At 69.0% G+C, this 57,671-nt stretch carries 47 protein-coding genes (1 of these 47 running past the window's edge); 22 read left to right on the forward strand and 25 right to left on the reverse strand.

What is annotated here, in order from left to right; translation table 11 throughout:
- From AC1DK4_RS18420 to AC1DK4_RS18430, 3 genes are all read right to left on the reverse strand, one after another.
- Positions 1-314: hypothetical protein (locus AC1DK4_RS18420; RefSeq protein WP_477131683.1), on the reverse strand; the 314-nt coding region annotated here is incomplete at its 3' end.
- Positions 315-508: 194 nt separating this feature from the next.
- Complete coding sequence (locus AC1DK4_RS18425) at positions 509-703, reverse strand: YbdD/YjiX family protein (protein WP_441612827.1); 195 nt, start codon at positions 701-703, stop codon at positions 509-511.
- A gap of 37 nt (positions 704-740) precedes the next feature.
- A complete protein-coding gene (locus tag AC1DK4_RS18430; RefSeq protein WP_477131684.1) occupies positions 741-2,813 on the reverse strand; it encodes a carbon starvation CstA family protein in 2,073 nt (690 codons plus the stop codon).
- Positions 2,814-3,296: 483 nt separating this feature from the next.
- On the opposite strand from AC1DK4_RS18430, the gene AC1DK4_RS18435 reads away from it, so the two are divergent.
- Together AC1DK4_RS18435 and AC1DK4_RS18440 are read left to right on the forward strand one after the other, a co-directional pair.
- Positions 3,297-4,709: a cache domain-containing protein gene (locus AC1DK4_RS18435; RefSeq protein ID WP_477131685.1), complete on the forward strand. Its 1,413-nt coding sequence runs from the start codon at positions 3,297-3,299 to the stop codon at positions 4,707-4,709.
- Positions 4,706-5,380, forward strand: a complete 675-nt coding sequence (locus AC1DK4_RS18440) for a response regulator (protein ID WP_441649907.1) — start codon at positions 4,706-4,708, stop codon at positions 5,378-5,380. Before AC1DK4_RS18435 ends, AC1DK4_RS18440 begins: the two co-directional genes overlap by 4 nt.
- Positions 5,381-5,481: 101 nt before the next feature.
- On the opposite strand, the gene AC1DK4_RS18445 is transcribed toward AC1DK4_RS18440, so the two are convergent.
- Positions 5,482-7,338 carry a phosphoenolpyruvate carboxykinase (GTP) gene (locus AC1DK4_RS18445; protein WP_441649906.1) on the reverse strand — a complete coding sequence of 619 codons (1,857 nt, stop codon included), beginning with the start codon at positions 7,336-7,338 and terminating at the stop codon, positions 5,482-5,484.
- A 526-nt stretch (positions 7,339-7,864) separates the two neighbouring features.
- Between AC1DK4_RS18445 and AC1DK4_RS18450 the strand changes: the two genes are divergently transcribed.
- The 9 genes from AC1DK4_RS18450 to AC1DK4_RS18490 all read left to right on the forward strand — a co-directional run bounded on the left by AC1DK4_RS18450 (position 7,865) and on the right by AC1DK4_RS18490 (position 23,446).
- Complete coding sequence (locus AC1DK4_RS18450; protein ID WP_441649905.1) at positions 7,865-8,878, forward strand: D-2-hydroxyacid dehydrogenase family protein; 1,014 nt, start codon at positions 7,865-7,867, stop codon at positions 8,876-8,878.
- Between the two features lie 140 nt (positions 8,879-9,018).
- Positions 9,019-10,194: an MFS transporter gene (locus tag AC1DK4_RS18455; protein WP_477131686.1), complete on the forward strand. Its 1,176-nt coding sequence runs from the start codon at positions 9,019-9,021 to the stop codon at positions 10,192-10,194.
- A 316-nt stretch (positions 10,195-10,510) separates the two neighbouring features.
- Entirely contained in the window at positions 10,511-11,746 is a 1,236-nt protein-coding gene (locus tag AC1DK4_RS18460) for an efflux RND transporter periplasmic adaptor subunit (RefSeq protein WP_441649903.1), read from the forward strand.
- 19 nt (positions 11,747-11,765) lie between these two features.
- Positions 11,766-14,972 (forward strand): efflux RND transporter permease subunit, encoded by a 3,207-nt coding sequence (locus AC1DK4_RS18465; RefSeq protein WP_441649902.1) that lies wholly within the window; start codon positions 11,766-11,768, stop codon positions 14,970-14,972.
- A 275-nt stretch (positions 14,973-15,247) separates the two neighbouring features.
- The gene (locus AC1DK4_RS18470; RefSeq protein WP_441649901.1) at positions 15,248-17,524 is read left to right on the forward strand and encodes a TonB-dependent hemoglobin/transferrin/lactoferrin family receptor; all 2,277 of its coding nucleotides are present in this window, start codon (positions 15,248-15,250) and stop codon (positions 17,522-17,524) included.
- Between the two features lie 23 nt (positions 17,525-17,547).
- A complete protein-coding gene (gene cobN, locus AC1DK4_RS18475) occupies positions 17,548-21,618 on the forward strand; it encodes a cobaltochelatase subunit CobN (RefSeq protein WP_477116364.1) in 4,071 nt (1,356 codons plus the stop codon).
- 5 nt (positions 21,619-21,623) lie between these two features.
- Complete coding sequence (locus AC1DK4_RS18480; RefSeq protein ID WP_441649899.1) at positions 21,624-22,133, forward strand: MotA/TolQ/ExbB proton channel family protein; 510 nt, start codon at positions 21,624-21,626, stop codon at positions 22,131-22,133.
- Positions 22,130-22,450, forward strand: a complete 321-nt coding sequence (locus AC1DK4_RS18485; RefSeq protein ID WP_441612814.1) for a DUF2149 domain-containing protein — start codon at positions 22,130-22,132, stop codon at positions 22,448-22,450. The genes AC1DK4_RS18480 and AC1DK4_RS18485 overlap by 4 nt, the downstream gene beginning before the upstream one ends.
- Positions 22,451-22,564: 114 nt before the next feature.
- A complete protein-coding gene (locus tag AC1DK4_RS18490; RefSeq protein ID WP_441649898.1) occupies positions 22,565-23,446 on the forward strand; it encodes a ChaN family lipoprotein in 882 nt (293 codons plus the stop codon).
- Positions 23,447-23,576: 130 nt separating this feature from the next.
- Here AC1DK4_RS18490 and AC1DK4_RS18495 read toward each other — a convergent pair whose 3' ends face one another.
- The 9 genes from AC1DK4_RS18495 to AC1DK4_RS18535 all read right to left on the reverse strand — a co-directional run bounded on the left by AC1DK4_RS18495 (position 23,577) and on the right by AC1DK4_RS18535 (position 33,592).
- The gene (locus AC1DK4_RS18495) at positions 23,577-25,064 is read right to left on the reverse strand and encodes an FAD-dependent oxidoreductase (protein ID WP_441649897.1); all 1,488 of its coding nucleotides are present in this window, start codon (positions 25,062-25,064) and stop codon (positions 23,577-23,579) included.
- A gap of 80 nt (positions 25,065-25,144) precedes the next feature.
- The gene (locus tag AC1DK4_RS18500) at positions 25,145-26,065 is read right to left on the reverse strand and encodes a patatin-like phospholipase family protein (RefSeq protein WP_477131687.1); all 921 of its coding nucleotides are present in this window, start codon (positions 26,063-26,065) and stop codon (positions 25,145-25,147) included.
- 62 nt (positions 26,066-26,127) lie between these two features.
- The gene (locus AC1DK4_RS18505; RefSeq protein WP_441649896.1) at positions 26,128-26,544 is read right to left on the reverse strand and encodes a PaaI family thioesterase; all 417 of its coding nucleotides are present in this window, start codon (positions 26,542-26,544) and stop codon (positions 26,128-26,130) included.
- Between the two features lie 51 nt (positions 26,545-26,595).
- A complete protein-coding gene (locus AC1DK4_RS18510) occupies positions 26,596-27,654 on the reverse strand; it encodes an AbrB family transcriptional regulator (protein ID WP_441649895.1) in 1,059 nt (352 codons plus the stop codon).
- Positions 27,655-27,823: 169 nt separating this feature from the next.
- A complete protein-coding gene (locus tag AC1DK4_RS18515) occupies positions 27,824-29,341 on the reverse strand; it encodes a tripartite tricarboxylate transporter permease (protein ID WP_441612809.1) in 1,518 nt (505 codons plus the stop codon).
- Positions 29,342-29,354: 13 nt separating this feature from the next.
- Positions 29,355-29,828, reverse strand: coding sequence for a tripartite tricarboxylate transporter TctB family protein (locus tag AC1DK4_RS18520; RefSeq protein ID WP_441612808.1), 474 nt, complete (start codon positions 29,826-29,828; stop codon positions 29,355-29,357).
- Positions 29,829-30,091: 263 nt separating this feature from the next.
- The gene (locus AC1DK4_RS18525) at positions 30,092-31,060 is read right to left on the reverse strand and encodes a Bug family tripartite tricarboxylate transporter substrate binding protein (protein ID WP_441649894.1); all 969 of its coding nucleotides are present in this window, start codon (positions 31,058-31,060) and stop codon (positions 30,092-30,094) included.
- Between the two features lie 385 nt (positions 31,061-31,445).
- Positions 31,446-32,918 (reverse strand): sensor histidine kinase, encoded by a 1,473-nt coding sequence (locus AC1DK4_RS18530; protein ID WP_441649893.1) that lies wholly within the window; start codon positions 32,916-32,918, stop codon positions 31,446-31,448.
- Positions 32,918-33,592, reverse strand: coding sequence for a response regulator (locus AC1DK4_RS18535; protein ID WP_441612805.1), 675 nt, complete (start codon positions 33,590-33,592; stop codon positions 32,918-32,920). The genes AC1DK4_RS18530 and AC1DK4_RS18535 overlap by 1 nt, the downstream gene beginning before the upstream one ends.
- Positions 33,593-33,870: 278 nt before the next feature.
- Between AC1DK4_RS18535 and AC1DK4_RS18540 the strand changes: the two genes are divergently transcribed.
- Positions 33,871-34,995, forward strand: coding sequence for an ABC transporter substrate-binding protein (locus AC1DK4_RS18540; RefSeq protein ID WP_441613045.1), 1,125 nt, complete (start codon positions 33,871-33,873; stop codon positions 34,993-34,995).
- Between the two features lie 24 nt (positions 34,996-35,019).
- On the opposite strand, the gene AC1DK4_RS18545 is transcribed toward AC1DK4_RS18540, so the two are convergent.
- A complete protein-coding gene (locus AC1DK4_RS18545; RefSeq protein ID WP_441612804.1) occupies positions 35,020-35,784 on the reverse strand; it encodes a TetR family transcriptional regulator in 765 nt (254 codons plus the stop codon).
- A gap of 467 nt (positions 35,785-36,251) precedes the next feature.
- Between AC1DK4_RS18545 and AC1DK4_RS18550 the strand changes: the two genes are divergently transcribed.
- The 4 genes from AC1DK4_RS18550 (at position 36,252) to AC1DK4_RS18565 (ending at position 42,825) form a co-directional block, all read left to right on the forward strand.
- Complete coding sequence (locus AC1DK4_RS18550) at positions 36,252-37,496, forward strand: efflux RND transporter periplasmic adaptor subunit (protein ID WP_441649892.1); 1,245 nt, start codon at positions 36,252-36,254, stop codon at positions 37,494-37,496.
- Positions 37,497-37,526: 30 nt separating this feature from the next.
- Positions 37,527-40,691, forward strand: a complete 3,165-nt coding sequence (locus AC1DK4_RS18555) for an efflux RND transporter permease subunit (RefSeq protein WP_441649891.1) — start codon at positions 37,527-37,529, stop codon at positions 40,689-40,691.
- Between the two features lies 1 nt (position 40,692).
- Complete coding sequence (locus AC1DK4_RS18560) at positions 40,693-42,174, forward strand: efflux transporter outer membrane subunit (RefSeq protein ID WP_441649890.1); 1,482 nt, start codon at positions 40,693-40,695, stop codon at positions 42,172-42,174.
- Positions 42,175-42,360: 186 nt separating this feature from the next.
- A complete protein-coding gene (locus tag AC1DK4_RS18565) occupies positions 42,361-42,825 on the forward strand; it encodes a GNAT family N-acetyltransferase (RefSeq protein WP_441612800.1) in 465 nt (154 codons plus the stop codon).
- Between the two features lie 50 nt (positions 42,826-42,875).
- Here AC1DK4_RS18565 and AC1DK4_RS18570 read toward each other — a convergent pair whose 3' ends face one another.
- Positions 42,876-43,814 carry a TetR/AcrR family transcriptional regulator gene (locus tag AC1DK4_RS18570; protein WP_441649889.1) on the reverse strand — a complete coding sequence of 313 codons (939 nt, stop codon included), beginning with the start codon at positions 43,812-43,814 and terminating at the stop codon, positions 42,876-42,878.
- A 336-nt stretch (positions 43,815-44,150) separates the two neighbouring features.
- On the opposite strand from AC1DK4_RS18570, the gene AC1DK4_RS18575 reads away from it, so the two are divergent.
- From AC1DK4_RS18575 to AC1DK4_RS18585, 3 genes are all read left to right on the forward strand, one after another.
- Positions 44,151-45,083 (forward strand): LysR family transcriptional regulator, encoded by a 933-nt coding sequence (locus tag AC1DK4_RS18575; RefSeq protein WP_441649888.1) that lies wholly within the window; start codon positions 44,151-44,153, stop codon positions 45,081-45,083.
- A gap of 136 nt (positions 45,084-45,219) precedes the next feature.
- On the forward strand, positions 45,220-46,197 hold the full coding sequence (locus AC1DK4_RS18580; RefSeq protein ID WP_441649887.1) for a Bug family tripartite tricarboxylate transporter substrate binding protein: 978 nt from the start codon (positions 45,220-45,222) through the stop codon (positions 46,195-46,197).
- A gap of 127 nt (positions 46,198-46,324) precedes the next feature.
- Positions 46,325-47,305: a M14 family metallopeptidase gene (locus AC1DK4_RS18585; RefSeq protein WP_441649886.1), complete on the forward strand. Its 981-nt coding sequence runs from the start codon at positions 46,325-46,327 to the stop codon at positions 47,303-47,305.
- A gap of 87 nt (positions 47,306-47,392) precedes the next feature.
- Here AC1DK4_RS18585 and AC1DK4_RS18590 read toward each other — a convergent pair whose 3' ends face one another.
- The 6 genes from AC1DK4_RS18590 to AC1DK4_RS18615 all read right to left on the reverse strand — a co-directional run bounded on the left by AC1DK4_RS18590 (position 47,393) and on the right by AC1DK4_RS18615 (position 51,514).
- The gene (locus tag AC1DK4_RS18590) at positions 47,393-47,899 is read right to left on the reverse strand and encodes an Sbal_3080 family lipoprotein (RefSeq protein ID WP_477131688.1); all 507 of its coding nucleotides are present in this window, start codon (positions 47,897-47,899) and stop codon (positions 47,393-47,395) included.
- A 154-nt stretch (positions 47,900-48,053) separates the two neighbouring features.
- Positions 48,054-48,374, reverse strand: coding sequence for a hypothetical protein (locus AC1DK4_RS18595; RefSeq protein ID WP_441649884.1), 321 nt, complete (start codon positions 48,372-48,374; stop codon positions 48,054-48,056).
- Between the two features lie 296 nt (positions 48,375-48,670).
- A complete protein-coding gene (locus tag AC1DK4_RS18600) occupies positions 48,671-48,871 on the reverse strand; it encodes a hypothetical protein (protein ID WP_441612793.1) in 201 nt (66 codons plus the stop codon).
- Between the two features lie 63 nt (positions 48,872-48,934).
- A complete protein-coding gene (locus tag AC1DK4_RS18605) occupies positions 48,935-49,531 on the reverse strand; it encodes an OB-fold protein (RefSeq protein ID WP_441649883.1) in 597 nt (198 codons plus the stop codon).
- 239 nt (positions 49,532-49,770) lie between these two features.
- Entirely contained in the window at positions 49,771-50,184 is a 414-nt protein-coding gene (locus AC1DK4_RS18610) for a hypothetical protein (protein WP_477131689.1), read from the reverse strand.
- A gap of 115 nt (positions 50,185-50,299) precedes the next feature.
- Positions 50,300-51,514 (reverse strand): acyltransferase family protein, encoded by a 1,215-nt coding sequence (locus AC1DK4_RS18615; RefSeq protein ID WP_441649881.1) that lies wholly within the window; start codon positions 51,512-51,514, stop codon positions 50,300-50,302.
- 304 nt (positions 51,515-51,818) lie between these two features.
- On the opposite strand from AC1DK4_RS18615, the gene AC1DK4_RS18620 reads away from it, so the two are divergent.
- Entirely contained in the window at positions 51,819-52,496 is a 678-nt protein-coding gene (locus AC1DK4_RS18620; RefSeq protein WP_441649880.1) for a methyltransferase family protein, read from the forward strand.
- A gap of 54 nt (positions 52,497-52,550) precedes the next feature.
- Here the strand turns inward: AC1DK4_RS18620 and AC1DK4_RS18625 are convergent, their stop codons facing one another.
- From AC1DK4_RS18625 to AC1DK4_RS18635, 3 genes are all read right to left on the reverse strand, one after another.
- Complete coding sequence (locus tag AC1DK4_RS18625) at positions 52,551-53,003, reverse strand: PA2169 family four-helix-bundle protein (protein WP_441612787.1); 453 nt, start codon at positions 53,001-53,003, stop codon at positions 52,551-52,553.
- Between the two features lie 126 nt (positions 53,004-53,129).
- Positions 53,130-54,581 carry a tRNA uridine-5-carboxymethylaminomethyl(34) synthesis GTPase MnmE gene (mnmE, locus tag AC1DK4_RS18630; protein WP_441649879.1) on the reverse strand — a complete coding sequence of 484 codons (1,452 nt, stop codon included), beginning with the start codon at positions 54,579-54,581 and terminating at the stop codon, positions 53,130-53,132.
- A complete protein-coding gene (locus tag AC1DK4_RS18635; protein ID WP_477131690.1) occupies positions 54,578-55,426 on the reverse strand; it encodes a CHAD domain-containing protein in 849 nt (282 codons plus the stop codon). Before AC1DK4_RS18635 ends, mnmE begins: the two co-directional genes overlap by 4 nt.
- A 239-nt stretch (positions 55,427-55,665) precedes the next feature.
- On the opposite strand from AC1DK4_RS18635, the gene AC1DK4_RS18640 reads away from it, so the two are divergent.
- Both AC1DK4_RS18640 and AC1DK4_RS18645 read left to right on the forward strand, forming a co-directional pair.
- The gene (locus AC1DK4_RS18640; protein WP_441612784.1) at positions 55,666-56,103 is read left to right on the forward strand and encodes a PaaI family thioesterase; all 438 of its coding nucleotides are present in this window, start codon (positions 55,666-55,668) and stop codon (positions 56,101-56,103) included.
- A 29-nt stretch (positions 56,104-56,132) separates the two neighbouring features.
- A complete protein-coding gene (locus AC1DK4_RS18645) occupies positions 56,133-56,519 on the forward strand; it encodes a VOC family protein (RefSeq protein WP_441649878.1) in 387 nt (128 codons plus the stop codon).
- Between the two features lie 193 nt (positions 56,520-56,712).
- Here AC1DK4_RS18645 and yidC read toward each other — a convergent pair whose 3' ends face one another.
- Positions 56,713-57,671, reverse strand: the 3' portion of a protein-coding gene (gene yidC, locus AC1DK4_RS18650) for a membrane protein insertase YidC (RefSeq protein ID WP_441612782.1). 709 nt of this gene lie beyond the right edge of the window; only the last 959 of its 1,668 coding nucleotides appear in the window; the start codon falls outside the window, past its right edge; it ends in the stop codon at positions 56,713-56,715.

Below are 57,671 nucleotides of genomic sequence, written 5' to 3' on the forward strand. Positions count from 1 at the left end.
GCGCCCAGCAGGCCGCCGGTGCGCCCGCCCATGGCATTGCCGGCCGCCGTGCCCGCGCCGCCGCCCAGCGCGCCGCCGATGATGGCGCCGGTGCGCTCGCGACGGTTGGAGGTGACCGCGCCGCCTGCGCCGCCGCCTACTGCGCCGCCGATCACCGCGCCGGTCGAGCCGCCGAGTGCGCCGCCCACCGCCGCGCCGGCGACACCGCCGAGTGCGCCGCCGAGGGCATTGTTCATATCGCCCGCAAACACCGGCAGCGCGGATGCCGCCAGGGCGATGGCCAGGGTGAAACTGCGAACGGTGTGCCGAGACATGTTCTTCTTCCTTGGGTTAGCAATGATTATCAACTTTTGACGCAAGTGTAGAGAGGTCGCCCCAAGCTTGCTGTAACCACGTGTAAGGCCCTGTAACGGCTAGGGAAACGCAAAAAGGGCCGCTTTCGCAGCGGCCCCCCTAAAGCATCACTTGCACCCCGGATTACGCGCCGGACTGCGCACAATCCGGCGGCTTAGCAGCACTTGCCTTGTCCCCCGCCGTAGCGCGCTTCCTGGCGTTCGCGGAAAAATTCCTCGTAGCTCATCGGCGCGCGGTCGGGGTGGGTGCTTTCCATGTGCGCCACGTAGGTCTGGTAGTCCGGCAGCCCCACCATCAGGCGCAGGGACTGGCCGAGGTAGCGGCCCATGGTTCCCAGTTGCTCGATCATGACGATTCTCCTGTTCCTGTAGCGGGTTCGGGCGTACTCAGTGCTGCGCCGAGGTCGTTGCCGGCATCGGCTCGAACGGCGTCTCGCGGTCGGTCGGGCGGCTCGCGGCGCGCGCGGCCAGCGCGGTCTTGAAGCCGTAGAACACGACCGACAGCACCACGAACATGAACAGCGCGCACAGGCCGGCGTCCAGGTAGTCGTTGAAGACGATGCGGTGCATCTGCTCCATCGACTTGGCCGGGGCCAGCACCTTGCCCGCGGCGATGGCGTCGCTGAACCTGGCCGCGTGGGTCAGGAAGCTGACCTTGGGATCGGCGTCGAACAGCTTCTGCCAGCCGGCGGTCAGCGTGCAGATCAGCAGCCAGATGGTGGGCACCAGGGTGACCCAGGCGTACTTGCCGCGCTTCATCTTCACCAGCACGCAGGTACCGAGCACCAGTGCCACCGCGGCCAGCATCTGGTTGGAGATGCCAAACAGCGGCCACAGCGTGTTGATGCCGCCCAGCGGGTCGACCACGCCCTGGTACAGGAAATAGCCCCAGAACGCCACGCACAGCGCGGTGGCGATCAGGTTGGCAGGCAGCGAGTCGGTGCGGCGGAACGAGGGCACGAAGCTGCCCAGCAGGTCCTGCAGCATAAAGCGCCCGGCGCGGGTGCCCGCGTCCACGGCGGTCAGGATGAAGAGCGCCTCGAACAGGATGGCGAAGTGGTACCAGAAGGCCATCATGGCCTGGCCGCCCACCACCTGGTGCAGGATGTGGGCAATGCCCACCGCCAGCGTCGGCGCGCCGCCGGCACGCGAGATGATGGTGTTCTCGCCGACGTCCTTGGCGGTCTGGATCAGCACGTCAGGCGTGATCACGAAGCCCCAGCCGGACACCACCGCGGCCACCGCTTCCGGCGACGTGCCGATCACGGCGGCCGGGCTGTTCATGGCGAAGTACACGCCCGGCTCGATCACCGAGGCGGCCACCAGCGCCATGATGGCGACGAAGGATTCGGCCAGCATCGCGCCGTAGCCGATGAAGCGCATGTGCGACTCGCTCTCCAGCAGCTTGGGCGTGGTGCCCGAGGAGATCAGCGCATGGAAGCCCGACACCGCGCCGCAGGCGATGGTGATGAAGAGGAACGGGAACAGGTTGCCCGACCACACCGGCCCGCCGCCCTTGGCGAACTGCGTGAACGCCGGCATCTTCAGCTCCGGCGCCACGATCACGATGCCCACGGCCAGCGCGATGATGGTGCCGATCTTGAGGAAGGTMGAGAGGTAGTCRCGCGGGGCCAGCAGCAGCCAYACCGGCAGCACCGCSGCSAYRAAGCCGTAGACGATCAGCATCCACGTCAGGGCCTTGCCGTCGTACGTGAACAGCGGCGCCAGCACGGCGCTCTCGTGCACGTACTGGCCGCCGATGATGGCCAGCATCAGCAGCACGAAGCCGATCACCGACACCTCGCCGATGCGGCCCGGGCGGATGTAGCGCGTGTACACGCCCATGAAGATGGCGATGGGAATCGTCACGCCCACGGTGAAGGTGCCCCACGGCGAGCCGGCCAGCGCCTTCACCACGATCAGCGCCAGCACCGCCAGGATGATGATCATGATCATGAAGCAGCCGAACAGCGCGATCATGCCCGGCACCGTGCCCATCTCGGACTTGATCAGGTCGCCCAGCGAGCGGCCGTCGCGGCGCGTGGAGATGAACAGCACCATGAAGTCCTGCACCGCGCCGGCGAACACCACGCCGGCCAGGATCCACAGCATGCCGGGCATGTAGCCCATCTGCGCGGCCAGCACCGGGCCCACCAGCGGGCCGGCGCCGGCGATCGCGGCGAAGTGGTGGCCGAACAGCACCGCCTTGTTGGTCGGCACGTAGTCCAGCCCGTCGTTGTGGCGCCAGGCCGGCGTCATGCGCTTGGGGTCGAGCTGCATGACCTTGTCGGCGATGAACTTGCTGTAGTAGCGGTAGGCGATCAGGTAGATGCAGATCGCGGCGACCACGATCCACAGGGCACTGACGGCTTCGCCGCGAGATAGTGCAACGGTGGCAAAGGCGAAGGCGCCGAGTACGGCGACGGCCAGCCACACCAGGTGTTGCCCGATGCGATTCATGATGAGGGTCTCCTCAGACCGTTTATGGAAATGCCGGCGGCGGCAGGTCCGGCATGCATGGCGCGGCGCGCGGGGGCGTCCAAGCGGACGGCGCGCGCCGGGGACGGCGGGCTGACGAGGGGGTGGCGTGGTTGTCTCCTGCCAGTTTTTCGTCGGTGCCCGGTGAGTCTCGCAAGCTCCGGATCTGGTCGTCGCAGGCGGGCGATGCTGCCGGCAATCGCTGGCCGCACCCGCTGCGCAGGACGCATGCATGATGCTGCGTGGCAGCGGTCGCACGTCCGGCGTGTAGTATTGACACCCGCCCCTGGCGGCACAAGCGCGGAACTACGCAGCCACGTTGCGTGTTACTACGTAGATCCACGGTCATATGCCGCTTGCGCGTCATCCGTGTTTACCCCGGGGACGCACCCGGCGCCATCCCGGCACCACGCAAGCACCACGCGAGCACCACTCGAGCACTACTCAGGCACTGCCCCGGCATCGATGAAACTCCGTCAGAAGATCCTGCTGCTGGCCGTCGCGCCGCTCGCCGTCGCCATGTTCGGCATCGCGCTGGCGGTGCGCTACCAGGCCACCGCGCTGGCCCGCCACGAGCGCACCCTGGTCGAGGCGGCTTACCTGCAGAGCAAGGAGGTCGAGCTGCGCCACTACGTAGAGCTGGCGCAGAGCGCGATCGCGCCCATGGTGCACTCGGGCCGCAACGACGACGCCACCCGCCACGCCGCCATGGAAGCGCTGGCGCGCCTGGACTACGGCCCCGACGGCTACTTCTTCCTCTACGACATGCAGGGCCGCAACCTGATGCACCCGCGCCAGCCCGAGCTGGTGGGACAGGACCTGTGGAGCCTGCGCGACCCGCAGGGCGCGCTCACCATCCAGCGGCTGATCGCGGCCGCGCGCGCCGGCGGCGGTTCGGTGCGCTACATGTGGAAGAAGCCGTCGTCCCAGCAGGTGGCGCCCAAGCTCGGCTACGTGGTCGGGGTGCCGGAATGGAACTGGATGCTTGGCACCGGCATCTACCTGGACGACGTCGAGCGCACCCTGCGCCAGCTCGATGCGCGCGCCGAGACCGATATCCGCGAAACCATGGCATGGATCGGCGTGATCGCCGCCATCAGCATCCTGCTGGTGGCCGCCAGCGGGCTGGCCCTCAACGTGAGCGAGCATCGCGAGGCCGACGCCAAGCTGCGCCAGCTGGCCCAGCGCGTGGTGCAGTCGCAGGAAGAAGAACGGGCACGGCTGTCGCGCGAGCTGCATGACGGCATCAGCCAGTTGCTGGTGTCGGTCAAGCTGCTGCTGGAAACCGCGGCCAACCGCCTGCGCCTGGCGCCGGGCGAAGGCGCCACGGTGTCGCCCGTGCTCGGCACCGCGCTGGCACGCCTGGACAGCGTGTTCAACGAAGTGCGGCGGGTGGCGCGCAACCTGCGCCCCGCCCTGCTCGACGAYCTCGGSCTMTWCGCCGCGYTGSAGCAYCTGGCGCGSGAGATGCAGGAAGGCAGCGGCCTGCGCATCGCCGTCTCGCGCAGCGGCACGCCGCGCGAGCTGCCCGACGAGCAGGCCACCGCGCTGTTCCGCATTGCCCAGGAGGCGCTGACCAATGTGGAGCGGCATGCTCACGCGCGCCATGTGGCGCTGGAACTGGCCTTCGATGCCGATGCCACCCGGCTGACGGTGCAGGACGACGGCGCCGGCTTCGACGTGGCGCGCATGCAGCACGACCCCAAGCGTGGCATCGGCCTGCGCAACCTGCGCGAGCGCACCGCCGCGCTGGGCGGCGAGTTCGAGATCAGCTCCCGTCCCGGCGCCACCCGCCTGCACGCCGCGGTGCCACTGCCGCGCCCGGGCCCCGCGCCCGCCGCGGCCCGACAAGACAGCTCAGGAAATCCATCATCATGACCCAAGCCCCTGCCCGCGTGCTGCTGATCGACGACCACGCGCTGGTGCGCGACGGCATGCGCATGCGCCTGGGCCTGCAGCCCGAGCTGAGCGTGGTCGGCGAAGCCGACGACGGCGAGGCCGCGCTGGCCTGGCTGGCCCGGGCCGCGCCCGAGCAGATGCCCGAACTGGTGATCACCGATATCGGCATGCGCGGCATGGGCGGCATCGCGCTGGCCGCCGCGCTGCACGACGACTATCCCGAGCTGGCCGTGCTGGTGGTGTCCATGCACGACAACCTGGAGTATGTGCGACAGGCGATCCGCGCCGGCGCGCGCGGCTATGTGCTCAAGGACGCGCCCGCCGACGAACTGATGGCGGCCATCGGCGCCGTGCTCGCCGGCCGCGTCTTCTACAGCGCCCGCATTGCGCGCCGCATGGTCGAGGAAAGCCCCGCCGCCGGGCCGCTCGATGCGCTCACGCCGCGCGAGCGCGACATCCTCAACTGCATCGGGCGCGGGCAGGCCAACAAGGACATCGCCGCCGCGCTGGGCGTATCGGTGCGCACCATCGAGACGCACCGGCTCAATCTGCGCCGCAAGCTCGGCATCGAAGGCCGCGCGGAACTGGTGAAGTACGCGGTGGAGCAGCTCGGCGCGGGCACGGCGGGCGATACGCCGCCGGGCACGTAGCCCGTGGCGGCTCTGGCGAGCATCGGCGCGCAAGACGCCGGCCAAAAGAAAAAGCCCCCTGTTTCCAGGGGGCTCTCGCCTGCAGCCGGAATCGCGGCGGCTTAGTCAGCCAGGCGCTTGGCCAGTGCGGCCTTGGTGTCCACCAGCGCCTGCGGCAGGTTGTGCTTGAGCTGGGTGAACAGCTCTTCGTGCAGGGTCAGCTCGCGCTGCCATGCGGCGTGGTCGATCGAGGTGACCTGGTCGAACTGCTGGCGCGTGAATTCCAGCCCTTCCCAGTTCAGGTCCTCGAAGCGCGGCGAGGTGCCGAACACGTGGTCGGTGCCCTTGCCGTGTCCTTCGACGCGGTCGATCATCCACGACAGCACGCGCATGTTCTCGCCGAAGCCCGGCCACACGAAGTTGCCGTCCGCGTCCTTGCGGAACCAGTTGACGCAGTAGATGCCCGGCAGCCTGGCGCCGCTGGCTTCGAGCTTCTTGCCCAGCGCCAGCCAGTGGCCGAAATAGTCGGCCATGTTGTAGCCGCAGAACGGCAGCATGGCGAACGGGTCGCGGCGCACCACGCCTTGCTGGCCGGCCGCCGCGGCGGTGGTTTCCGAGCCCATGGTGGCGGCCATGTAGACGCCTTCGGTCCAGTTGCGCGCCTCGGTCACCAGCGGCACCGTGGTGGAGCGGCGGCCGCCGAAGATGAAGGCGTCGATGGCGACGCCGGCCGGGTTGTCCCAGTTATCGTCGATCGACGGGCACTGCACGGCCGGCGCGGTGAAACGGGCGTTCGGGTGCGCGGCCTTGGCGCCGGTCTCGCGGGCGATGGCCGGGGTCCAGTCCTTGCCCTGCCAGTCGACCAGGTGGGCCGGGGCTTCCTTGCTCATGCCTTCCCACCACACGTCGCCGTCGTCGGTCAGCGCCACGTTGGTGAAGATGACGTTTTCCTTGAGCGTCGCCATCGCGTTGAAGTTGGTCTTCTCGCTGGTGCCCGGGGCCACGCCGAAGTAGCCGGCTTCCGGGTTGATGGCGTACAGGCGGCCGTCCTGGCCCGGCTTGATCCAGGCGATGTCGTCGCCGATGGTGGTGACCTTCCAGCCTTCGAAGCCCTTGGGCGGGATCAGCATGGCGAAGTTGGTCTTGCCGCAGGCCGACGGGAAGGCGGCCGCCACGTGGTACTTCTTGCCCTCGGGCGAGGTCACGCCCAGGATCAGCATGTGTTCGGCCAGCCAGCCTTCGTCACGGCCCATGGTGGAAGCGATGCGCAGGGCGAAGCACTTCTTGCCCAGCAGCGCGTTGCCGCCATAGCCCGAGCCATACGACCAGATCTCGCGCGTTTCCGGGAAATGCACGATGTACTTGGTGGCGTTGCAGGGCCAGGGCACGTCCTTCTCGCCCGCGGCCAGCGGCTTGCCGACGGTGTGCACGCAAGGCACGAAGTCGCGGTCGGTGCCGAGCACGTCGAACACCGCGCGGCCCATGCGGGTCATGATGCGCATGTTCACCGCCACATACGGCGAATCGGACAGTTCCACGCCGATATGGGCGATCGGCGAGCCCAGCGGGCCCATCGAGAACGGCACCACGTAGAGGGTGCGGCCGCGCATGCAGCCTTCGAACAGGCCGGCCAGGGTCTGGCGCATTTCGGCCGGGGCGGTCCAGTTGTTGGTGGCGCCCGCATCTTCCTGCTTTTCCGAGCAGATGAAGGTGCGGTCTTCGACGCGTGCCACGTCCGACGGATCGGACAGCGCGAGGAAGGAGTTCTTGCGCTTGGCCGGGTTGAGGCGCTTCATGGTGCCCGCGGCGACCATCTGGTCGCACAGGCGGTCGTACTCGTCCTGCGAGCCGTCGCACCAGTAGATATTGTCGGGTTTGGCAAGCGCCGCGATCTCGGCTACCCAGGCGACCAGCTTCTGGTGCTTGACCCAGGCCGGAACGTTGAGTGCGGGCGTGCCCTGCATGGCGGGATGGTTCATACAGTTACTCCAAAGCGAAAAAGAATTCTTTCCAAAGCCTGGGCCGCGCCATCGCGTCGCCGCGTGCAGGCGGCACCGGGATATCCAACGGGCCAACATCGTCACATCCCGTTACAACTGAGCGGCAGCCCCGACCCAGCAAAAGGTCGCGGCGGGCCTCGTGGCTGCGCTACAGTTGCGCTTTCCGCGCGACAGGGCCGGGCAGGCTTTGTCCGACACAATCCAGCGGACGGGAGCGTGGCTCGACCGACAATCCGGTAGCATCGGAGCCGGCAAGGATACCACTGCCTCGGGCCGCTGTTTTTTGCTCCGCAGCAATGTTGGCGCAGTGCCGGCGCATCTTTCCTGCCGTGCCGTATTGTCCTGTTCACCTGCCTGGCAGCGCACTTCTGCCTTGCGCCAAAAAGTCTGCGCCGCACGCCGCACCTGCGGCAGTGTCGCGCGGCAGGTAGTAAAACAATACAGTGGATGCGCGCCCCGCTTTGTGGTCGCGCGCACCTTAGCCATTGCCAAACCAGAGTTGCCGATGAAGATTGCCGTACTCGACGATTACCAGGACTCCGTTCGCAAACTGCCCTGTTTCAGCCTGCTCGACGGCCATGACGTCAAGGTGTTCAACAACACCGTGAAGGGCGTCGGCCAGCTGGCGGCGCGCCTGTCGGACGTGGAGGCCGTGGTGCTGATCCGCGAACGCTCGCGCATCCCCCGCCAACTGCTGGAAAAACTGCCCAAGCTCAAGATCGTCAGCCAGACCGGCCGCGTCGGCGGCCATGTCGACATCGATGCCTGTACCGAGCGCGGCGTGGCAGTGCTGGAAGGCTCCGGCTCGCCGGTGGCGCCGGCCGAACTCACCTGGGCCCTGATCATGGCGGCCCAGCGCCGCATTCCCCAGTACGTGGCCAGCCTCAAGCACGGCGCCTGGCAGCAGTCCGGGCTCAAGTCCACCACCATGCCGCCCAATTTCGGCCTGGGCCAGGTGCTGCGCGGGCAGACGCTGGGCATCTGGGGCTACGGCAAGATCGGCAAGCTGCTGGCCGGCTACGGCCGCGCCTTCGGCATGAATGTGCTGGTGTGGGGCCGCGAGAACTCGCAGAAAAGCGCCCGGGAGGACGGCCTGGCGGTGGCCGAGTCGCAGGAGCAGTTGTTCGCCGAAAGCGATGTGCTGTCGCTGCACCTGCGCCTGAACGACGAGACCCGCGGGCTGGTCAAGCTGTCCGACCTCACTCGCATGAAGCCGACCGCGCTGTTCGTCAATACCAGCCGCGCCGAGCTGGTCGAGGAAAACGCCCTGCTGACCGCGCTCAACCGCGGCCGCCCGGGCATGGCGGCGGTCGACGTGTTCGAGTCCGAGCCCATCCTGCAGGGCCACGCCCTGCTGCGCATGGAAAACTGCATCTGCACGCCGCACCTGGGCTACGTGGAGCGGGAGAGCTACGAGATGTACTTCCGCATCGCCTTCCAGAACATCCTCGACGTACTGGCCGGCAAGCACGAAAGCATCGCCAATCCCAAGGCGCTGACGCCGGCCCTGTCCCGCTAGAGCCGGCACCGGAGTCCGCGGCGCGGTGCCCGGTTCGCCGCAAACGCGAACCGGGCAAACCCGCTACACTCGCCTCATCCCGCGCGGCCTCCGGCCGCGTTTTTCGTCTTTCCGCCCTCTTTTTTCTAGCGCCGCCCGCCATGGATCCCAGGCTMCTGACGCTSTGCKTCGGCAATTTCGTCATCGGCACCGGCGCGATGATCGTCACCGGCATGCTCAACGACATCGCCGGCGACTTCGGCCTGAGCGCGGGCACCGCCGGCCAGCTGATCGCGGTGTTCGCGCTGGCTACCTGCGTGGGCGCCCCGCTGTTCGCCACGCTCGGCTCGCGCATCGACCGCCGCCTGCTGCTGGCCGGATCGCTGCTGGTCTACGCCGTCATGCACCTGGCCGCGGCGCTGGCGCCGAGCTTTGCCGCCCTGATGGCGGTCCGCTTCCTGACCGCCATCGGCGCGGCCATCTATACGCCGCAGACCGCCGCCACGCTGCCGCTGCTGGTCAACGCGCAGACGCGCGGGCGCGCCATCAGCTTCGTCTTTCTCGGCTGGAGCGTGGCCAGCGTGGTCGGCGTGCCGCTGGGCACGTGGATCGCCAGCACGCTGGGCTGGCGCTTCAGCATGGCGCTGGTGGGCGTGATGGCGCTGGCCGCGGCGCTGGCCGTGTGGCGGGCGCTGCCGCCGCGGCTGTACGTGGAGCCGGTCGGCCGCGCCGCCTGGGGCGCGGTGCTGCGCCATACGCCGATGGTGCTGGTGGTGGCCACCACCATGATCCAGTCCGCCGGCATGTTCACGCTGTTTACCTACATCGCCCCGCTGTTGCGCGACGTGCACGGCATCAGCGGCGCCACGCTGAGCCTGATGTTCCTGGCCTACGGCGCCTGCGGCGTGACCGGCAATGTGCTGGCTGCCGCGCGCATGGACCGGGCTACGCCCGCGCGCATCGTCCAGGTCGCCATGCTGACCTCGCTGGCGGCGATGCTGCTGTGGCCGCTGGCCACCGTCGGCCCGGTGGCGCTGGTGCTGATCTTCATGCTGTGGGGCGTGGGCGGCTTCGCCACCAACAGCGCGCAGCAGGCGCGGCTGGTGGCGCTGGCGCCGGAGCGTGCCTCGGCCTCGATCTCGCTCAACTCTTCCTCGATCTACCTCGGCCAGGCCCTCGGCGCCATGGGTGGCGCGGCGATCTACGCCACCGCCGGCGCCGGCGCCCTGCACTGGGGCGCCGCCGTGCTGATGCTGCTGGCGCTGGGCGTGTCCCGGCGCGCGCGCGTGCTGGGCTGCCGCTGGAGCCAGCGCGAGGCACCCGCGCCACAGGCCTGAGCGCGCGTACCCGGGTCTGCGCTCAGGCCGGCATGCGCTCCGCCGCCGCCAGCGCCGCGATGTGTCGATAGAAAGCATCAGCGCCCGCCCGCGCCGATGGCCGACACGGCTGGCTTTCTGCTAATGTTTGGCTCTTGATACAAGCAGGTACCCCCCGTGCTGTAATAGTTTGTAATGGGGTGGAGGGCGCCGCCACTAGCCGCCGGCGGTCCCGATCCTGTACTAGTAGCGGTTTTGTCGCGAGTCGGCACTGGTTCCCAGAAACCGGGCCGTCGGGGAGCGGCGCCTGATGCGCGCACTGTAAGAGAGTCCTCACATGAAAACGAACGGCATCGACCAGGCCAAGGGCTTCGTCGACGGTAAGTGGAGTCCAGGCATGGGCACGGGAAAGGGACGCGTCTCCCCATGGGTGCTGGCCGTGGTCCTGGCCGCGCTGGCAGCGGGCGGATGGTACGGCTGGCGCGCGTGGCTGGCGCCCAAGCCCGCCGCAAAGGCGCCCGCCACGGTGGTGGTGAGCACGGCCGTGGTCCAGCAGGGGGACGTTCCGCTGAAAGTAAGCGCTAACGGGACGGTCAGTGCGCTGTCCACGGTCGAGGTCCGCCCGCAGGTCTCGAGCACGGTGCGCGCCGTGCACATCAAGGAAGGCCAGACCGTCAAGCCGGGTGACCTGCTGTTCACCCTGGACACCCGCATGGACGAGGCCAACCTTGCCCGCGCGCAGGCCCAGCTGATGCGCGACCAGGCCGACCTGTCCGACGCCCGCCGCACCCTGGCGCGCAGCAACGAGTTGCTCCAGCGCAACTTCATCTCCAAGAGCGCGGTGGATACCGCCCAGGCCAAGGTCGACGGCTTCGAAGCCACCATCCGCGCCGACCAGGCCGCGATCGAGGCCGGCCGCGTGGCGGTCAGCTACGGCGCCATCCGCGCCACCATCGCCGGGCGCACTGGCGTGATCAATATGTTCCCCGGCTCGCTGGTGATGCCCAACAGCGCGCTGCCGATGGTCACCATCGCCCAGATCCAGCCCATCGCCGTCACCTTCACGCTGCCCGAGCGCCAGCTCGCGGCGCTGCGCGAGGCGATGCACGCCGGCCCGGTCACCGTCACCGCGCTGCCCAACGACGGCAGCAAGAGCCCGGTCACCGGCAAGATCAGCTTCGTGGATAACACGGTCGACCCGCAGTACGGCAGCATCCGCATCAAGGCCCAGTTCGGCAACGAGGAGCAGCGCCTGTGGCCGGGCACCTATGCCAACGTCGATGTCGTGGTGCAGACCCTCAAGGGTGCGTTGTCGGTGCCGCCGCAGGCCGTGGTGACCGGCCCCGAGGGCCGCTTCGTCTACGTCGTGCAGCCCGACAACCGCGTCAAGCCGGTGCCGGTGAAGGTGCAGGTCTCGACCGCCGGCGCCGCCGTCATCGAAGGCGTGCCGCCAGGCACGCGCGTGGTGGTGGAGGGCGCGCAGAACCTGCGCGCGGGCAGCCTGGTGCGCGAAGGCGCGCCGGCGGCCAAGGCCGTCGCGGCCAGCGCCGCAGCCGCCGACGCCAAGCATTGAATTCCAGAGCCCCAACGCCATGACCCTGTCCGAGCTCTGTATCCGCCGTCCGGTGATGACGGTGCTGCTGTGCCTTGCGGTGATCGTCACCGGCATCGCGCTTTACCCCACCATCCCGATCGCGGCGCTGCCCTCGTTCAACTCGCCGGTGATCCAGGTCACGGCGACGCTGCCCGGGGCCAGCCCCGAGACCATGGCGGCCTCGGTGGCGACGCAGCTGGAAAAGCAGTTCGCCACCATTCCGGGCGTGTCGGTGATCAGCTCGTCGAACACGCTGGGCAACTCGAGCATCACCATCGAGTTCAACAACGACCGCGACATCGATGCCGCGGCCGTGGACGTGCAGGCGGCGCTGTTCCGCGCGCAGCGTTCGCTGCCGATCGAGATGACGGTGCCGCCGTCGTACCGCAAGGTCAACCCGGCCGATGCACCGGTGCTGCTGCTGGCGATCAACTCGCCGGCCATGAGCCTGGCCGAGCTCAACGCGTTCGGCGACAACCTGATCTCGCCCACGCTGGCTACCCTGCCGGGCGTGGCGCAGGTCCAGATCTTCGGCCAGAAGCGCTTCGCGGTGCGCGTGCGCGCCCATCCGGATGCGCTTGCCGCGCGCGGCCTGACGCTCGACGAGCTGGCCACCGCGCTGAACCGCGCCAACGCCAACACCCCGGTCGGCACGCTCGACGGCGCGCGCCAGACGCTCACCATCCAGGCCAACCGCCAGCTCGCCAGCGCCGACGCCTTCCGCAACATCATCGTGGCCAGCCAGCCCAGCGGCGCGCTGGTGCGGCTGTCCGACGTGGCCGAGGTGGAGGACAGCGTCGAGACCATCAAGACCGGCAGCTGGCTCAACAACGAGCGCTCCATCGTGCTGGCCGTGCTGCGCCAGCCCGACGCCAACACGGTGGCGGTGGTCGACGCCATCAAGAACGCCCTGCCCCGCCTGATCCAGCAGATGCCGGCCTCGGTGAGCGTCAACGTGGTCAATGACCGCTCGCAGTCGATCCGCGAGTCGATCCACGATGTGCAGTTCACACTGGCCCTGACCGTGGCGCTGGTGGTGCTGGTGATCTTCCTGTTCCTGCGCCGCGCCGCGGCCACGCTGATCCCCACCGTCTCGCTGCCGATCTCGCTGATCGGCACGGTGGCGCTGATGAAGGCGTTCGGCTACAGCCTGGACAACGTCTCGCTGCTGGCCATCACGCTCGCCGTGGGCCTGGTGGTGGACGATGCCATCGTGATGCTGGAAAACATCGTGCGCCATATCGAGGAAGGCGTGCCGCCGCTCAAGGCCGCGCTGGTCGGCTCGCGCGAGATGGGCTTCACCATCCTCTCGATCTCGATCTCGCTGATCGCGGTGTTTATCCCGATCTTCTTCATGCCGGGCGTGATCGGCCTGCTGTTCCACGAGTTCGCCGCGGTGGTGTCGCTGTCGATCCTGGTGTCGGCGCTGGTATCGCTGACCCTGATCCCGATGCTGTGCGCGCGCTTCCTCTCGGCCGAGAACGTGCCCATCGACGAGTCCCAGCACGCGTATGGCGACCACGCCGGCGGCGCGCACGCACCGGCCGTGGCGCAGAAGCAGACCATCGGGATGCGCTCCACGCAGTGGTTCGAGGACCTGTTCGAGTTCACGCTGCACCGCTATGCGCGTGGGCTCGACTGGTGCCTGGCCCACCGCAAGTCAGTGCTGGCGGTGGCCGGGCTGACCTTCGTGCTGACCGCGGTGCTGTTCGCCACCATTCCCAAGGGCTTTTTCCCGGAAGAAGACATCGGCCAGATCCAGGTCAACGCCGAAGGCCCGCAGGACATCTCCTTCGACGCCATGGCCGACCGCCTGCGCGACGCCGCGGAGCGCATGCGCAAGAATCCCGCGGTGCGCAGCATCGTGGTGTCGATCGGCGGCGGCAACTCGCCCGCCATCAATACCGGCCGCATGTTCGTCGAGCTCAAGCCGCTGGGCGAGCGTCCGCGCATGGCCAAGGTGGTGGAATCGCTGCGCCGCGACGTGGCCGGCATCCCGGGCCTGGCGGTCTACTTCTCGCCGGTGCAGAACCTGCGCCTGGGCGGGCGCCAGAGCAAGAGCCGCTACCAGTACACGCTGCAGAGCGTGAAGGCCGGCCAGCTGCAGGAGTTTTCCGACAAGCTGATGGTCAAGATGCGCGCCGACCCGGTGTTCCGCGACGTCACCAGCGACTCGCAGCAATCCGGCCTGGAGGCGCAGCTCTCCATCGACCGGGACAAGGCCAACGCGCTCGGCGTGCAGATCCAGGACGTGCGCCAGGCACTGTATTCCGCCTTCGGCGAGCGGCAGGTCTCCACCATCTACACGCCGATCGACAACTACTACGTGATCCTGCAGGCGGCCGACATCGACCGCGCCGACGAGACCGCGTTCTCCAAGCTCTACGTGCGCAGCAAGACCGGGCAGATGGTGCCGATCTCGGCCTTCTCCACCACCGAGCGCCGGGTCGGGCCGATTGCCGTGAACCACCAGGGCCAGCTGCCTTCGGTGACGGTGTCGTTCAATCTCGCGCCGGGCGCGGCGCTGGGCGACGCGTCTTCGAAGATCGATGCCTACCGGCAGGAGATCGCCATGCCGACCTCGATCTTCACCAGCTGGGGCGGCGACGCGGCGGTGTTCCAGTCTTCGCAGGCGACCCAGGTGCTGTTGCTGGTGGCGGCCATCGCCGTCATCTACACGCTGCTGGGCGTGCTGTACGAAAGCTACATCCACCCGCTGACCATCCTGGCCGGCCTGCCCTCGGCGGCGGTGGGCGCGCTGCTCACGCTGTTCATCTTCAATATCGAGCTGTCGCTGATCGCCACCATCGGCGTGCTGATGCTGATCGGCATCGTGAAGAAGAACGCCATCATGATGATCGACTTCGCGCTGGCGGCGCAGCGCGAGCAGGGCATGGCCCCGGCGCGCGCGATCCGGCAGGCCTGCCTGCTGCGCTTCCGCCCGATCCTGATGACCACCTTCGCCGCCGTGATGGGCGCGCTGCCACTGGCGCTCGGCCTGGGCGCCGGCGCCGAGCTGCGCCAGCCGCTCGGCCTGGCGGTGGTGGGCGGCCTGCTGTTCTCGCAGGTGATCACGCTGTTCATCACGCCGGTGATCTATCTCGCACTGGACCGCTTCTCGGGCACCGGCCCGCTGCAGATCGATGCCGAAGGCAATCGCATGCCGGTGCTGGTGGGGGGCGAGGCGGCCGTCGAGCGGCACTGAGCGCACTCACCGCGGTTGCATCCACGCCAGGGGGCGGTGCCGGTCAGCCGGCACCGCCCTTTTGCCTTGCGGCCGGCCCCGCAGGCCACATCGGTGTGGCATGGGCGGCACAATGCCTCTGCATGTCTGCTTTACAAATCGTTACCAATTGATAATAATTCGCATTCTCAATAGAGCGTAGCCGGCTGTGCCGAGCTGCGCCTGACCACGCCAGCCAGCCACCCGCACCATCGCTCCAGCCAGCCAGCGTTTCGTTTTCATATGGGGGAAAATCCATGAAACGCCGCTGTCTGGCGCGCCTGCGCGCCTCCGTCCGAGTCACGCCCATCGCCGTCTGCGCCACGCTGGCCTGCCCTGCCTTCGCCGCCGGACCGGCCGAGGAGCCGGTCCGCCCGCTGAGCGAGGTGGTGGTCACCGCCACCCGCACCGAGGAGCGCGCCGATGCGGTCGCCTCGACCATCACCGCCATCGAGGCGCGCCAGATCGAGCGCACCCAGCCGGTCGACGAAGCCGGCCTGTTCGCCGACGAACCCGATGTCGACGTGCCGCGCGACCGGCGCCGCTTCGGCACCGGCAGCATCAATATCCGCGGCATCGAGGACAACCGCGTGCTGCTGATGGTGGACGGCGTGCGCCTGCCCGACTACTACAACGGCGGCGGTCCCTCCAACCTGTCCAGTGCCACTCGCGACGCGCCCGAGTTCTCCTTCCTCAAGCGCGTCGAAGTGCTGCGCGGGCCGGCTTCCAGCCTGTACGGCTCGGACGCCATCGGCGGCGTGGTGTCCTATGTCACCAAGGATCCCGAGGACCTGATGCGCGGCAATGCCGCGGGCGGCGAAGCGGGCCTGTCGTGGAACGGCATCGACAGCGGTTTCGGCCAGACCGCGGGCGTGGCCGGCGGCAACGAAACCATCAAGGGCCTGTTCATGTACGCGCACCGCAAGGCGCACGCGGTGCAAAGCATGGGCGGCGACGATTCCACCTCCACCGGCCGCTCCGTGGCCAACCCGCAGAACAGCGAGACCAATGCCTGGCTGGGCAAGCTGGTGTTCGATCCCGCCGCCGGCCATCGCTTCAGGCTGACCTACGAGCACCGCGAGGGCGATACCTTCACCGATATCCGCCGCCTGTCGCCGTCACTGCCGCGCGTGACCTCCGCCAGCGGCACCGAGGACGTCTCGCGCAACCGCGTCAGCCTGGACTACGAATGGAAGCCGGCCAGCCGCGTGCTCGACCGACTCGGCGCCACCGTGTTCTACCAGGAGAGCGAGAACCGCACCGTGACCGACCAGGTGCGCAGCCGCACCAGCGCCGGCTGCTCCGGCTCGACGGCCGGCACCAGCCTGTGCGACGTGCACCTGCTGTTCGGCTTCCGCCAGCAGCAGACCGGCTTCAACCTGCAGGCGGACAAATCGTTCGCCATCGGCCCGGTCGGCCACCTGTTTACCGGCGGCGTGGATTTCATCCGCGTGCGCTCGAGCGAGAACCGCGACGGCACCGCGTACAACCGCACCACGGGTACGGTATCGAAGTCGCTGGCCGGCGACAACTTCCCGATCCACGATTTCCCCAGCGGCGAGACGCGCCAGACCGGCGTGTTCGTGCAGGACGCGCTGCAGTTCGCCGGCGGCCGCTTCACGCTCACGCCGGGCCTGCGCTTCGACCACTACTCGCTTGGCCCGGACGACGACAAGCTCTACAACAGCGTGGCCTCCAAGCCCGCCATCAGCAAGAGCGACTCCGCGCTCTCGCCCAAGCTGTCCGCGCTGTGGCAGGCCACCGACCGGATCAACCTGTGGGCGCAATACGTGTTCGGCTTCCGCGCGCCCAACTACCAGGAAGTCAACGGCAGCTTCCGCAATACCATCCAGGGCTACGGCGCCGCGCCCAACGGCGACCTCAACTCCGAGAAGAGCCGCTCCTTCGAGATCGGCGCGCGCTACTCCGACGAACGCGTGCAGAGCAGCGTGGCGCTGTTCGACAACCGCTACAAGGACTTCATCGAGCAGGTGCAGCTGAACTGCCCTTCCGACCCGGCCTGCCTGGCGGGGCTGCGCGCCACCTACCAGTATCGCAACCAGAGCAGCGTGCGCATCTACGGCGCCGAGTGGCGCGGCAGCTATCGCTTGCTGCCGCAATGGCGCGTCGATGGCGCGGTGGCCTATGCGCACGGCACCAACGAGCAGACCGACCGCCCGCTCAACAGCGTCTCGCCGCTGCGCGCCAGCGCCGCGCTGACGTGGGAGCGCGGCAGCAACAGCCAGGGCCAGGGCGCCAGCCTGCGCTGGCGCGGCGCGCGTCCCGTCACGCGCACCGACGACAGCAGCTTCACCTACTTCAAGCCGGGCGGCTATGGCGTGACCGACGTGCAGGCGTGGTGGCGCTTCAACCGCTACGCCAGCATCGTGCTGTCGGTAAACAACCTGTTCGACAAGAAGTACTGGCTGTGGGGCGACGTGCGCCAGTCCGGCGTGGCCGCCAGCGAACCGGGCCTGGATTTCTACACGCAGCCGGGCCGCACCTTTGCCGCCAGCGTGAAGCTGTCGTTCTGACCGAAAGGCGCATAGAACAAACCATGTCCCCACAAAGAAACGACTGCCTGCGTCTTCTGCGCGCGCTCGGCCTGCTATGGCTGGCCTTGCTGGCGTTCGGCGCCCAGCACGCTGGCGCGGCGCCGCCGCGCATCGCCGTGCTCACCACCTCGCCGGTGCCGGCCGGCAAGTTCGAGCCGCTGCAGGCGATGGCGCGCGCGCATGGCATGACGCTCGGCGCGCGCTATCTCGAACGCATGAGCGCGCAGGATGTGGCGCCGTTCATCGACGGCGCCGCAATGCTGATCCTGGATGCGCCACGCGATCACATCGTGACCGACATGCTCGCCAGGCTCGGGCCGCTGTGGACGAACGCGCGCGTGCCGCGACTGCTGATCGCCACCGACCGCTTCGAAGCGCACGGCGTCGACGCCGCGCTCGGCAAGCGCGTGCACGCGTACTACGTCAACGGCGGCCGCGCCAACTTCGACGCCATGATGCGCACGCTGGCCGCGCAGCAATTCCGGCTGCGCGCCGCCATGGGCGAAGACAGCACCATCCCCGCGCCGGTGATCTTCCCCAAGGCCGCCTACTATCACCCGCGCCTGGCGAGCGTGGTCACCGAATCGCCGGATGCCGCGCTCGCCGTCTCCGGCCATGCGGGCGAGCCGGTGATCGGCGTGGCGATCCACCAGGCCTATGTGTCGGGACTCGACAGCGCTTTCGTCGATGACCTGGTCGCGCGCATCGAGGCGCGCGGCGCCCGCGCCCTGGTGTTCTACAGCCCCGTGATGGATGCCGACGGCGTGCTGCGCATGGCCGCGCCCGGCGGCAAGCGCATCACCGACGTGCTGGTCAACGGGCAGATCATGCTCAACGCCGCGGGCCGCAAGGCCGAGTTCGAAACGCTCGGCATTCCGGTGTTGCAGGTCATGCCCTATCGCCGTGGCGACGCGCAGGACTGGGCGCGCGACCCGCAAGGCATCAGCCTCACCGACACGCCCTTCTACCTCGTGCAGCCGGAACTGGCCGGCGTCAGCGATCCCATGCTGGCGGCCGCCACTTCGCAGAAGGACGGCAGCATCGTCAGCCTGCCGGCGCAGCTCGATGCCGTCGCCGACAAGGCGCTCGCGCTCGCGCGCCTGCAGCGCACGCCGAATGCCGACAAGCGCGTGGCGGTGCTGTTCTACAACTATCCGGCGGGCGAGAAAAACCTGTCGGCATCGTTCCTCAACCTGCCGCGCAGCCTTTCGTCCACGCTTGCTTCGCTGCATGCCGCGGGCTACCGCACCGAAGCCGCGAACGAAGCCCTGCTGCAGCGCGAGCTCGGCGCGCTGCTCGCGCCCTTCTATCGCGAAGGCCAGCTCGGCCGCCTGCTCGACGCAGGCCGCGCGGCATGGATGCCGATGGCGCAATACCGCCGCTGGTACGACGCGCAGCCGGCCGGATTCCGCGCCGAGGTCAAGGCGCGCTGGGGCGAACCCGAATCATCGGCCATGGCGACCCGCCGCAACGGCGAGGCGGGTTTTGCCATCCCGCGCCTGCAGCTCGGCAACGTGGCGCTGATGCCGGTGCCGCCGCGCGGCGAGCGCGACGAAGCCGCCGAGAAAGCGCTCTACCACTCCACCAGGACGCCGCTCAACCATTTCTACATGGCCGCCTACCTGTGGGCGCGCGAAGGGCGCGACGCGCTGGTCCACTACGGCACCCACGGCACGCAGGAATGGACGCCCGGCAAGGAGCGCGGCCTGTCCGTGACCGACCAGCCCTACCTGGTGCTGGGCAGCGTGCCGGTGATCTATCCCTACATCGTCGACGACGTGGGCGAAGCGCTGCAGGCCAAGCGCCGCGGCCGCGCCACCATCGTCAGCCACCAGACCCCGCCGTTCAAGCCGGCGGGCCTGCATACGGATCTCTCCACGCTGCATGACCAGCTGCACAACTACCTGCAGCAGGACGAAGGCGCGGTGAAGGACACGCTGCGCGACGACATCCTCGCGCGCAGCGATCGCCTGCACCTGCTCGACGACATGGGCTGGCCGCGGGCACTCGCCGGCGCGCAGTTCACGGGCTTCCTCGATGCGTTGCACACGCACCTGCACGAACTCGCCGGCGCGCTGCAGCCGTACGGACTGCACACCTTCGGCGAATCGCAGCAGCCCGAGCTACGTCTCTACACGGTGATGGCCATGCTCGGCCCGGCATGGCTCAAGCGTGTGTTTCCGCAGGAGCCGGAGGAACTGTTCGCGCTCGACTACAGGCAGCTCGCGCAGACCGCGCCCTACGCCATGCTGCGCCGTTACGTAAACGACGGCGCGCCGCTGGCCAGCCTGGCCGATGTGCGCCAGCGCGAAGACATGCAACGCGCCCGCACGCTCTACGCCAGCCTCGACGCAGCGCCCGAGGGCGAAGCGGTGCTCACCGCGCTGGCCGGCCGCTATGTGCTTGCCGGCACCGGCGGCGATCCCGTGCGCAATCCCGATGCGTTGCCGACCGGGCGCAACCTGTACGGCTTCGATCCGTCCAAGGTGCCGAGCCGCGAGGCATGGCAGGCGGGGCAGGCTGCCGCTGAAGCGATGATCGCGGACTGGCGCGCGCGCCACGGCAGATGGCCCGCCAAGCTCGCCTTCTCGCTGTGGAGCGTGGAAACCATGCGGCACCAGGGCATGCTCGAGGCACAGGCGCTGGCTGCCATGGGCATCCGCCCGCAGTGGGACGGCGGCGGCCGCGTGATCGGCGTGGAAGCGATCCCGGCGGCGGAACTCAAGCGTCCGCGCGTGGATGTGGTGCTGTCCGCCACCGGCCTCTACCGGGACCACTTTCCCAACCTGATGAAGTGGCTGGCCGAAGCCGTCAGGCTGGCCGCGGCGCAGCCCGAGCCCGACAACGCGGTGGCCGCCGGCACGCGCCTGGTGCGCGAGCGCCTGGCGCAGCTCAAGGCGCAGGACATGAGCGCGGAGCGCATCGAGGCGCTGGCGCTCACGCGCATCTTCGCCAGCGAGTCCGGCAACTACGGCACGGGCCTCAACGACGCCACCCTCGCCAGCGACAGCTTCGGCAGCGGCAAGGCGGCGGATGCGAAGCTTGCCGGCCTCTATCTCGCGCGCATGCAATACGCCTACGGCCCCGATGAAAAGACCTGGGGCGAGAAGCTGCCGCAGCTCAATCTCTATGCGGAGAATCTCAAGGGCGTGGAGGGCGCGCTGCTGGCGCGCAGCTCCAACCTGTATGGCATGCTCACCACCGACGATCCGTTCCAGTATCTCGGCGGCATCGGGCTGGCGGTGCGGCACCTCACCGGCAAGGCGCCGGAGCTGCTGATCTCCAACCTGCGCGACGCGAACCACGCGCGCACCGAAACGGCAGCGTCCTTTCTCGCCACCGAACTGCGCACGCGTTACTTCCATCCCGGCTGGATCGAGGGCATGAAGGCCGAAGGCTACAGCGGCGCGCTCAATATGCTCGACACCGTCAACAACTTCTGGGGCTGGACCGCGGTGGCGCCGGAGATCGTGCGCGACGACCAGTGGACCGAGTTCGCCGAGGTCTACGTCAAGGACAAGCACAAGCTCGGCCTCGACGAATGGTTCGAGCGCAACGCGCCCCAGGCCCAGGCGCAGGTCATCGAGCGCATGATGGAGGCCGCGCGCAAAGGCTACTGGAAGGCCGATCCCGCGCTGCTCAGGACGCTGGCCGAGCGCTGGCAGACGCTCGCGCAGCGGCACGATATCCGCAGCGACAACCGCAGCTTCAACCGTGACGTGCAGCAACAGGCTGGCGCGGCCGGCGCGCCGGGCTACGGCATGCAGGCGCCCGCGGCGGCGCCGTCCGGCGCACCAAAGCCCGCGGCACCGCAAGCCGCGACGCCGCCGAAGCCGCGGCAGCAGGCCGAGCCGCAGCCACGGTCGCCGCAGCCCGCGCCGCCTGCGCAGACGCAAGCGGTGCAAGGCATGCAGCTGGTCGAGCGCAAGCCGCCCGCCGCGGCCATCGTGCCGGTGCTGTCCTGGCTCGCCGCGGGCATCGCGCTGGGCGGGGCGCTGCTTGGCGGCGCCATCAGCGCGCGCCGCCGCGGCGGCGTCGCGCTTCTCCCCGAAAAACACACCAAGACCCACTGAACATCATGACCCCTACCCTGCTTGAAACCCTGATGTATGACGTCGGCCAGTTGTTCCTGTACCCGACGCTCGCCTTGATCGGCCTGCTCTTTCTCTACGCCTTCTGGGCGCTCGGCGAGTTCGCCATGCAGGCCTGGCAGCGCCGGCGCAACGCCATCGAGAGCGGGCGCGGCTACGCACTGGTGACATTCGCGCTGCGCCAGCGCGTGCAGGACCCCGACGCGCTCGACGTCGCCGCGCACCGCCTGCTGGAATGGCCGCGCATCGCCACGCGCGTGGCGCCCATGCTGGGACTGGTGGCGACCATGATCCCGATGGGCCCCGCGCTCAAGGGCTTGTCCGGCGGCAATCTCGCCAATGTGGGCGAGAACCTCACCATTGCCTTCTCCGCCGTGATCCTGGCGCTGATCGCGGCCAGCATCACGTTCTATGTGGTCAACGTGCGCCGGCGCTGGCTGGCCGAGGAACTGGTCTGGCTCGGCAAGCACCAGCCGCAATGGGAGGTGGACGCATGAAATTCCTCGAAGAGAGCGAAGCCGACGATCCCATCCTGTCGGTGGTGAATCTCATCGACGTGTTCCTGGTGGTGATCGCCGCGCTGCTGGTGGCGATCGCGCAGAACCCGATGAACCCGTTCACGCATGCCGACGTCACCGTCATCACCAATCCGGGCAAGCCCAATATGGAGATCGTGTCCAGGCAGGGCGAGAAGGTCGTGCGCTACCAGGCCAGCGGCCAGGTCGGCAGCGGCGACGGCACCAAGGCCGGCGTGGCGTATCGCCTGAAGGACGGCTCGATGGTGTATGTGCCGGAAGGCGCAACTGGACAATAATAGTCACGACGCGCCGCCTGTGCCGATGGCGCGCGTGGCACGCTTCGTGCGGCGCGAATGCCCGTACAAGCGCCGCGAGCAACAACCGTAGCATTGAAACAGGACCACCCCGCCATGCCCACACTTACCCGCCTTGCTCCTCGCCGCGCCGCCGGAATGGTGATCGCGTCCGCCATCCTGGCGGGACTGGCCGGTTGCGCCGGCACGCCGCCCGCCGCCGTCGCGGGGGATGTCGCGCACCAGTTCACCGGTAAGACTTACGTGCTGCTGGGCGAGGTGCACGACAATGCCGACGGCCAGAAACGGCGCCTGCTGGCGCTGTCGAGCGCGCTCGAGGCAGGCTGGCGGCCCGCCATCGCCATGGAACAGTTCGACCGCGAACGCCAGGCCGATATCGACCGCGCGCGCCGCGAGCGTCCCGGCGATGCGGCCTACGTGGTCGCGCAGGCCGGCGGCACGGGCTGGCAATGGGAGCTGTACACGCCGGTGGTGGCGCTCGCGCTGCGCTACGACCTGCCGCTGGTGGCGGCCAACCTCTCGCGCGCCGATGCGGGCAAGATCGTGCGCGGCGGGCTCGACGGCCTGTTCGATACGGCCGAGCGCAAGCGCCTCGGTCTCGCCGCGCCGCTGCCCGCCGACGTGGCCAGCGAACAGACCGCCGTGCTCGAGCGCGGCCACTGCGGCAATTTCCCCAAGGCCATGCTGCCCGGCATGCTCGACGCCCAGGCCGCGCGCGACGCCGTGATGGCCGCCGCCATGCGTGCCTACGCCGACCGCGGCGCCGTGCTGATCGCCGGCAACGGCCACGTGCGCCGCGACGTCGGCGCGCCGCGCTGGCTCGCCACCGAGCAGGGCAAGATCTACAGCGTGGGCTATCTCGAACAAGCCGGCGCCGGCGAAGTGGGCGCCTATGACCGCGTGGTGCTGGTGCCCGCGCACAAGCGGCCGGACCCGTGCAAGGATGCGAAACCCGGCGCGGAGGCCGCGCCGGCCTGAGTGGCCAGACCGGCTTGCGCTGCGCCAACTGCGCGGCGCATGCCCTGCCCGCGCACTCGGCCAGCGCCAGCCGGACTCAAGCCGGCTATCGGCCGGCTATCAACCGGCCATCAACCGTATCAGCCGCCTATCAGCCGAACAGCTCCTCCGCCACCGTCGGATGCAGTTGCACCGTGGTGTGCAGGTGCGACAGCTTCACGCCAAGGCGCAGCGCTACCGCGAAGGCCTGGATGATTTCCGGCGCGGCGTTGTCCATCATGTGCGCGCCCAGCACGCGGCCGCTGCGCGCGTTGACCACCAGCTTCACCATCGATGCCTGCTCGCTGCCGCCGAAGCGGCTTTCCAGCGAGACGAAGCGGCGCACCACGCTCTGCACGCGCTCGGCCTTGCCGGCGTCTTCGATGGCCTGCCGCTCGCTCAGGCCGACGCTGCCGATGGCGGGTTCGCAGAAGACGGCCGTGGGCACCATGTCGAAATCCGCGCGGTCGCCGCGCCGCCCGAACAGGCGGTCGGCCAGCCAGCGTCCCTGGGCGCTGGCCACGGGGGTAAGGTGCAGGCCGTCGATGACGTCGCCGACGGCGTGGATCGAGCGTACCTTGCTGCGGAAGGAGCGGTCGACCTGGATGCCGCCCTTCTCGGCCCGTTCCACGCCGAGCGCTTCGAGGCCGAGACCGTCCCAGACCGGCTCGCGGCCGATGGCGGCGAGCGCGGCCTGCGCGCGCACGGTGTGGATGCGCTCCTTGCCGCCGTTGCCGCCATTCCCGCCATTCCCGCCGTTGCCCGCTTGCCGGTAGCACACGTCGATGGCGCCGTTGGCCTGGTTGAGCAGCGTGACCTCGGCATTGAAATGCAGGCGCACGCCCTTGGCGGCGAGTGCTTCGGCCAGCGCCGCGGCGATCTCGTGGTCGAAGCGCTGCAGCAGGCGGTCTTCGCGCACCAGCAGTTCGACCTTGACGCCGTAGCGCGACAGGATCGAGGCCTGCTCCACCGCGATATAGCCGCCGCCGATCACCACGATCGAGGCAGGCAGGCTCTGCCAGGTGAAGATGTCGTCGGAGCTGCTGGCCAGCTCGCCGCCGGGCACCGGCAGCGTGCGCGGGCGCGCTCCGGTGGCGATCAGGATGCGGCGTGCGCGGATGGTCTCGGCGCCGACCAGTACCTGGTCGGAGGCGGTGACGGTGGCCTCGCCGTGCAGCAGTTCCACGCCGGCGTTCTGCAGGTTGTGCGTATAGGCCACGTGCAGGCGCGCCATCTCGGCGTTGACGCGCACGATGGCGTCGCTCCAGTCCTCGCGCCCGCCGGTGTGCGAGAGGCAGCCGGAGAGGATGGCGGCCAGGGTGCCGCCGTAGGAGAGCATCTTCTTGGGCACGCAGCCGCGATTGACGCAGGTGCCGCCGATGGCGTCGCGCTCGACGAGCACCACGCGCGCGCCGTGCGATGCGGCGCGCCGTGCCGCGGCCACGCCGCCGGAGCCGGCGCCGATCACCACGAAATCCGCTTCGCGCTGCGCGCCGGACTTGCGCTTGCCGCGGCGCGGCACGCGCTCGACGGCCTGCTCGGTTGTCGCCCTGCGTGCGCTCTGGCGCTCGCTTGCCGGTCTTGCCTGGCGTTTTGTCATCAATGCCTCCTGTGGCGGCCTTGGCCGCATTGCACATCGTGATGACAGAGCCGGGCGCCGGACCGGCGCGTTGTTGCCCGCTACGCGCCGGCGCCCAGCTCCGTCTTCATGACAGACGGCCAGTCGCGCAGGAAGGTTTCCGCGTCGCGCTGGCCGAGTTCGTAGGCACCGATCATCGCGCCGGGCTGGGTGTAGTCCCAGCTCGAGATCGGTACCCGTTGCGAAGGTTGCAGATAGAGCCGCCGCTGCCCGCCCTGCTGCAGCACGAAGCGCTGCGGGCGCGGATAGAGCCTTGTCACCAGTACCAGGACGTTGCCCGGCGTCGGGTCGAGCGCGTCGACCGGCACGTTGTCCACCATGCCGCCGTCCAGCACCGGGCGCCCGTTGCGCCGCAGCACCGGCGTGAACGGCGGCGTGGATGCCGATTGCAGCAGCAGGTCGGCCAGTTGCTCGGGCGAGGCGCAATCCTGCGCGCGCACGAATTCCGGATGGAAGCCGAGCTTGCGCCCAAGCCGCGGATGCAGCGTCTTGAACCAGTGTTTCTCGATGTTGTACGCCAGCAGCCCGGCCWTCACCGCCGTGCGCGGCCCGCTCCAGCGCGGGATATGCGCCACGCCGATGCGGATCTCGGGCGCGTCCTGCAACTGCGCCAGGCGGCCGTCGGCGAAGATATTCAGCAGCGCGGTGCGGTAGATGCCGTAGTGCGGAAACACGCGCTGCCTGGTCAGCAGGTTGCTCCAGTAGACATTGCGGCGGTTGCTGGCCAGCACGTCCTGGTAGTACGCCATCACCTGGCGCGCATCGTGCGTGTAGATCATGCACGCGGTGGCGGCGCCGGCCGAGATCCCGGCGATCACGCGGGGGCGCAGGCCCAGCTCAGGCGCCACCTTGTCCCACCAGCCGGCCTGCCACCAGCAGCGGTTGCCGCCGCCGGCGAACACGACCTGGTCGAAGGGGGAGGCGCAAGGCGAAGCGCCGGGCCGGAGGGTTGCGGGGCTCATGCAGTGAGGGTCATGCGCCGGATGGCGCGCAATGTCGGTGGGCAAGCCGGGCGAAGCGCCGCTCACAGCAGCGCGTAGGTTGTGGTGGCCTGCACGGCCAGCTTGCCGTCCGTGCCGGTCAGTTCGATCTCGCCGAACACCACGGTCTTGCCCAGGCGCAGCACGCGGGCGTGCACCAGCACGTCGCCCTTGATCACGGGGCGCATGAAGTTGGTGGTCAGCGTGACGGTGGTCATGGGGCGGAAGCTGCCCAGCGCGCTGGCGATGGCCACGATCATGGCGGTATCGGCGGCGGACATCAGCACCTGGCCGCACACCACGCCACCCGCGTGGCGAAACGATTCGTCGAACGGAAGCCGCAGTGTTACGCCTTGCGCATCAACGGCTTCGGCGCGCAGGCCGAGCTGGCGCACCCAGGGTGCCAGCACGCGCTGCAGCATGCCGTCGATATCGGCGGGCGTGAGAGTGGATTCCGGCATTGGCTCTGGCATGGCAGTCCCGTCTGTCCTGGGTGGCGGCCGGCCAGGCTGCTACTCGGTCTCCTCCGGCGCGGCGCGATGTTTGAGCCAATGATACAGGGGGCCGGTGCACAGCACCACGAAGGCCATCCGGATCACATGGAAGGCGGTGACCAGCGGCACGCCCAGCTCGAGCACCTTGGCGGTGATGCACATCTCGGCGATGCCGCCCGGCGTGGTGGCGAGGATGGCGGTGGCCGGATGCACGCCCGACAGCGCCGACAGGAGCCAGCCGAACAGCGCGGACAGCACCAGCGCCACCAGCGTGTAGAGTGCCACGCCGGTCAGGAAGCGCGGCGCGGTGTGCAGGAAATCACGCGAGAAGCGCGCGCCCAGCGAAACACCGATCAGCAGCTGGCCCGCGCGGCTCATCCAGGTGGGAATGGCCGACAGCTCGATGCCCGATGCCGTCAGCACCGCCGCGGCCAGCAGCGTGCCGATCACGAAGGGATTGGGCAGGTTCGCGCGCCGCGCGAGCAGCGCCACGCTGACGGTGATGGCGATCAGCACCAGCAGCCCGGCGTAGTTCACCGTGCGCGGGCCCGGGACATAGGGATCGAGCCCGTGGATGCCGCCGTACTGGAACAGCGCCGGCACCGCCACCACCACCATCAGCACCCGCAGCGAATGCGCGGCGGCGACCTGGTCGATGCGCGCGCCGTTGCGCTCGGCCAGGTTGGCCATCTCGGATGCGCCGCCGATGGCGGTGGAGAAGTACGCCGTCTTGAACGCCACGCCGGTGCTCCCGCGCAGCAGGAACGCGCCGCCGCAGCCCAGCGCCAGGGCGAACAGCGAACCGGCCACGATATAGGGGAGGAACTCCAGCAGCCGCGCCACCACGTCGGCGGTGAAGTAGAGCCCGAGCGAGGTGCCGATGGCCCACTGCCCGGCGTTGCGCGCCTGCGTCGGCGCGCGCAGGTCGGCCCCGCGCATGCGCGCGATGGCTACGGCCAGCAGCGGACCGATCATCCAGGGCAGCGGCGTGTGCAGCAGCGTGCAGAGCAGCGCGGCCGTCAGGCCGAGCAGCAGCGTCAGCACGACCGGACGCCAGCGGTGATAGAGAGTGGACATGTGGCGGCGGCCTGGCGAATGCGCCAGGACCGTCTGGAATGACGGCGGTGCTTGCTCCCGCGCCCCTCAGGGGCGGAGGGGAGAATGCATGCGCGATATCAGGTTGGTCAGCAACAAAAAAAAGCCCGGCACCGCGAAGTGCCGGGCCTTGCCCGCATTTTGCCCCGGATCAGCCGGCGGCGTCGGCTACCTCGCCGCGCCGCGCCGAGCGCCGCGCGAGCCAGCCCAGCACGCGCGGGATCACCACCACCGCCACGGTCATGGCGAGGATGGTGGCCGAGATCGGCTGCGTCACGAAGATCGACCAGTCGCCCTGGCTGATGGACAGCGCGTTGCGCAGCTGCTTCTCCGCGATGGGACCGAGGATCATGCCCACGATCACCGGCGCGGTGGGGAAGTCGAAGCGGCGCATGGCCATGCCCAGCACGCCGATCACGAACAGCAGCAGCAGGTCGAACCACGACTGGCGGATGCCGTAGGCGCCCAGGCCCGCGAAGATCAGGATGCCGCCGTACAGCAGCGGCGTGGGGATGCGCAGCATGCGCACCCACAGGCCGATGGCCGGCAGGTTCAGCACCAGCAGCATCACGTTGCCGATGTACAGCGAAGCCAGCAGGCCCCACACCAGGTCGCCCGAGGTCTGGAACAGCATCGGGCCCGGCTGCAGGTTGTAGTTCTGGAACGCCGCCAGCAGGATCGCGGTGGTGTTCGAGGTGGGGATGCCCAGCGTCAGCAGCGGCGCCAGCGTGGCGGTGACCGCGGCGTTGTTGGCGGCTTCGGGGCCGGCCACGCCTTCGATCGCGCCGACCGTGCCGAACTCGCCCTTGTGCTTGGACAGCTTTTTCTCGGTGGCGTAGGACAGGAAGGTCGGGATTTCCGCGCCGCCGGCCGGGATCAGGCCGAACGGGAAGCCGATGATGGTGCCGCGGATCCAGGCCGGCACCGAGCGCTTCCAGTCCGACTTGGTCATCATGATGCTGCTGAGCTTGTTGAAGCTGCCGCCGGGCTGCGGGAAGAAGGCGTTGAACAGCGCCTCGCCCACCGCGAACAGGCCCACCGCCACCACCACGATATCGACACCGTCGTACAGCTCCTGCACGTTCATCGAGTAGCGCGTCTGGCCCGACAGCGAGTCCATGCCGATCAGGCCGATGCCAAGGCCCAGGAACAGGCTGGTCATGCCACGCAGCAGCGACGAGCCCAGCACCGCCGACACGGTGGTGAAGGCCAGCAGCATGATCATGAAGTACTCGCCGGGGCCGAACTGCAGCGCCACGTCCGCCGCCACCGGCGCGAACATCGACAGCAGCACGGTGGCGATGGTGCCCGCCGCGAACGAGCCGATCGCCGCGGTGGCCAGCGCCGGGCCGGCGCGGCCGCTCTTGGCCATCAGGTTGCCTTCCATGGCGGTGACCATGGTGGACGATTCGCCCGGCGTGTTCATCAGGATGGAGGTGGTGGAGCCGCCGTACATGGCGCCGTAGTAGATGCCGGCGAACATGATCAGGGCGGCGGTCGGTTCCACCTTGGTGGTCAGCGGCAGCAGCATCGCCACCGTCAGCGCGGGGCCGATGCCCGGCAGCACGCCGATGGCGGTGCCGAGGAAGCAGCCCACCAGCGCCCACATCAGGTTGATCGGGGTGATGGCGACGGCAAAGCCGTGCATCAGCAAATTGAGAGTGTCCATGGATCAGCTCCGGTCAGAACCCGGCGACGGGCAGCAGCGGCAGGTTGATGCCGAGCAGGAATTCGAACAGCGCCCACATCGGCACCGTGATGCACAGGCCGATGAAGCCGTCGCGCAGGAAACGCTTGCTGCCGTAGCCACGCGCCACGCAGATCATCAGCAGCGTCGACGCCAGCACGAAGCCCAGCGTGCCGATCAGGGCCATATTGGCCACCAGGCCGGCCGCGACCCACAGGAAGCCGCGGAAGTTGTGCGGGGCCGAGGGCAGCTCCGCATCTTCCTCGGGCATGTTGCGAAAGCCGCCGCGGATGCCTTGCCAGGTCAGCGCGGCGCCGCACACGGCCAGGCCGATGGCGACCAGCGTGGGCATGAAGCGCGGCGACAGCCCGGCATAGCCTTCGTCGCCGGAGATGCCCGGCAGGCCCACGAAGTAGAACAGGGAGAGCAGCAATACGGCAATGCCGATCGCCAGGTGCGAGGGTTTCATCAAGGACTCCTTCGGGCGGCCGTGCGTGGCGCGCCGCGGTTTGTCGCCCCGCACGCGGCGGGGGCCCGGCGACTTATGGTTTGGTTATTGGGTATCGCAGGTGGACACCAGGCCCCCGACCGCCGCGCACGCACCGGGCATTCCGGTGCGCCGCAGGCAGGGCCGACAGGTGAAGCGATGAAGCAATGAAGCGGTGATGCGGTGATGCGGTGATGCGGTGAATCCATGATGCTGCTGGCCGGCGCCGCGCGCCGGCGCATCGCTTACTTGGCCACGCCCAGTTCGCGCAGCGTGCTGCCCAGGCGGGTCGACTCGCTGTCCACGAACTTGCCGAACTCGTCGCCGGTCAGCAGGAACGGCGTCCAGTCGTTCTTGGTCAGCGTTTCCTTCCACACCGGCGTCTCGGTCGCCTTGACCACCGCGTCCACCAGCGCCTTGCGCTGTTCGGCGGAGATGCCGGGCGCGCCGTACACGCCGCGCCAGTTGTAGATTTCCACGTTGACGCCCTGCTCCTTGAGCGTCGGGATGTCCGCGGTGCGCTCCTTCGAGGTCACGGCCAGCGCGCGCATCTTGCCGCTCTTGATGAAGGGCAGGAACTCGGACACGCCGGCGATGCCGACGGTCACGTGGCCGCCCAGGATCGAGGCCGACGCTTCACCGCCGCCCTGGAAGGGCACGTAGTTGATCTTCTTCGGATCCACGCCGACGTCCTTGGCGATCAGGCCGGCCAGGATGTGGTCGATCGAACCTTTGGAGCCGCCGCCCCAGCTCACGCTGCCCGGGTTGGCCTTGAGCTGCGTGGTCAGGTCCTTGACCGACTTCAGCGGCGAATTCGCCGGCACCGTGATCACCATGGTGTCCGCGAACAGGCGCGCCACCGGCGTCGCGTTCTTCAGCGTGACCGGCGGCTTGTTGGTCTCGATCGCGCCCACCATGACCGCGCCGGTGACGACCAGCGCGTTGGGGTTGCCCTTGTCGGTGTTGACGAACTGCGTCAGGCCGATGGTGCCGCCCGCGCCGCCCTTGTTGTCGTACGAAGCCGTCTTGGCCACGCGGGCGGACACCAGCGCGGCGCCCAGCGAACGGCCGGTCTGGTCATAGCCGCCGCCCGGGTTGGCGCCGATCATGAACTTGACGTTGTCGAGGGCGAATGCGGGCGCGGCAGCCACGGTGGCGGTGATTGCGGCCGAGGCCATGACGACATGGGCGAAGCGATGAATCGAACGGCGCATTGCGGTCTCCTGCTTGTTTTAGGGTTGCCGGTGATTGGAGCACGGAGTTTGTGGCGCCTGGCGCGCGCCGACCCGGGGAGCATCCGGCTGGCATTCCAACGGGCTTGCGGGGGGCGGGGGGGCATTCCGGCGCGCCGGGCAGGACCCGGTGGCGAAGTGTTGTCTCCCGTCCGCTGCTCAGCGTGCATGCCGGACTTGTTCTTTGATTTTTGCCAGGCGGTATTTTGCCCGGATGGCCGCTATGCAGGCCATGGGGGGCATTCTAGGTGGGGGAAACTGTCAAAAGGCTGTCAAATTGACAGGTATTAGGCTGGGGTTTACGTGGGGGTGGATGTATGGAACATTTGCATTCCGGCCTTGGCAATGCCCTGGCGCGGCGACGCGCTCAGCCCGCTGCCGGCAACCCCAGCACCGCCCTCACCCCCTTGCCCTGCACCGCCTCGCCCAGTTCCACCGTGCCTCCGAAGCGCGCCGCCATCTCGCGCGAAATGGCCAGTCCCAGCCCGGAGCCGGGCTCGGTATTGCCGACCCGCCGGTAGAACCGCGCGAACACCTTCTCGCGCTCCTCGGGGGGAATCCCCGGCCCGTCGTCTTCCACCACGAGGCAGGCCGTGTTTCCGGCGCGGGCAGCAAAGAGCGTGATGCGGCTGCCCCTCGGCGAATACTGGATGGCGTTGTGGACCAGGTTGGCGAAGGCCTCGCGCAGCAGCGCCGCATCCGCGCGCACCGGCAGCACCAGCCCGGCAGGCCGCTCCCAGCCGAAGTCCTGCTGCTTGCCGCGCGCCAGCGGCAGGTAGTCCAGCGCGACCTGCTCGGCCACCGCCACGGCGTCGGTCAGGGGCGCCGGTTCGGCGGCGTCGCCGGGGTTGTCGGTGCCGGCTTGCTGGCGCACGCGCGCCAGCGCCAGCAGCTGGTTGGTGAGGCGCGCGGCTTGCTCGAGCTGGGTGACGATGCCCCCCACGGCTTCGCGGGCGGCCTGGGGCGCGTGCGCGGGATCTGCGCCGGCGCTCAGCTGGCGCTGGGCGAATTCGGCCTGCGTCTTGAGGATGGCCAGCGGGGTGCGCAACTGGTGCGCGGCGTCGGCGATGAACTGGGCCTGGGCCTGGGTCATCGCGTTGGAGCGCGAGACGTGCAGGTTGACGGCGTCGACCAGCGGGCGCACTTCGAGCGGCACGTGGTCGAAGGCCAGCGGCGCGAGGTCTTCCGCCGGGCGCGCCTGCACGTCGTCGCGCACGCGGGCGAGCGGGCGCAGCACGTAGGTGATGCCGGCCACCAGGATGGCCGCGCTGACCAGGATCAGCAGCACGTCGCGCGCCAGCGCGCCGCGCCATACGGTGGCGATCAGCTCCAGGCGCGGCTCGGCGCTTTCGGCTACCTGCACGATCACGCGCATGTGCGCATTGGGCCGGTACACGGGATGCGCCAGCACGGCGATGCGGACCGGGTCGCCGCGGTAGTCGGCGTCGTAGAAGCGCGACTGGTTGCTGGGCAGCGCACCGGCTGGCAGGGGCAGGTCGTCGTAGCCGGTGACGGTCTCGATGCGGCCGTCGCGCTCGAGCGAGACGCGGTAGAACACGTGGGTCTGCGTGGCCGTCTCGAACATCTCCATGGCGGCGTCGGGCAGCGCGATCTGCACGCTCTCGCCGGCCATGCCGATGGCGTTGTCGATGGCACGCACCGAGCCGTACAGCGAGCGGTCGTAGGCGGCATTGGCGGCGTCGCGCAAGGTGCCGTAGGTCAGCCAGGTATCGAGCGCCATCATCGCCGCCAGCGCGGGCACCAGCAGCAGCAGCAGCTGGCGGCGCAGGCTGCCTTGCAGCCAGTGCCGCAGCCAGTGCCGGGGCAGGCGGCGCAGCATCAGGCCTGCCCTTCCGGTTCCAGCAGGTAGCCGAAGCCGCGCAGCGTGACGATGGTCACGCCGTGGCCCGACAGTTTCTTGCGCAGGCGGTAGACCAGCACTTCGATGGCGTCGGGGCTGACGTCGGCATCGAGCGAGAACACCTTGTCGAGCAGTTGCGCCTTGGTCAGCGGCTGGCCGCTCCTGGCCAGCAGTGCGCCCAGCAGCGTCGATTCGCGCGGCGTCAGCGCCAGCGGCGCACCACCCAGGGTGAAGCTGCGGGTCTCGCCGTCGAACACCAGCGAGCCGCATTGCAGGCGCGGATGGGCGCGCCCGCGGCTGCGGCGGATCAGCGCCAGGATGCGCGCCTCCAGCTCGGCGATGGCGAAGGGCTTGGGCAGGTAGTCGTCGGCGCCCAGGTTGAGGCCGCGCACGCGCTCGTCGAGCGTGTCCTGCGCGGTGAGGATCAGCACCGGGGTGCGGTCGTCGCGCCCGCGCATGGACTTGAGCACGGCCAGGCCGTCCTTGCCGGGCAGGCGCAGGTCCAGCACCACGGCGTCGTACTCCTCGGCCATCAGCCGCGCCTCGGCCTGCAGGCCGTCGGCCACGTGCTCGATCACGAAGCCGCCCTGCTCCAGCGCGCGCGCCACCCAGCGCGCCAGTTCGATTTCGTCTTCCACCAGCAGCAAGCGCACGCCGGTCCTCCCATGCTCGATAAACGTCCGTTGTTCACAATGCGGCACCGCCGCCGCCGCGGGGGACTGGCCGCGGGCGCCTATAATAACCCCGCCCCGGGCCGGGYGCGGCGAGCGCGCCAGGGCCCTCCCAGCCACCGATGTCAGCACCGATGGTTCCAGCCTTGCGCAAGTTGCTCCCCGTCTCCGCTCCGCCCGCAGCCTCTTTACCGCCCCTGTCGCCGTCTGCCGCGCCGCGCACCGCCGGCCTGCCGCCGAGCCCGCAACGCCGCCGCGTGCTGGCCGGCGCCGCCGCGCTCGGCGCCGGGCTGGGCACGGGATGGAGCGGGGCACTGCGCGCGCAATCCGTGCCGGCGTTGCCGGCGGGCTATCCGCAGAGCTACGCGGAGATCATCGCGCGCGCGCTGCAGGAAGGCGTGGTCAGTGTGCATGCCTCCACCGACACCGAGGTCGCGCAGCCCCTGGTGAGCGCCTTCGAGGCGCGCTATCCGGGCATCAAGGTGCGCTACCGCGATCTCAACACGCTGGAGCTCAACGACCGCTTCCTGGCCGACAGCGCGCGCCTTGCCGCCGGCCAGCCGCCTGGCGCCGACACCGCCGACGTGCTGTGGAGCACGGCGATGGACCTGCAGATCAAGCTGGTCAACGACGGCCATGCGCTGCGCTACGCCTCGCCCGAGCGCGCCGGGCTGCCGTCATGGGCGGCGTGGCGCGACGAGGCCTGGGGAACCACCTTCGAGCCGGCCGTGATCGTCTACAACCGCCGCCATTTCGCCGGCATGCAGGCGCCGCGCAGCCGCACCGGCCTGGCGCGGCTGCTGCAGGACAACACGCCGCGCTGGCGCCAGCGCGTGGTGACCTATGACGTGGAGAAATCCGGGGTGGGCTACCTGCTGGCGCAGCAGGACGCGCGCATGGGCGACGAGTTCTGGTACCTGGCGCAGGCGCTGGGCCGCTGCGGCGTGCAACTGTCGGCGTCGACGGCCAGCATGATCGAGCGCATCGCCTCTGGCGAGTTCGTCATGGGCTACAACCTGCTGGGCTCGTATGCGCTGTCGCTGATGGAGCGGGGCGCGGAGATCGATGTGATCGCGCCGCGCGACTACACCCTGGTGATGTCGCGCGTGGCCTTTATCGCGCGCCGCGCGGCCCATCCCAATGCGGCGCGGCTGTGGCTGGACTTCCTGCTGTCGCGCGCGGGCCAGACCGTGCTGGGGCAGAGCGCCTCGCAGCTCTATACGATCCGCTCCGATACCGACAGCGTGCACACCGCGGCGGCGCTGGCCGAGCGCCTGGGCTACGCGCTCAAGCCGATCAGCGTGGGTCCCGGCCTGCTGGCGGCGCAGGACACGCTGCGCAAGCGCGCCTTCTTCGCGCGCTGGCGCGACGCCACGCGCGGCTGAGCGGGCGGCTGAACGGACCGAACCTCAGCCGGGCTGCGTGGCGCGCGCGGCCTTCTGTGCCGCCTTCTGCGCGGCCTGCCCGGCTTCCTTGGCCTGGGCCTCCTGGCACATCGAATCGATTTCCTCGTTCAGCGCGGCCACCGGGCGCGCCACGTAGCCCTGGCGCAAGGCGGGCGACAGCCTGAGCGTGTCGATGAAGGCGTCCGCCACGCGCGCGGCGTTGGTCTCGAGATCGAAGTCCTCCGGCGCGAACAGCCAGTGCGACAGCATGCCGCCGATGGAGGCATGGAAGACGTTGACGGCGAGATCGAGGTCGAGGTCCGCCGGCAGCTGGCCGCGCTCCACCGCCAGGCGCAGGTGCTCGCGCATCTTGACCGTGCCTTCGTGGTGCGACTGGCGCTGGCGCTGGAAGATGGCGCCGTTCTCTTCGACCATCTCGCACTTGTGGAAGACGATCTCGAACACGCGCCGCCACTGGGGGTTCTCCACGGTCTGGCGCAGCGCGAAGGCGCAGATGTCGCGGATGCTGCCCAGCGGATCTTCCTGGCTGGCGATGCGCTCGGGCTCGCACAGCGCCTCGAGCGGCAAGTGCACGCGATCCGACATGGCGGCAAACACATCGCTCTTGTTCTTGAAGTGCCAGTAGATGGCGCCGCGCGTCACGCCGGCGGCCTCCGCAATGTCGGCGAGTGACGGGCGGGCCACGCCGCGGGCGTGGAACACGGCCTCGGCCGCGTCGAGAATGCGGTGGCGCGTCTCAAGCGCCTCTTCCTTGGTGCGTCTGACCATGATGTTCTCAGCTGCCGGCCACGCGGGCCGGTCTGGTTGTCTCTCCCGGGGTGCCGGCGGTGGGGCCGCCGCGCACGAGGGTGCGCTCCACGAGCGCGCCAGGCCATCGCCGGGCCGCCGATATATGGGGCAAGTATCGACGCATTGCAACAGGCACTTACATACATGCGCGGATGTATATATAATACGCGTTCGCCTGACTTTCGGCCAGCCAAACGGTCCGGAGTGGCGCCGCGATCTCCTTCGTCTCCGGCGGCTGTTCGCCGGCTTGTTCGCGGTGCCCGGTCGGCATGTCGTTACCGGCTTTTCGCCATTCGTCGCTTTGGCCCTGCCAGGGCAGCCCGAAGTGGCTAACGTCCTTCTTTTTTGCCTGCCGCCGGCGTTGCCGGCTGGCAGGCCGCGCCGTATCCGGACACGACACCGGGAGCGCATGCGGCCGATTTCAAATTGCCATCATGGGGTTATCGATGAGTAAGTCCCAACGTATCACCTGCGTTGCCGCTGCCGTACTGTCGGCGCTTGCGCTCACCGCCTGCGGCGACAAGAAGCCGCAAGCCGGCGCCATGCCGCCGCCCGAGGTGGGTGTGGTCACCGTGACGCCGACCACGGTGTCGGTCATCAATGAACTGCCGGGCCGCCTCGAAGGCGTGCGCACCGCCGAAGTGCGGGCGCGCGTCGCCGGCATCGTGCTGTCGCGCAACTATCGCGAGGGCGGCGAGGTCAAGGCCGGCCAGCTGCTGTTCAAGATCGACCCGGCGCCTTACCAGGCGCAGGCCGAGTCTGCCAAGGCCAGCCTTGCGCGCGCCGAGGCCAATGCCGTGGCGGCGCGCCAGAAGGCCGAGCGCTACAAGCCGCTGGTGGCCGTGAACGCGGTCAGCAAGCAGGAATACGACGAAGCCGTGGCCGCCGCCGGCCAGGCCAGCGCCGACATCGCCGCGGCCAAGGCCGCGGTCACCACCGCCCAGATCAACCTCGGCTACACCGCCGTGACCGCGCCCATCAGTGGCCGCGTGGGCCGCGCGCTGGTGACCGAGGGTGCGCTGGTCGGCAGCGGCGAAGCCACCAAGCTGACCATGGTCGAGCAGGTCGACCCGATCTGGGTCACCTTCACCCAGCCCGCCAGCGAAGTGATGAAGCTGCAGCGCGCCATCGAGAGCGGCAAGGTCAAGGGCGTCGACGGCGGCGCGCGCGTGCACCTGTTCATCGAGGACGGCCGCGAGTACGGCGAGACCGGCAAGCTGCTGTTCTCCGACATGACGGTCGACCCGACCACCGGCGCCATCACGCTGCGCGCGCAGTTCCCCAACGCCCGTCGCGAGCTGCTGTCGGGCACCTTCGTGCGCGTGAAGATCGAGCAGGGCGTCGACGAGAACGCGCTGACCGTSCCGCAGCGCGCGCTGATCCGCACGGCGCAGGGCGCGTCGGTGCTGGTGGTGGGCGGCGACGGCAAGGTGGCTTCGCTGCCGGTCAAGGCGCCCCAGGCCATCGGCGACAACTGGATCGTCACCGAAGGGCTCAAGGGCGGCGAGAAGGTGATCGTCGAGGGCTTGCAGAAGGTCAAGGTCGGCGCGCCCGCCAGGGCGGTGCCGTTCGCCGCGCCGGTCACCGCCGCCTCCGAGCCCGCCGCGCAGCAGGCCGCCGGCGGCGCCTCGGCACCGGCCGCGGTCGCCACGGAAAAGGCCGACAAGAAGGCCGACGCCAAGCAAGGCTAATCACAGCGCAATACCAAGGGAGCCAGTTTTATGGCCAAGTTTTTCATTGACCGGCCGGTCTTCGCGTGGGTTCTCGCGCTGATCATCGTGCTGGCCGGGGTGTTGTCGATCCAGCAGTTGCCGATCGCCCAGTACCCCAACATCGCACCGCCGACGATCTCGGTCACGGCGACGTACCCGGGCGCCTCGGCCAAGACGCTGGAGGATTCGGTCACCTCGGTGATCGAGCAGGAACTCAACGGCGCGCCTGGCCTGCTGTACTATCAGTCCACCAGCGAAGCCACCGGCCTGGCGTCGATCACCATCGCCTTCGAGCCGGGCTCCAACATCGACCTGAACTCGGTCGAGGTGCAGAACCGCCTCAAGCGCGTGGAAGCGCGCCTGCCGGCGGAAGTGCGCCAGCAGGGCGTGCGCGTGGACAAGGCCGGGAACAACTACATGATGTTCCTGACGGTCTCGTCCAAGTCTGGCCAGGCTGACGCCATCCAGCTCGGCAACTATGTCTCGGCCAGCGTGATCGACTCGATCCGCCGCGTGCCGGGCGTGGGCCAGGCCGACCTGTTCGGCACCGAGTACGCCATGCGCATCTGGGTGGACCCGTCCAAGCTGACGGGTTTCAACCTGACGCCGCAGGATGTCACCGCCGCCATCGCCGAGCAGAACGTGCAGGTCGCCGTGGGCGAACTGGGCGGCACGCCGTCGCCCAAGGGCACCGAGCTCAACGCCACCGTCACCACCGAAAGCCGCCTCACCACGCCGGAGCAGTTTGCCAACATCCTGCTGCGCGTGAACCCGGACGGCTCCTCGGTGCGCATCAAGGACGTCGGCCGCGTCGAGCTCGGCGGCGCCGACTACTCCACGCTGGCACGCACCAACGGCAAGCCGTCGGCGGCCATCGCCATCAAGCTCGCGCCGACCGGCAACGCGCTGGCCACGGCCACCGCCGTGCGCGCGAAGATGGAAGAGCTCTCGAAGTTCTTCCCGGGCGACTACGAGTACAGCGTGCCTTACGACACGTCGGCCTTCGTGAAGATCTCGATCGAGGAAGTGATCAAGACCCTGCTCGAAGCCGTGGTGCTCGTGTTCCTGGTGATGTACCTGTTCCTGCAAAATTTCCGCGCCACGCTGATCCCCACGCTGGTGGTGCCGGTGGCCCTGATGGGCACCTTCGGCATGCTGCTGGCGTTCGGCTTCTCCATCAACGTGCTGACGATGTTCGGCATGGTGCTGGCGATCGGTATCCTGGTGGACGAYGCGATYGTGGTGGTGGAAAACGTCGAGCGGATCATGAGCGAGGAAGGTCTCTCGCCCCGCCAGGCCACGCGCAAGGCGATGGGCCAGATCACCGGCGCCATCGTCGGCATCACGCTGGTGCTGACCGCGGTGTTCATCCCGATGGCGTTCTTCGCCGGCTCGGTGGGTAACATCTACCGCCAGTTCTCGCTCTCGCTGATCTCGTCGATGGCGTTCTCGGCGCTGCTCGCGCTGACGCTGACGCCGGCACTGTGCGCCACATTGCTCAAGCCGGTCGAGGCCGGGCACCACCACGAGAAGCGCGGCTTCTTCGGCTGGTTCAACCGCACGTTCGCGCGCGCGGCCACCGGCTACCAGAGCATGGTGGGCCGCATCCTGGGCCGCGCCGGCCGCTACCTGATCATCTACGCCGTCATCCTGGTCGGCGTGGTGGTGCTGTACAAGCGCCTGCCCTCCTCCTTCCTCCCCGAGGAAGACCAGGGCTACATGATCACCGTGGTGCAGCTGCCCAACGGCGCCACCCAGGAGCGTACCCTGGGCGTGCTCAAGCAGATCGAGGACTACTACCTGGAGAAGGAAAAGAAGGTGGTGGACCAGATGATCACGGTGGCCGGCTTCTCGTTCTTCGGCCGTGGCCAGAACGGCGGCATCGCGTTCGTGAAGCTCAAGGACTGGAAGGAGCGCACCGGCGCCAACGAGACCGCGCAGGCACTGGTGGGCCGCGCGTTCGGCGCGCTGTCCTTCATCAAGGACGCCATCATCTTCCCGCTCAACCCGCCGGCTATTTCCGAGCTGGGCAACTCCTCGGGCTTCGACTTCCGCCTGCAGGACCGCTCCGGCCAGGGCCACGCCAAGCTGATGGAAGCGCGCAACATGATGCTGGGCATGGCGGCCAAGAGCCCCGAGCTGGCCGGCGTGCGTCCTGAAGGCCAGGAGGACGCGGCGCAGCTGCAGATCGACATCGACCGCGAGAAGGCGCGCGCGCTCGGCGTCTCGGTGGCCAGCATCAACCAGACGCTGGGCATCGCGTTCGGCTCGTCCTACGTGAACGACTTCATCTACGAAGGCCGCGTGCGCAAGGTGATCGCGCAGGCCGAAGGCGGCGACCGCAAGCTGCCCGACGACCTGACCAAGCTGCGCGTGAGGAACGCGAGCGGCGAGATGGTCGCGTTCGCCGCGTTCGCCACGTCGAAGTGGATCATGGGCTCGCCGCGCCTGGAGCGCTACAACGGGCTGCCGGCGGTGAAGATCGCCGGCCAGGCCGCGCCCGGCCGCAGTACCGGCGAGGCCATGAAGATCATGGAAGCGAACTTCGCCAAGCTGCCGCCGGGCTTCGGCTTCGAGTGGTCTGGCCAGTCCTATGAAGAACGCCTGGCCGGCTCGCAGGAGCCGATGCTGTACACGCTGTCGCTGATCATCGTGTTCCTGTGCCTGGCCGCGCTCTACGAGAGCTGGTCGATCCCGGTGTCGGTGCTGCTGGTGGTGCCGCTGGGCGTGCTCGGCGCGCTGCTCGGCGTGACGCTGCGCGGCATGCCCAACGACGTGTACTTCAAGGTCGGCCTGATCGCCACGATCGGCTTGTCCGCGAAGAACGCCATCCTGATCGTGGAATTCGCCAAGGACCTGCAGGCGCAGGGCCGCAGCGTGATCGACGCGACGCTCGAGGCGGTGCACCTGCGCTTCCGCCCGATCCTGATGACGTCGATGGCCTTTATCCTGGGCGTGCTGCCGCTGGCGATCGCCAGTGGCGCGGGGTCCGGTGGCCAGCGCGCCATCGGCACCGGCGTGATCGGCGGCATGGTCACCGCCACGGTGCTGGCGATCTTCCTGGTCCCGGTGTTCTTCGTGGTGATCCGCAGCCGCTTCAAGGGCCGCAAGCCCGAGGCCGACCACGAGCAAGAGCAAGAGCAGAAGTGGCTCGAACCCAAACAGGAACTTTGACATGACAAAGACACTGACCACGCTGTTGCTGGTGGCGGGCGTCCTCTCGGGCTGCACGCTGGCGCCGACCTATGAGCGTCCCGCCCCGCCGGTGGCCACGCAGTATCCGGGCGCGCCGGAAGGCTACGCCGCGGCCGAGGTGAAGAGCGGCGAGACCCGCCCGGCCAGCGCGATCGGCTGGCGCGAGTTCTTCCACGACCCGCGCCTGCAGGTGCTGATCGCCGCCTCGCTCGAGAACAACCGCGACCTGCGCACCGCCGCGCTGCGCATCGAGGAAGCGCGCGCGCAGTACCAGGTGCAGCGCGCGGACCTGCTGCCCACGGTCAACGCCACCGGCGGCTACACGCGCCAGCGCCTCTCGGGCGCGCAGTTCGGCGGCCAGGCCGCCACCGCGGTCTCGGAGTTCTACCAGGTTGGCGCCGGCATCACGTCGTACGAGCTGGATTTCTTCGGCCGCGTGCGCAGCCTGTCGAACGCCGCGCTGTCGCAGTACTTCTCCACCGAGGAAGCGCGCCGCTCGGCGCAGATCTCGCTGGTCTCGGAAGTGGCCAAGGCCTACCTGTCCGAGCGTTCCTTCGCCGAGCAGTACGAGCTGGCGCAGAACACGCTGAAGACGCGCGAGTACACGCTGAGCCTGTCGCGCCAGCGCTTCAACGCCGGCGCCACGTCGGCGCTGGACCTGCGCGACAACGAGTCGCTGGTGGCGCAGGCGCGCGTCTCCGCCGCGCAGCTCGCGCGCCAGCGCGCGCAGGCCCAGAACGCGCTCGAAGTGCTGGTGGGCAAGCCGCTGGGCAGCATCGAGAACCTGCCGCAGGCCATGCACCTGTCGGACGAGCGCATCATCAGCGACATCCCGGCCGGGCTGCCGTCGGACCTGCTCGAGCAGCGCCCCGACATCCGCCAGGCCGAGCAGCAGTTGCTGTCGGCCAATGCCAATATCGGCGCGGCGCGCGCGGCCTTCTTCCCGCGCATCACGCTCACCGCCAACGCCGGCTCGATCAGCCCGTCGTTCTCGGGCCTGTTCGATGCCGGCACCGGCGTGTGGTCGTTCGCGCCGCAGCTGGTGCTGCCGATCTTCGACTACGGCCGCAACCTGTCCAACCTGGATCTGGCCAACGTGCGCAAGAACATCCAGATCGCCAACTACGAGAAGACCATCCAGACGGCCTTCGCGGAAGTGGCGGACGCGCTGGTGGCGCGCGGCACGCTGGAAGATCAGGTGCAGAGCCAGGAGCAGGTGCGCAATGCCGAACTGGCGCGCTTCGAGCTGTCCACCGTGCGTTTTCGCAGCGGCATATCGAGCCAGCTCGACCAGCTCGACGCGCAGCGCGAGCTGTTCAACGCCGACCAGGCGCTGATCCAGGCGCGGCAGCTGCGCCTGAACAACGCCATCGACCTGTACCGCGCGCTCGGCGGCGGACTGATCGAGTCCGGTGCGGTGGCCTCGGCCGACAGCGTCAAGCCGGTGGTGAACACGCAGTAAGACAGCAGTCTTTTTGTCCTGCCTTCCCCGGCATGCCGGGGAAGGCCTGAAGCGAAGCGCTCCGGCGCTTCGCTTTTTTTGTGCCTGCGCGCACCGGCCCGGCGTGCGGAACGACGTTTGCGAATCGTCCTGCCTGCGTTAGGATGGCGATTCCCAGATCTCCAGCCAGCCGCAAGGAAGCCAGCCATGGAAGTGCGCGAACTTGGTCCCGACGATATCGATCTCGTTTGCCGGCACCGGGAGGAGATGTTCCGCGAGGCCGGCCGCAGCGACGACGTGCTGCGCACCATGACCGGGCGCTTCCGCCCGTGGCTGGCGCCGCGCCTGGGCGATGGCAGCTACTTCGGCTTCGTGCTGATGGATCACGGGCAGGCGGTGGCGGGCATCGGCCTGATGGCCATCGACTGGCCGCCCCACCCTGCCCACCCCACCCAGGACAAGCGCGGCTACGTGCTCAATGTGTACGTGGAGAAGTCACACCGCAAGCAGGGCCTGGGACGCAGGCTGATGCAGCTGGCGGAGGACGAATTCGCACGGCGCGATGTCCAGTACGCCATCCTGCACGCCACCGAGATGGGCCGCTCGCTCTACGTTGCGCTGGGCTGGCATGCCACCACCGAGATGGCGAAAGGCGTCAGGCAGGCCGCGTAGTCCAGGCGCACGCCGGCGGTTGGCTGGCACGCGCCTGTGCGGGAGCCGCGCTAGGTCCTGGAGCGGGTACGCATCCAGTCGTCGAGCGGATTGCTCGGGAAGACGATGGGGGGATGCTCGCGCGCCTCGCGCACCGCCATGCTGGCGACGGCGGCGCGCGTGGTGCCCTCGTTGCGTGCCGCGCGGCGCGTCTTGCGCGCGGCCGCCGCTTGCGTCTCGGCGCGTTGCGCCTGTTCTGCCATCAGTGCATTCAGCGTGTCCTGCTCGGCGCGCGCTTCGGCATGCTGGGTCTCGCCGATCCGGAACACGTCCTGCAGCGCGCACAGTTGCTGGCTGGCGGGCACCGGCGTCTTGAGCGCGGCGATCACCATCGCGCTCAGCTGGGCCAGCACGTGCGCGTCGCTCATGTCCCTGCCCTGCGTGAAGGCCGGCAGCAGCTTGCCCAGCTCGTCGCCGGCCAGCACGCCGGCCAGCGCCTTGAGCGCGAAGTTCAGGCGCCAGCCCAGTTCCTGCGGCGGGATTTCCGGCAGCGCGCGGGCGAACGCGTCGGAGAAGCGGCCGAACACCGGCGCGTAGTGGCCGCGCAAGTAGGACTGGATGAACGGCGAGGTGTCGGAATACACGCGCCCCAGCAGCCGCATGAAGGATGGCCCGCCGGTCTCGGGCTCGCGCGCCATCTGCAGCGCGGGCACGAACAGCGCGCCCATGACGTGCTCGCAGCGGATCTGCTTGCCCGGCCAGCGCGCCTCGCAGGCATCCAGCACGGCAAGGCGCCGTGTGTTGAGCGGATCCAGCCGGCGCCCCAGCACCGCCTGCATCATGATTTCCTTGCTGCGGAAGTGGTAGTTGACGGCAGCCAGGTTGACGATCGCGCGCGATGTCACTTGCCGCAGCGACGTGGCTTCATAGCCGACCTCGATGAACAGGCGCTCGGTGGCATCGAGAATGCGGGCCTTGGTGTCTCCTGCGGTCCTTTTTCCTGTCTCCATGGGGGGCGTCTCTCTTATCGTCATGCGTATGACCCCTGCGAAATTCAAGGCTGTGCCCGCCCGGCGCCCTGCCGGCAAACGGATGCTTGAAACGGTTGTACGGAGCCTATCGAGTGCCGCGCGCGTTTCACAAGCGCGAAATTGGAGCGTTGGTTCTAATTCCGCGCCGCGCCGCGCCGCGCCGCGCTGAGGCTGGTCGCGCATGCCGCGGCCGCGCACCGCGCCCATGCCGCTACAATGTCCGCGGCGCCGCTGCCCCGCATGGCCCGCGCGGCGCCGCCCCCTGCAACTCTGCCGCGGTTCGCCGCGCCCCACCGCGCCTCGCGCGCAACGCCCATGCATATCCGCTGGCTCGAGGATTTCGTGTGCCTGGCCCAGGCCGGCAGCCTCGCGCGCGCGGCCGAGCTGCGCAATGTCACGCCGCCCGCGTTCGGGCGCCGCATGCAGGCGCTCGAGGTATGGGCCGGCGCGCCGCTGATCGACCGCAGCGTCTTCCCGGTGCGGCTGACCGACGAAGGACGCCAGTTCCTCGAAGCCGCGCAAAGCGCGCTGCGCACGCTGGACGAGGCGCGCCTGTCGCTGCGGGCGGCGCATCGCGCCGATGCCAGCACGGTGGTGATCGCCACCGGCAAGACGCTGGCGCGTTCGATGGTGCCGGCCTGGCTCGCCGGCCTGCGCCAGGCGCTGCGCAACGACCCGGTGGCGGCGGGTTTCCGCACGCGCCTGTCCACCTTCTCCACGCATGACGCGCTGGCCATGTTCACCGAAGGCGACGCCGATTTCCTGCTCTGCTACAACTCGCCCGCGCAACCCGTGACGCTGGACGACACACGCTACCTGTGCCACCTGGCGGGCGAGGAGCGGCTGGTCTGCGTGAGCGCCGCGGCGGACGGCGGCGGGCCGCAATTCAGGCTGCTCGCGCGCGGCCAGCGCGCGCCGGTGCCGATGATCGCGTACGCCGAGACGCTCACGCTCGGGCGCATGGTCAACGGCGAGATCGCGCGGCGCCGGCTGGCCGGCCGGCTCGAGGTGATCGCCGTGAGTGACTTCGCCGAATCGGTGCACGAGATGGTGCGCCAGCGCATGGGGCTGGCCTGGCTGCCGGCGCGGCTGATTGCCGACGATCTCCACGCCGGGCGCCTGGTGCGTGCCGGGCTAGAGCCCGGCGGCGAGGCCGACCTGGCGATGCAGATCCTGCTCTACCGCACGCGCGCCGCCATGCGGCCGCTGGCGGAGTCGTTCTGGCGCGCTGCCGTGGCTGCCGCCTAGCGCTTGCCCGCGCCTTGCCGAAACGGCAAGCCGCATTGCCAAAGCCGCACGTTGCTGCGCCCGCACGCTCTCTAAGATCGCCGCATATCCACAGATGTCCGCGATTGCGCGAATCCACAAAAGGGAAGAGAGAGCCATGAACAAACTGCTGCGTGCGGCCGCCACCGCATCCTTCTGCCTGCTCGCCGGGGCTGCCGGCGCCACCGGCACCGCAAGCTGGCCCGCCAAGCCGATTTCGCTGGTGGTGGGCTACACCGCCGGCGGCAGCGTCGACCTGGTGGCGCGCACCATCGCGCCGGAACTGGGCAAGCGCCTGGGCCAGAGCGTGGTGATCGAAAACCTGGGCGGCGCCGGCGGCACCATCGGCGCGTCCAAGGTGGTCAAGGCCGACGCCGACGGCTACACGCTGCTGCTGGGCTCGGGCAGCGAGGTCTCGATCGCGCGCCTGACCAACCCCGCCGTGCGCTACGACGGCGAGCGCGACCTGGCGCCCATCACCTTCGTCGGCACGCAGCCGATGGTGCTGGTGGGCAAGTCCGCGCTGCCGGCGAAGAACGCCGACGAACTGATGGCGCTGGCCCGCGCGCAGCCGGGCAAGCTGGCCTACGCCTCGTCCGGCGTGGGCACGCCGCTGAACCTGGCGGGCGAGCTGATCAAGCAGCAAGGCAAGGTCAACATCACGCACGTGCCCTACAAGGGCGCATCGGCCATGTCCACCGACCTGCTCGGCGGGCAGATCGATCTCGCCGTGATGGTGCTGTCGTCCGCCCTGCCGCATATCCAGGCCGGGCGCGTCAAGGCGTACGGCGTGACCGAGTCGCGCCGCGCCCAGGTGGCGCCCAATGTGCCCGCGCTGGCCGAAAGCAGCGCGCTCAAGGGCGTGGACATGGGCGTGTGGTTCGGCCTGATGGCGCCGGCGGGCACGCCGCGCGCGGTGAGCGAGCGCCTGAACACCGAGATGCAGGCCGTGCTGGCCATGCCCGACGTGAAGAAGAAGCTGGCCGAGGCCGGCGTGGAAGTGGCGCCCGGCGGCCCGGCGCAGTTCGGCGCCTTCATCAAGCGCGAGACCGTGAAGTACAAGACCATCGTGCAGACCGCGGGCATTCACGAATAACGTCACGACCAACGGCGCGCGAACGAAGCGCAGCAGGCGTACCATTTGCCTGCTGCCGGCGGTGGCCGCACGGGCCGCCGCGCTTCCCGATCCCCCCGCTATCACAGGCAAGCTGCCAACCACACACATGACCACCCCAGCCCCCACCTTCGACGCCTATCCGGTCGAAGTCGAGTTTCCCGATATCCGCCCCTACGCCGCCGGCAACGCAGGCGTGCCCTATGTGCACACCTTCGACAGCGGCGTGCCCGGCCCGCACGTGATGGTCAACGCGCTCACGCACGGCAACGAGGTGTGCGGCGCCATCACCGTCAAGGCGCTGCTGGATGCGGGCCTGCGCCCGCGCCGCGGCCGCCTGACGCTGGCCTTCGCCAATGTCGACGCGTACCACACCTTCGATGCGGCCAGGCCCGATGCCTCGCGCTACGTGGACCAGGACTTCAACCGCGTGTGGACCGCCGCCGTGCTCGACGACACCGGCCGCGACTCGTCCGAGCTGCGCCGCGCGCGCGCCATGCGCCCGGTGATCGACACCGTGGACCTGCTGCTGGACCTGCACTCGATGCACGAGAAGAGCCTGCCGCTGATCGTCTCCGGCCCGCTCGACAAGGGCATCGGACTGGCGCGCGCGGTCGGCGCGCCGGCCAATGTGATCGTCGACGAAGGCCACCCCGAAGGCCGCCGCATGCGCGACTACGAAGGCTTCGGCGACGCCGCCAGCGCGAAGAACGCCCTGCTGATCGAATGCGGCCAGCACTGGGAAGCCGCCGCCGTGGGCGTGGCGAAGGACAGCACCGCCCGCTTCCTGCTCGACGCCGGCATCATCGACGCCGCCGATGTGCCCGCCGGCTGGCTGCAGCCGCTGCAGCCGCTGCAGCCGCAGCGGGTGGTACGCGTGACCGAGCCGGTGGTGGCCTCCAGCATGGACTTCCGGTTCGCCGGCCCCTATACCGGGCTGGAAACCTTCCCCGACGCCGGCAGCGTGATCGGCTGGCGCGACGGCGAACCGGTGGTGACGCCGTACGCCGACTGCGTGCTGGTGATGCCCTCGCTGCGCCAGCTTCGCCCCGGCGTGACCGTGGTGCGGCTGGGCCAGCTGGTCGGCTGAGCATGGCCGGGAAGGCAGCGCTCGCCGCGCACAGAGTGTGGGGGCTGCCGCAGGAGCTGCAGGAGCCGCGTCAGGCGGTGGARGTGTTCAGGCTGGCTTGGCGGGGGTTGCCGGCGTGCCGGCGGTGGCCGGCTTCGGCCGCATGCCCGGCAGCAACTGGTCGACCAGTTCCTCGATCTTCATCTCGGGTGGCACGAAGTTGCTCAGGTTGATGCCGCCGGCGCTGCGCAAGGCATCGTATTTCGCCTGGCCGGCGCGCTCGCCGTTGATATAGACGACGATATCCACCGTACTGATGAAATCGCGCCAGTAAGACTGCCGCTGCGCGTTGTRGGTGGCGGTATAGGGACACGCTGCCACCGACGAGCCGGGCCCGAGCACCTTGAACTCGAAGCCGCGCGCCTGCACCGAATCGCGCATGGCGTCCAGGTAGGCGTTGCCGCTGGCCTGGTTGCTGATCACGCAGAACAGCGTGCCGTCGGCGGGCTGCACGGAGGCGATACGGTCGCCGCGGTCGACCGGCACGACCGCCTGGTAGGTGGCGCAGCCGGTGGCCAGCAGGCCTAGGCTGGCGGCTAGCAATGCTTTTTTCATGATGTTCCTGGGCGCATGGCGTGGGCACGCGTGCAGTCGGTGCGCGCGCCCGCCAACTTTAGGCGATCGGTGCGCGGTCAATCGAAGGAACAGAGCAGGAAAACGGGTCCGCCGGCGCGCGGCGTGCGCGCGGGGACCGGCTCGGAACACCGGCTCAGAGCACGAAGGCCTGGCGGCAGCGCAGTGCCATCACCTGCGCTTCGAAGGCGCGCGCGGCACGCCGGGCAAACTGCTCGCGGCGGTGCTGTCGGGAGCCGGGATCGGCGCTGGCGGCAGCGGAGCAACCGGCGGCACGGCCGGCGTGGCCCTCGCGAGGCTGTCCGGCCGGGCCGGTGTGTGCATCGTTGTGCCGCTCGGCCGGTCCCGGCGAACCACCTTCTGCAACCTGCCATTCGCGGCGCGTGATGGCCAGGATGCTGGCGAGTGCCTGGGCTTGCGGCGTGGTGATACTGCCCGGGAGAAGGTATTCCATCATGATGTTCGGCCCGGCCTGCGTTACTGCCGGACTTCGGCGGAGCGCGGTGGCGGTTGTCGCCTCGTTGTCATTTGTTTGTATCGTGATGGAAAGATAGACGGCGCCGCCGCTCTCTATCATCGACGCCGCGCCGATCCTCCTGTGGGATGTGTCCTACAAGTATTGAGGGCGGCGCTTTCGGCCGGGCGCGAACGGAAAAAGTACCGCATGCGCCGCGTTGGCGCGCCATGAAGTGCGCCGGCTGCCGCCTGGCCGGGCACTGAGCCAGGCGCCTGGCTGGTCACTTGGCTGGCCGCTTAGCTGGCCGCCAGCGGGGTCGACAGGCTGCCGACCGCCACCAGGCAGATCGCGGCGAGGAAGACCCCCACCAGCAGGATCTGCAGGCGCCCCACCGGGCGCCCTTTCAGGAAGGCATTGCTGATGAACGGTGGCGAGACCACGCCGACCGCGGTCACGATCAGGATGGTCAGGGCGAGGACGGAAAGCAGGGTTTGCATGCTGGGAGACGAGAATTGGCGCCGGAACCGGGCGGCGCGATCGGGGACAAACGCGGTGGGCGACTAGTTCGCGCCGCCGCGCACCAGGCAGTCATCCAGAATCGGCGAGCCCTCTACCTGGCCCGCGCCGGTGCATTCCACCGCCACCTTCTGGCCGCGCCGGACCATGGTGGCGCGCGCTTCCACTCCGCACACGCGCCCGGCCGGCCCGCAGATCTGCTGCGGCAGCAGCTTGGCGCGCACCACCAGGGTCGGGCTGTTGGAGCGGATATCGAGGAATACGGTATCGCCGCTCTCGCGCCGCACGCCGCTGGCCACGCCTTCCACGATGAAATACTGGCCGCGGTAGCGGCCGTCCGCCGCGCCGGCGTTCTCCTGGTAGTCATCCACCATCTTGTCGGCCTGGTACTGCGGCAGGATATCGGTGGAGCGTTGCGGGTCGATGCTGATCGGGTCCAGCGTGCCGTTGCGCGGCACGCCGCGCGCGATGCTGGCCGCCTCGGCGGCGGCGGCCGAGGCATCGGCTGCCGCCACTGCCGGCGCGGCTTGCTCCGCGGCGGGCTCCAGCATCTGCTGCTCGTGGTTGCCGGTCAGCCAGAGCATGCCGAGCACGGCCAAGGCGACGACGGCGATAAGGATCTTCTGGGTACGGTTCAACATCCGGGGGTTCCTGCGATAAAGGTGGGGGTGGCGCGAAGTCGTGCGGTGGGCGGGGAGGCGTCGGCGGCACTGCAAGGCGGGTTTCCCACAGCCTTGCCCACAACCTTACCCACAGCTTTGCCCACAGAGTTGTTCAATCTTCTCCACAGACTTGTCCACAGGCGCGGCGCTTGCCGGGACGGTGCCGGCGGTGCGCCACCGCGCGCGTCCGGGGTGACGGGGGCCGTGCCGCGCCGGGCTCAGTGCAGCCGCCGCAGCCCGGATTCGCCGTCGTCTTCCTCTTCGGCTTCCCAGTCCTCGTGCTCGATGCCGAAGTCGGTCGCCATGTCGAACACGGTGGAGTGGTGCTGCACCGTGAACCACTCGCGGAACTGCTCGAGCGTCAGGTTCTGGGGCCAGACGGAWTCCTCGAACCACTCCCCCAGCATGAACTCGAAGAAGGCGCGCCAGCGCTCCTCCACCCACTGCACGGCTTGCGGGGCGCTGGAGATTTCGTCCGGCGCCAGGAAGGCACTCTGGTCCTCGCGCACATTCTCGAGCGTGAGGGAGGGTACGGGGTCGGTGTCCACGGCCATGATCCAGTCGAAGAACGGCTGCTGGGGCACCAGGATGACGAGCGAGCGATTGAGGGTGTAACGCGGATGATCGGACATGGCAGTGGCTCGTTCGCTAAAACGGCCTATTGTAGCCCTTGCCGCGCTTCGCAATCGGCTTCATCTCGGCTTCATCTCGGCGCCGGGGCCGATATGGCGGGGGCGTCCGCGTGGCCTAGAGCGTGGGACGGCCCGCGGCAGGCTCGGCGCCGCCGTATGCATCGCGCGCCACTACCTCCGCCGGCGGGGGCGGCGCGGGCGCGGGCATGCGCACCGGGAACAGCACATCCTTGCGCCTGAGGAAGTGCTTTTCGAGCAAGTGCCAGCTCAGCAGCGCCGCCGCGACCGAGGCGGCCACGCACACCGCGGAGAACGCCAGCTGCCACGGGATCTGGCTGCCGAACAGCAGGCGCGGCTCGCCGAAGGCTTTGGCCGCCACCACGCGCACGATGGGGTGGAACACATAGAGCGCGTAGCTGTACTTGCCCAGGAACACCAGCCAGCGCTGGCTGAACACCGGATGCCCGCGCGCGCCGCAGGCCGTGTAGACCAGGCCCGCCGCCACCAGCGCCACCACGGAAAGGCCCACGGTGTAGATCCACGGGCTTGACTCCACGCGCGCACCCGTTGCCGCCAGCGCGCATACCAGCGCCACCAGCGCGAGCGGCGCCGCCTTCACCAGCCAGGGCTTGAACACCAGCCCGCGCCGCACCGCCATGGCCAGCAAGGCGCCGGCCACCAGGCCATCGAGCCGGGCCGGCGTGAATACCCAGATGGTGTCCGCGCTGACGCCCTGCGCCGCCATGCTGATGCGCAACGCGAGCGCGACCGCCAGCAGCACGAGGCAGAGCCGGCGCATGGCGGCCAGTGGCAGCAACAGCACCACCAGCGGCCACGCCGCGTAGAACTGCTCCTCGATGGCAAGCGACCACAGATGCCCCGCCCCCGCGCCGAAGAAGGTGCCCGCCAGCGCCTGCTTGAGATTGGACAGGTACAGCACGAACCACGGCCAGCTCGCCCGCACCGCTTCGAGCTTGGCCTGCTCGGCGTCGCCCATGCGGTGCGAGATCAGCGGGAACAGCACCAGGAACAGCAGTGCCAGGTAGGCGTAGTACAGCGGAAAGATGCGCAGTACCCGGCGCCCGTAGAAAGAGCGCAGGTAGCCGGGCGAGCCCTTGCTGCGCAGCAGGATGCCGGTGATCAGGAAACCCGACAGCGCGAAGAAGATGTCCACGCCGATCCAGCCCGTCATCGACAAGCGGTAGAAGATCCGGTCCACCGCGAGGTCGGACACCACACCGACATGCGCGAAGTGATACAGCATGACAAGCAGCACCGCCAGGCCGCGCACGCCGTCGAGGGTGCAAACGTGGTTACCGTCTTTGTTCATCGCCGCTCCGTGCCCGCCTGCGTCCTGAATCTAGCGCGCCGCTCCGATGCGCTTCTGTGCGCCGGCATACCAAGGGTGCCGGCCGCGTCCATGTGACTGCGCGGATATGTGCGACGACGTGCGACGAAGTGCGATGATGTGCGAGGACTTACGGCCAGGCGTGCCGCAATGGTGTTCGCGTGTTCCTCCAGCCCGCCTGAACGGCGGCGATTGCCCGCGGCGGCCGGCAACATCACCGCGCGTTCGGTGCTAACGTGGCGGATACGGGCGGCGCGATCTGCCGCGCGGCCCGGGAGCATCCACCATGGGATTCAAGGTCGGATTTGCATTCGTGGCCGAGGCGCTGGTGTTCGCCGCGCTGCTGTTCGGCGCGGCGGGCACGCTGGCGTGGCCTGCCGCGTGGGCGTACCTGGCGCTGTTCTTCGGCGGGGGCATCTGGGTGACATGGCGGCTGGCCCGCCATGACCCGGCGCTGCTGGCCGAGCGCATGAAGCCGCCGCTGCAGCGCGGGCAGCCGCTGTGGGACCGCATCTTCATGCTGGTGCTGATCGTGGCGTGGTGCGGCTGGCTGGTGCTGATGGGGCTGGACGCGGCGCGCTTTCGCTGGTCGGCCATGCCGTTGTGGCTGCATGGCCTGGGCGCCGTGCTGCTGGCGCTCTCGCTGGTCGCCATCGACCGCGTGTTCCGCGAGAACACCTTCCTCGCGCCGGTAGTGCGGATCCAGCACGAGCGCGGGCATCGCGTGGTCTCGAGCGGTCCCTATGCCGTGGTGCGCCATCCGCTCTACGCGGCCGTGCTGGTTTTCCTGCCGGCCAATGCCCTGCTGCTGGGTTCGTGGTGGGGCGTGGCGGGCGCGCTGCTGCTCGCCGGCGGCATCGTCTTTCGCACGGCAATGGAAGACCGCGAGCTGCTGCGCGGCCTGGACGGCTACGCGGCTTACGCGGCCCGGGTCCGGTACCGGCTGGTGCCGTTCGTGTGGTGAACCATGGCGGCCATCGTCACCGATGCCCGCCATGCAATCGTGTCCAGCCGCCGGTCAGTGCACCTGCATGCCGCGCATCGCGTGGATGCGGTCGTGGTGCCACTGCATGCCTTCGTACTGGCGCTGTACCACCGCGCGCACGTCGGCCGGCATGTCCTGGGTCAGGGCCGACTGATATTCACGCCTGGCGGCTTCCTCGTCGCGTTCGCACAGTTGCAGCACGGCATCGTCGTTGTGCGGCGCGATCACGTGCATCACTTCCATCCAGCCGCGGTGCAGCGTGCCACCCATGCTGCCGCGGTCGCGCGGCTCCGCACCCATCGAAGTCACCAGCGCCTGCAGTTCCATCACCGAGGCGCGGCAGGTTTCCGCGGTGCCGGTCAGGATGGCGCGTATCTCGGGGTTATGCACTTCGCGGGCGCCGGTCATGCAGCTCATTTCGCCGTCCTTGCCGACCTCGATCAGGTGGTTCAGCGTGCCGACGAGTTGTCCTTGCGCATTCATCATGACGTTCTCCTTGCCTGGGTCCGGGCCGATGTGAATCCGCGCGTACACCAGCACCGGCGCGTAACGCTGCGCGCGGAGGCTGTTCCAGTATAGGAGGATGCGGGGGCCGCGCCGCCCGCGCGCGGCCTACTTGCCGATGCAGAACCGCGTGAAGATCGTGCCCAGCAGATCGTCGCTGGTGAACTCGCCGGTGATGCTGTTGAGGTGGTCCTGCGCCAGGCGCAGTTCCTCGGCGAACAGGTCGAGCGCCTGCGCCTGCTGGTCGGCGCGTTCGGCGGCCAGGTCGAGGTGGGACTGCGCGTTGCGCAGCGCGGTGAGATGCCGTTCGCGCGCAAGGAAGGTGCCTTCGTTGCCGGACTGCCAGCCCACCAGGCGCAGCAGCTGGCGGCGCAGCAGCTCGATGCCGGCGCCGGTGCGCGCGGAGATCCACACTTCGGCCGGGTTGGGGCCGTTGGCGGCCACCACGTGCGGGCGGTTGGCGCCGAAATGCTGCTCGCCCACCGCGGGGGCGAGGTCGATCTTGTTGACCACGCGCAGGATCGGCGAGCCGGGCGGCAGGTGGCCGGAGAGGCGGTCGTCGATGGCGTCGTCGATCTCGGACAGGCCGTGCTCGACATAGTCGGCGGCGTCCACCAGGTGCAGCACGAGGTCGGCGCGGCGCACGGCTTCCCAGGTGCGCTCGATGCCGATGCGCTCGACTTCGTCGCTGGCGTCTTCGCGCAGCCCGGCGGTGTCGACGATATGCAGCGGAATGCCCTCGATCTGGATGGTCTCGCGCACGCGGTCGCGCGTGGTGCCGGGGATCGGCGTGACGATGGCCAGTTCCGCGCCGGCCAGCGCGTTGAGCAGCGACGACTTGCCCACATTGGGCTGCCCCGCCAGCACCACCGACAGGCCCTCGCGCAGCAGCGAGCCTTGCCGGGCCTGCGCCAGCACGCCGCACAGCGCATCGCGGATGGCGGCGAGCTGGCCGCGCGCGTTGGAGGCTTCGAGGAAATCGATCTCTTCCTCGGGGAAGTCGAGCGTGGCTTCGACCAGCATGCGCAGGTGGATCACCTGCTCCACCAGCGCATGGATGGCCTGCGAGAACACGCCTTCCATGGAGCGCGCCGCCGAGCGCGCGGCCGCTTCGGTGCTGGCTTCGATCAGGTCGGCCACGGCTTCGGCCTGGGCCAGGTCGAGCTTGTCGTTGAGAAATGCGCGGCGCGTGAACTCGCCGGGCTCGGCCAGGCGCAGGCCGATCTCGCGGCCCGCGTGCAGGCAGCGCGCCAGCAGCATCTGCATCACCACCGGGCCGCCGTGGCCCTGCAGTTCCAGCACTTCCTCGCCGGTGTACGAATGCGGCGCGGGGAAGTACAGCGCGAGGCCGTGGTCGATGGCCTTGCCGTGCGCATCGAGAAACGGCAGGTAGGTGGCGTGGCGGGGCTTGAGCGCCTGGCCGCACACGGCATGCGCGATGGCGCTGACATCGGGGCCGGACACGCGCACCACGCCGATGCCGCCGCGCCCGGGCGCGGTAGCGATGGCGGCGATGGGGGTGGCGCCGGCGGCGCTGGAGCGAGGCTGGGAGGCAGTCATGGCGATATTGTCGCAGATCGGTCCGGCGCGGGTGGCGGCGGGGGCGCATCCGGCGCGCCCGGTCCCGGCATGTTCAGGCACTCGGTCATCAGGCGGCGCGCCACGGCGCCGTCGAGCAGCTTGCCGAGCCGGCTCTGCCGCTTGACCAGCTTGTGGCGCAGTCGCGTGGCATAGCGCCCGGACAGCACCGGCGCCAGCGCCTCGATGGCATAGCGCAGCCGCTTGCTGCCGATGCGATAGCGGTGCACGCGCTCGAGATCCTCGCTCCGCGCGGCGCGCGCCAGCACCTTCACCCGCATGCGCGCGCGGCGTACGCGGCGGCGCGCGAACGCGTCCAGGCGCGCCCCCGCCCTGGCGCCCCCGCCGCGCGTGCCGCCTCGCGTCAGGTGGGTGAGATCGCGATGCAGCACGGGCAGCGGCCAGTGCTGGTATTCGGCCAGCTKCGCCACCATGGTCGCGCGCGCATAGTGCCGGCGCATCGAGGCGGTGTCGCACAGCGCGGCCAGCACCGGATCGTCCGGTTGCGCTTGTAGCGCCGGTTGCAGGGTCTCGCTGATAAACACGTCCCAGTCGCGCACATCGGTGGCGGCCCGTGCCAGCTGGCGCAGGCCCGCCTGCCAGCGGGCGCGGATGGCCTTGGGCAAGGCCGGCCCGAACACCCAGCAGACCGCGCGCAGGTGCCGCGTCGCCACGCGCAGCGCATGCACGTCATCGGGATGGTCGCGCCGGGTCAGCGCGGCGAGCTGGTCGGCAATGGCCACCAGCCCTGCATCGGCCAGCGAGACAAAGGCATCCACGGCGCGCATGCCGGGATGGATAGAGCCGGGAGCGTTGGCGGCGCGCATGATGTGTCCGCTTTGCATCTCTGTGGGTGAGATCCCGCGAGCGGGGACGGTATGACCCAGTGTAGGCGATTGTGCCGGTTGCGCCGCACAAACTGCGCCCGGTGACCGCCGGCGCACTCCATTGACAGGGCGGCCGCTTCGCGCTGCAATGAGCACGCATGGCGACGAGCGTAGATATCTTCGCTGGCGCCACCTCTTCCACAAGCCGTACCCGAGCGCTCCCGCGCGAGGAGACAAGCATGTCCACCGAACAAGAACGGCGTTTGCTGCGGGACACCATCGAGGCCGGCTTCCGTGACGCGGCCTTTGTCACGGACGTGGGCATCCGCCTGGTCGATTGCGGGCCCGGCTGGTGCGAGAGCGAGCTGCTGGTCACGCCGCGCCACCTGCAGCACGGCGGCATTGTGCATGCCGGCGTGCAGGCCACCATTGCCGACCATACCGCCGGCGCGGCCGCCACCACCATGCTCGATACCGGGCGCCACGTGGTCACCGCCGAGTTCAAGATCAACCTGCTCAGGGCCGCCCGCAGCGAACGCCTCACCTGCCGCGCCGACGTGCTCAAGTCCGGCCGCACCATCATCGTGGTGGAAGCCGATGTGTTCGCCAGCGTGCACGGCGAGGCAGTGCTGGTGAGCCGCTTCAACGCGACGATGAGCGTGCTCGACCTGGCCTGAGCGATGTTTTCCCAAGGAGAAGCCAGAAGATGATCGATCACACCGGAGTCGGGGTCAGCGATTTCGCCAGGAGCCGCGCTTACTACACCGCAGCGCTCGCGCCCATCGGCATGGTCAAGGTGATGGAGCTGCCGGCCAGCGTGACCGGCCATGCCGACGTTGCGGGTTTCGGGCCGCCGGAGAAGCCGGAGTTCTGGATCCACGGCGGCACGCCCAACCAGCCGCCGCTGCACCTGGCCTTCCGCGTGCAGACGCGCGCGCAGGTGGACGCCTACTACCAGGCCGCGCTGGCCGCGGGCGGGCGCGACAACGGCGCACCGGGCCTGCGGCCGCACTACCACCCGAACTACTACGGCGCCTTCGTGCTCGATCCGGACGGGCACAACATCGAGGCCGTGTGCCACGAGGCACAGTAGGCGGAGTCGTCGTCAGGTGTAGATGGCCTGACGGATTTCTTCCCCTCTCTCCCGCTTGTGCGGAGAGGGCGGATGTCGGCAAGCTCTAAACGCTAAACGGCGAAGCAAGCCAAACAAAAAGCCCGGCGCATGCGCCGGGCTTTTTTTTGCCGCCGGCGGGTTTGCACCCGCCGGCCGGAGTCACATCTCAGGTTCAGGCCTTGGCTGCCGCCGTGGCCTTGCTCTTGCCGAGCATCCGGTTGATCTGCCATTGCTGGGCGATCGACAGGACGTTGTTGGTCACCCAGTACATCACCAGGCCGGCCGGGAAGAAGAAGAACATGAACGAGAACACCAGCGGCATGATCATCATGACCTTGGCCTGCACGGGGTCCGGCGGGGTCGGGTTCAGCTTGGTCTGCACGAACATCGACACGGCCATCAGCACCGGCAGGATGTAGAACGGATCCGGCACCGACAGGTCATGGATCCAGCCCGTCCACGGCGCGCCGCGCATTTCCACCGACGACAGCAGCACCCAGTACAGCGCGATGAACACCGGGATCTGGATCACGATGGGCAGGCAGCCGCCCAGCGGGTTGACCTTCTCGGTGCGGTACAGCGCCATCATCTCCTGGTTCATCTTCTGCGGATCGCCCTTGTGGCGCTCGCGCATCGCGGTCATGCGGGGCTGCAGGTCCTTCATCTTGCCCATGGACTTGTAGCTTGCCGCCGACAGCGGGAAGAACACCAGCTTGATCAGCACGGTCAGCGCAATGATCGACCAGCCCCAGTTGCCCAGGAAGCCGTGGATCTTCTCCAGCAGCCAGAAGATCGGCTTGGCCAGGATGGTCAGCCAGCCATAGTCCTTCACCAGCTCCAGCCCCGGGGTGATCTTCTCGAGCATGCGCTCTTCCTGCGGGCCGGCGAACAGGCGCGCATCGGTGGTCACGGTGGCACCCGGGGCGACCTGGCCCAGCGGCTGCTGCACGCCCACGCGGAACAGGTTGTTGTCGATCTTCTCGACGTAGAAGCTGTGCTCCTTGCCCGACTGCGGGATCCAGGCCGAGGCAAAGTAATGCTGCACCATCGCCACCCAGCCGCTGGTGGTGGCGGCCGGTACGCTGGCCTTGCCCTTGCCGATGTCGTCGAAGGTGATCTTGTGGTACTTGT

The organism is Cupriavidus sp. 05N38 (assembly GCF_056397345.1).

Bases quoted from the DNA above. Each gene is read 5' to 3' on its own strand.
- AC1DK4_RS18425 (WP_441612827.1), bottom strand. From the start codon at position 703: ATGATCGAGCAACTGGGAACCATGGGCCGCTACCTCGGCCAGTCCCTG.
- AC1DK4_RS18440 (WP_441649907.1), top strand. From the start codon at position 4,706: ATGACCCAAGCCCCTGCCCGCGTGCTGCTGATCGACGACCACGCGCTG.
- AC1DK4_RS18445 (WP_441649906.1), bottom strand. From the start codon at position 7,338: ATGAACCATCCCGCCATGCAGGGCACGCCCGCACTCAACGTTCCGGCC.
- AC1DK4_RS18450 (WP_441649905.1), top strand. From the start codon at position 7,865: ATGAAGATTGCCGTACTCGACGATTACCAGGACTCCGTTCGCAAACTG.
- AC1DK4_RS18460 (WP_441649903.1), top strand. From the start codon at position 10,511: ATGAAAACGAACGGCATCGACCAGGCCAAGGGCTTCGTCGACGGTAAG.
- AC1DK4_RS18465 (WP_441649902.1), top strand. From the start codon at position 11,766: ATGACCCTGTCCGAGCTCTGTATCCGCCGTCCGGTGATGACGGTGCTG.
- AC1DK4_RS18470 (WP_441649901.1), top strand. From the start codon at position 15,248: ATGAAACGCCGCTGTCTGGCGCGCCTGCGCGCCTCCGTCCGAGTCACG.
- cobN (WP_477116364.1), top strand. From the start codon at position 17,548: ATGTCCCCACAAAGAAACGACTGCCTGCGTCTTCTGCGCGCGCTCGGC.
- AC1DK4_RS18480 (WP_441649899.1), top strand. From the start codon at position 21,624: ATGACCCCTACCCTGCTTGAAACCCTGATGTATGACGTCGGCCAGTTG.
- AC1DK4_RS18485 (WP_441612814.1), top strand. From the start codon at position 22,130: ATGAAATTCCTCGAAGAGAGCGAAGCCGACGATCCCATCCTGTCGGTG.
- AC1DK4_RS18490 (WP_441649898.1), top strand. From the start codon at position 22,565: ATGCCCACACTTACCCGCCTTGCTCCTCGCCGCGCCGCCGGAATGGTG.
- AC1DK4_RS18495 (WP_441649897.1), bottom strand. From the start codon at position 25,064: ATGACAAAACGCCAGGCAAGACCGGCAAGCGAGCGCCAGAGCGCACGC.
- AC1DK4_RS18505 (WP_441649896.1), bottom strand. From the start codon at position 26,544: ATGCCGGAATCCACTCTCACGCCCGCCGATATCGACGGCATGCTGCAG.
- AC1DK4_RS18510 (WP_441649895.1), bottom strand. From the start codon at position 27,654: ATGTCCACTCTCTATCACCGCTGGCGTCCGGTCGTGCTGACGCTGCTG.
- AC1DK4_RS18515 (WP_441612809.1), bottom strand. From the start codon at position 29,341: ATGGACACTCTCAATTTGCTGATGCACGGCTTTGCCGTCGCCATCACC.
- AC1DK4_RS18520 (WP_441612808.1), bottom strand. From the start codon at position 29,828: ATGAAACCCTCGCACCTGGCGATCGGCATTGCCGTATTGCTGCTCTCC.
- AC1DK4_RS18525 (WP_441649894.1), bottom strand. From the start codon at position 31,060: ATGCGCCGTTCGATTCATCGCTTCGCCCATGTCGTCATGGCCTCGGCC.
- AC1DK4_RS18530 (WP_441649893.1), bottom strand. From the start codon at position 32,918: ATGCTGCGCCGCCTGCCCCGGCACTGGCTGCGGCACTGGCTGCAAGGC.
- AC1DK4_RS18545 (WP_441612804.1), bottom strand. From the start codon at position 35,784: ATGGTCAGACGCACCAAGGAAGAGGCGCTTGAGACGCGCCACCGCATT.
- AC1DK4_RS18560 (WP_441649890.1), top strand. From the start codon at position 40,693: ATGACAAAGACACTGACCACGCTGTTGCTGGTGGCGGGCGTCCTCTCG.
- AC1DK4_RS18565 (WP_441612800.1), top strand. From the start codon at position 42,361: ATGGAAGTGCGCGAACTTGGTCCCGACGATATCGATCTCGTTTGCCGG.
- AC1DK4_RS18570 (WP_441649889.1), bottom strand. From the start codon at position 43,814: ATGGAGACAGGAAAAAGGACCGCAGGAGACACCAAGGCCCGCATTCTC.
- AC1DK4_RS18575 (WP_441649888.1), top strand. From the start codon at position 44,151: ATGCATATCCGCTGGCTCGAGGATTTCGTGTGCCTGGCCCAGGCCGGC.
- AC1DK4_RS18580 (WP_441649887.1), top strand. From the start codon at position 45,220: ATGAACAAACTGCTGCGTGCGGCCGCCACCGCATCCTTCTGCCTGCTC.
- AC1DK4_RS18585 (WP_441649886.1), top strand. From the start codon at position 46,325: ATGACCACCCCAGCCCCCACCTTCGACGCCTATCCGGTCGAAGTCGAG.
- AC1DK4_RS18595 (WP_441649884.1), bottom strand. From the start codon at position 48,374: ATGATGGAATACCTTCTCCCGGGCAGTATCACCACGCCGCAAGCCCAG.
- AC1DK4_RS18600 (WP_441612793.1), bottom strand. From the start codon at position 48,871: ATGCAAACCCTGCTTTCCGTCCTCGCCCTGACCATCCTGATCGTGACC.
- AC1DK4_RS18605 (WP_441649883.1), bottom strand. From the start codon at position 49,531: ATGTTGAACCGTACCCAGAAGATCCTTATCGCCGTCGTCGCCTTGGCC.
- AC1DK4_RS18615 (WP_441649881.1), bottom strand. From the start codon at position 51,514: ATGAACAAAGACGGTAACCACGTTTGCACCCTCGACGGCGTGCGCGGC.
- AC1DK4_RS18620 (WP_441649880.1), top strand. From the start codon at position 51,819: ATGGGATTCAAGGTCGGATTTGCATTCGTGGCCGAGGCGCTGGTGTTC.
- AC1DK4_RS18625 (WP_441612787.1), bottom strand. From the start codon at position 53,003: ATGATGAATGCGCAAGGACAACTCGTCGGCACGCTGAACCACCTGATC.
- mnmE (WP_441649879.1), bottom strand. From the start codon at position 54,581: ATGACTGCCTCCCAGCCTCGCTCCAGCGCCGCCGGCGCCACCCCCATC.
- AC1DK4_RS18640 (WP_441612784.1), top strand. From the start codon at position 55,666: ATGTCCACCGAACAAGAACGGCGTTTGCTGCGGGACACCATCGAGGCC.
- AC1DK4_RS18645 (WP_441649878.1), top strand. From the start codon at position 56,133: ATGATCGATCACACCGGAGTCGGGGTCAGCGATTTCGCCAGGAGCCGC.